Raw genomic sequence first — 48,663 nt, forward strand, 5'->3', positions numbered from 1 at the left:
CAGTAGGAAATGACGAAGTTTGTCCACCAGTAGGAAATGACGAAGTTTGTCCACCAGTAGGAAATGACGAAGTTTGTCCACCAGTAGGAAATGACGAAGTTTGTCCACCACCCACTTCCTTGTCAAGCTTTGAGTTAACTAGCTCGTCAATAGTAGCCCTCAAAGCGAACCCGTCCGGTATTTCAGTTGTGCTAATACCATAGGTCTGGCTGCTACCACCAGTCAAAGGGTCGTAGCCACTACCTTGGTTTCCGCCGCCTGTGGACGGGCTGCCACCACCTGTGGACGGGCTGCCACCACCTGTGGATGGGATACCACCACCTGTGGATGGGATACCGCCGCCTGTGGATGGGATACCGCCGCCTGTGGATGGGATACCGCCGCCTGTGGATGGGCTACCACCAACTTTGGATGGGTTTACACCGCCTGCAAAGATATTCCAGAAGTTGTCGCCAGCGAAAGGATTACCACCATAGGCTAAATCAGGCTGACTGCCACCGCTACCGGCACTACCACCAAATGGGCTACTGCCACTTTCTCCATTACCAACACCACTGAATAGATTTTTGACGCCTTCTTTACCGACAACTTCTTCCAAGCGACCAAAGGGTGATTGTCCAAGCGGATTGTTCCCACTAGTAGAGGAGTTACCGCTACTGCTATTACTCAAATCTTCTGCCATTAGGATTAATCCTTCTATTATTTTGATGAAAATTTTGCTAGCATCACAACATAAAATAGACAAAACCTAAGTCTATTTTGTCTATTTTATTGTTATCTTTTTGTTAGCAAAACTAGTTAGTAGCTATTAGATTATTTGGTTATCTTTGTTAAGTGGAGACAATCAAGTTTGAACCAATACTACTTACACTTTACAATGTATATGATTTGATTTTGAAGGACAATGAAAAATATTTTGATGTGTTTATCAAATTTGTAGATATTTTTAGACAATGATTAAAAAAATAACTAAACTTTTTGGATAATAAAATTTAATTTAGATTAATTATTAAATTTCAATGAATAATCTTTTGATAAATTTACCAAATTTTTAGATATTTAATTTATCTACATTTATCCGGGGCTATATCACTTTTATCCGATGTGATAGCGCGAGACCAATAACAATAAATAGCACGGTTGCTTATAGCTTACAATAAATAAGTCGGCACAATAAAAGCAAACTATGTGAATCAAAGCAAACAAGGTTGAAACGCTTTTTTTCCTTGCCCTCTGCCCCTACTCCCTGCCTTATCCCAACGATAATTATTTACGCCGACCTAGTTACCTTACATCATATTAGCACCACTACGAAGTGCAGCGAAAAGAGGTTCAGGTACAGGGATTACTTCAGATAAATCAGCAAATTCAATCCCGGAATTGTACGCGAAAGTGTCCACAAAACTAGGGTGATGTAAATTAAACCCAAACTCCATTGATACCAAGCAAGTGCAGAGATGATACCTGGTAAGTGTTCGTCTCGCAGGCGAATATCATTAAATCCTAATTTAACTAGGTTGTTGAGACTAAAATCATAGTAGTTGAGCCAGTTCCAACGGCGATCGCACAACAAGGGCATATATCGTTCCCGAAATGTCTCATTCCTTGGTATTACTGGCAAACGTCCAATCAATAATCGTAATTGGCGAAATGTGCCGTCTTCTGTGAAGTAAGAAATGTCCATTAAATCGTGATAACGCCCTTGTTGGTAAAGTCGGATTAATAAAGCCATTGGGACGGGGACAATAATTATTAACAAACACCCCAATGTCAGCCAAGGTTGTTCAGCATTGCGAAAGATCGCTAGTAAGCTGAAGAATTCTAAAACGCTAAAACTGACTAATATCGAAATGGTTTCGTAGGATGTGGGAATAATTGGTATGGGATGCAGGCGACGAAAGCGATCGACTAGCCAAAATAGTAAGCCAAAATAAGCGATCGCTAATCCTCCCACACCAAAGACTAACCAAAAATTTGTCCCATAGCCACTCAACAACAGCAATACACTCAACGCCAACCAACTCCAAGCTTGCAGTAACCACCCAACAATAGAAAGAGTTTCGCCAACAATTAGGCGATCGCTTAGTTGGGTATATTTTTCTAAATCGATGTCTGCTATGGTGAGTAACTCACTACTGTTGCGAAAGGATTTTACCAGACGACGCTGGGCGATCGCTTGGGCTTGAGTTGCAGAAAAACCCAGGTTAATCAAACTTACAACAGAAGCACTATTAATATTTGTAGCCGTCAAACGATGGCCAAACTCGATTAATCGCAGTCGTTGTTTTGTGTATTCCAGTTCATTAGCATCGGCAACTTGCTGTTGCTGACGGAAATTTTGCCCCAAGTTCCGCAAGATGTTTTGATTACCTTGCAATGTTTTGATGCAGAACATCTGACCAATCTGACCGGGATTACCTAAAATTTTCGCCTGGTTGGAGTTAAAAGTTAAACCAGATACGCTTAAACAAGCTTCTTTAGAAAACCTCGCATCACTAAAATCTGCTTGGTTAAGAATGTTCGCAGCTTGCAAATTTACTAACTGGTTAAACTCCGCTTCTCGGAAGCTTACAGCTTGTTCAAAAGTCGCTTCTGTTAAAAGGAGAAATTGATTAAAATTCCCTTTAGTAAACTGGGCTTGATTGGCAAAATACACTTCAGAGAAATCAGCATTCCCTTGCCATTGGACACTACTGAATTTAGCCAACTGTTTAAAAATTGCTTGGTTGAAGTTGGCAGTATTCTCAAAGAAACTGCCTTGAAAATCAGCGAGTTCCCGAAATTTGATTTTTTTGAAATTAGCTTTTTCAAAAAAAATACTGCCCTGAAAATTGCTTGGTTGCTGGAAGTTAGCACTGGTGAAACTAATGGGACGAGCAAATCTGGTTTCAGTCCAATTAGTGGGTTGGAGAAAAGTTGCACCTTGGGCATCCACAGACTGAAGAAAAAATGTATTGGAGAACTTCACTTCGCCGTTGAAGCGAGTTTGCACTAGTGTTAAGACACCACGAAAGACGGCGATTTCAGTGTATGGAGTTGATTCTGTTCCCAGAAGCGATCGACAATCTTTGGAGTTGGGTAAAGCGTAGGCGTAGCCCGTCGTAGACATCGCGAGTGACTCTAGACAAACGAAGCGCAAACGTTCTAGTTTTTCTTGTTCGGTAGCGGTGAAAATGGGTGCAATGGCTTTTGCATACAAGGGTGTCCTTAAACCCAAATCGCTGCCGACAAAATCCCCCAGAATCAAAGCATTGCTGAGGTCTAAACCTAGAGGTTTTGTACCGAGTTCTTTTCGCAGTAGTTGGTAAAAAGCATCACGAAAGCTGGCGTTTTCTGGGCGCAAATCAATCGCCATTTTCTGCAAATCGACAGTCAAATTTCCTTCGCGGAGTGTGGGTGTGCGTAGTCGTTCTTGCAATAATTCCAGAGTTAAGGGTGTGCGTTCTGGTTGTGTTTGTGCTGCCCAAGCAGGTAGGGGGAGGAAGAGGAGAAGTAAAACGCAAAGGCACGCAAAGGGAAGCGCGGAGGTACGCAGAAAAACTCCTTTGTGTACATTTGCGTTTAACCTCTGTCTAACTATGCGTTTAAAAAATAAATTATGCAAATTGTTGGATCATTCATCGCTAATCAGCAGAACAATTTTACCGGTCACAGTACCACTTTCAATCAGTTGGTGGGCTTTAGCTGCTTCTTTTAAAGGAAGTTTGTGACTCACATGGATTTTTAATTTGCCTTCATCGATCCAGGTGGCAGATTGTTCGAGAATTTCTGCATGATGCTGGAGACTCTCTTGTAATCCTAGCAAGGCTGGTGCCAACATGAATTCTAAACCAATGCGGAGGTTGCGAGTTCTAGCAGTTTTCCAAGCAGTATTGGCATCTGGTTCGAGAATGGTCACAATATCTCCATAGACTCGCACTGCGGGGAAGGTTTTGTGAAAGGTTTCGCCGCCTACGGTATCAAAAGCCAAGTCTACGCCTTCGCCGCCAGTCCAATCTAATACCGCTTGCACAAAGTCTGTTTGTTTGTAAAAAATTATATGGTCAGCACCAAGTTCTTTGACAAAATTAGCTTTTTCCTCAGAACTGACTGTGGTGGAAACAGTAGCACCTTTGAGTTTCGCTAATTGAATTGCTACATGGCCGACACCACCAGCACCCGCATGAATCAAAACCCGTTCTCCAGGTTCTAATCGCCCCCGTTCATATAAAGCTTCCCAGGCGGTGATTAATACTAAAGGGGCTGCTGCTGCTTCGGCAAAGGAAATAGAGGCGGGTTTACGTGCCACAAATCGCTCATCTACAACGGTATATTCAGCGTAATTTCCTTGGTGTGCACCCAAGCCACCATAGCAAAAATATACTTCATCACCTGCGTGAAAACGCTGCACGCCAGCACCCACTGCTTCAACAATACCTGCACCATCACATCCTAAAATTGTTGGCGTGCGATCGGGGTAGAAACTGCCTCGACTACGAAGTTTAGTGTCAATGGGGTTAATGCCAGCTGCCACCAAACGCACTAAAAGTTCAGTATTCCCTACAGGAACAGCAGGGTTTGGCACATCCTGTACTTGCAGAACTTCGGGACTGCCAGCTGCTGTCATCAAGACTGCTTTCACAACTCTTTCCTCTTGGCTTTAGATGCACGTTCTTATGCAACTTTAGCGTAAGAGGGTAGATCCAGAGCTATGTTTGAGGGAAAACTGCGATTTTTGACGACAAGGCGCGATCGCCCTACATCTAAGTAGGTGGGCGTAAATAATTATCGTTAGGATAAGGCAGGGAGCAGGGGGCAGGGGGCAGGGAGCAGGGGGAAAAAGGGTTTGAGCCTTATTTATCTTTCTTCACACAGTTCGGTTTTATTCTGCCCACTTACTTGTATTCAACAAAAAACTGGCTACTGAAGCTTTAAAGATTATCGATTATCCTTTAATTACTGCTAGATTCAATACATAATCTCACAATAAGTAATATTTGTTTATTTTTGACTCATAATCGAGCTATTTTGTAAAGTCGCTAAACTCCTACTTCAGTATGGCGACAGCGCGATCAACAGATCGGGTAAATTAAGATAAGTAAAGAAAACGCTTTGAACTAAATGGCAGCTCTAAGCTTACAAGAAATTTCTACTCAGCTAGAAAGTCCGAATTTACGCGATCGCATGGTAGCCCTTGCTAATCTGCGTCACGTTGCGGCTGAGGATGCAGTACCTTTGATTAAAAAGGTACTAGACGATGAATCTTTGCAACTGCGATCGATGGCAATATTTGCTCTGGGAATCAAGCCAACGCCAGAATGTTATTCTATTTTGGTAAAAATTCTCGAAAATGACCCCGATTATGGTATCCGCGCTGATGCCGCCGGTGCTTTAGGATATTTGGGTGATGCTAGAGCCTTTGAGGTGCTTTCACGGGCATTTTATGAAGATACTGATTGGCTAGTACGTTTTAGTGCAGCTGTTTCTCTAGGTAATATTAAAGACCCCCGTGCCCATCAAATTCTTATTCAGGCATTGGATAGCAAAGAAGTCGTGTTGCAACAAGCTGCAATCTCTGCACTGGGAGAAATTCAAGACATCGAGTCTGTAGATAAGATTCTGCGTTTCGCCCAATCAGATGATTGGTTAGTCAGGCAGCGTTTGGCAGAAGCGTTGGGAAATCTTCCCACTCCTAAGAGTGTCTCAGCTTTAAAATACTTGGAAAAAGACAATCATTTCAACGTTGCTGAGGCAGCCAGAATTGGCCTGAAGAAGCTTGAGGAAATAGGCAATCAAGCTTAATATTAAAGCTTCCTGCTACCTTTTAATAATAATTAAGTGGGAATTTTAGCATTTTGATGCAGGGTAATTTCATTCATGAATATTGAAGAGTTTTTTCAGTTAAGTGCTGGTAAATGGTTTTCTCATCGTACTAGTCAACATTTGGCTTTTAACCAATCGGAACATAGCAAGTCAGATATCATCATTGAGGCGCTGGCAGTAGATCATCCAGAAGCCGTCAAGCTGTGTCAAAGTTACAACATTAATCCTAGTTCTGCTTCCTGTGCTACCAAAATTACCTGGAACGGCACAATGGACAAAGATCGAGCAAAACACACTGGTTCAACTGTGTTAGTTTCGGTACCTGATGCGGATAATCCGGCCCAAGGCAGGTTACTGAGAGAAATAGTTGATACCAATAAAACTCCAGTTGCCGGACGCTATAAAATTGATAGTGATGGTGCTTTGATCCTAACTACAGAGGATGAAACCATCTTCTCAGAGGAACGCCTGTGGTTTGCTAGCCCCAATTTGCGAATGCGGGTAAATGTCCTCAAAAGTTTTGGTGGATTTAGCATCACTTCCTTCACTTCTGAGATTCGTATGGGTGGCTTTCCACCCCCTGAGAAGGTTTCCGAGGCGGCTAATTCAGTATCTAGTTAATTCGATCGCAAAATATTCCCCCCTTTCTGGCTACAGTGTACACACAAGTCAAATTACCCCCTTTAATCCCCCGATGCATTGGCTACGGTGTATCCAGAAGTCGAATTACCCCCCTTAATCCCCCCGATGCATTGGGGGGAAACCGGAAAATCTAGTTCCCTCCCCAATACATCGGGGAGGGTTAGGGTGGGGTAAAATTGACGCGAAAAACCAGATTCATAAACTACTTCAGACTTGTGTGTACACCGTAGCCGTTTCTGGGGGAATAAAGTAGAGATGGATTAGCGTTAGAGAAAGTTTTGATTAAGCCTGTAATACCTTAAACCATTTATTCAAAACTGTGCTAATGGTTTTCTTAATCTGATGATTGCGACTCCACTTTTGGAATGCCATTTCATACTCTTCACCTTTAATTTGAAAGGTATTCCAGACATCAAGCGCTACAGGCAATCCGCAGAATAGCAAAATGTACAGCGACCAAGAAATTCCACCACCAGTAATTAAATCAAGCAGTATAAAAAAGCCATTGAAAATTGCATATTTGCTTAAACGCTTCTGAAATCTTCTGATGCGGTAGGCGTCAAAAGCTTTTCGCTGTTGAACTTGGCCCTGTTGTAATACCCAATCGCGTTCTGCTAATTTTAAAGACTCAGGTGAAATTTCTAACTCAGCAGCAATTTCTAATATATGCTCATAAGAAAATTCTGTGTCTTTATCATCTGCTTGACGAGCGATCGCTAAGTGCAGAATTTGTTGGACATCTTCTTGGCTATACGAGCGGATGCTTTGAGGTTCAAACGCCGTCATAATTCTTTCTCTTATATTACTTTTAATAGAAATTTGCTGCTTGAGAGATTTTAAGCAGCTACACCAGTACTATCTCTATTATTCTTAGATTAACAAATCTAGATGCTGTCCGGCATCGAATGTATGGGATTTTTAACTTTGGGCATTGGTAAAGAGGCAGAGGTGCAGGGGGAAGGGTGCAGAGGAGAGAAATTTTCCTCCTGCTCCCCCACTCCCCACCAATATAAAGACTCTCCAAATATCCAGATATTATCAAATGCAGCAAAGCATAATAACGAAATAACAAGCATTAACAAGGATGTAACTCAATGGTTGAAGAAAATGGATCGATTCGCACCCTATCGGTTGATATTGGCGGTAGTGGCGTTAAGGCTATAGTTTTGGATATTATGGGGAATACTGTAACTGAAAGGGTTCGTTTAGATACACCCAAACCTGCTACACCGGAGGTTGTAATTAATGCAATTGTGGTGTTAGCAGCCGCTCAAGGTGAATTTCATCGCGTTTCGGTCGGTTTTCCTGGTGTGGTACGGTCTGGAGTCACGGAAACAGCGGTAAACTTACATCCAGATTGGATCGGATTCGATTTGGAAACAGCATTATTAAAACACTTAAACAAGCCTGTACGGGTGATTAATGATGCAGATATGCAGGGTTTTGGTGCGATCGCAGGTAAAGGTGTTGAATTGGTGATTACTCTAGGTACGGGGTTTGGTTCGGCTTTATTTGTAGATGGTAAGCTAGTACCAAATATGGAAATGGGGCATCATCCGTTTCGCAAAGGAGAAACTTTCGAGCAGCAGTTGGGGCGTGCAGAGTTAGAAAAAATTGGTGAGAAAAGATGGAATAAGCGTTTAGAAAAAGCGATCGCATCCTTGCAACATCTGTTTAATTATGACTACCTTTACATTGGCGGTGGGGAAGCTGTAAGAGTGAATTTACAGCTACCGTTAAATGTCAAACTCATCCCCAATATCACTGGTTTATTAGGCGGTATTGCTTTGTGGCGAGATGAAAAAAGGTAAAAAGTTTTTCAATATCCATCAGGACTTACGCACAGGTCACGGAAAATCAAACCACAGAGAACGCAGAGAACACAGAGGAATAAGAGTTAGAGAGGTTTTTTGCGTAAGTCCTAATCCATAACTGAGAGTACTAAGCGATATCTAAGGGCGGCCTACACCTACACGCTTGTTATTAAGGTACATCCTTTCTCAAAGTTTCAAAATGATATAAAAATTAACACAGACTAGACAAGAGAATTGCACAAACATTATGTTCAGTGCCCCTGTGTAATTTTGTCATGTAGTATCTAAACTTTAACTCAAATTTAATACCGTGCAACAAGGTTGTGCGGTTTCATTCTTTTGAGGTTACAGCAGTTTTCGTTTGGATGAAGTACAAAGTCACTAGTTTTGAGGCAGGAGGCAGGAGGCAGCTATGCTGGAGGGAGAAGAATAATTTAATTTTTGAGTCCTCGGTTTTGTACCTCACGCTTGTTGCAAACTGCTGTAAAGTGTGCGCTTTCGGAGAATAGGTTGAAAGAGTGACATTTGTGATTGATAAAAAGTTTATAACCCCCTGTAATATCGTGTTCGACTAAAGACTTATCATTTAGATCGCAGTTCTTGCTGGGAGCAGGGGGAAAGAGGCTTTTGGGATTTTTGCACCGATGCGGTAATCATAAGTATTTAACCGAACTTGATATAAAATAGGAAAAAGTGTTTGAAATTAATTAAGAGCTTTTAATCAATAGTTAAAAAACTGACTCGATGAATTGAGTAGTATTTTTACTGGCAGTAGAAACATAATAAAAGCAACATCAGCATACCAAGCACGATCCAAATATAACTAGGTAAATTTGTTTGATGGCATTCCCAGACGATCGTATAGTATGTTATTGTCTAAACCATTGATTTAAATAGTATGTCTGATAACTTGATGGCTTGATTAAGTATATTAATCTAATTAAATGGAATCGGAGGTGAGCAAATATGAACATGAAAATATTATCTGGAAAAATTAGTACATGACTTTTTTATTTGGTCAGTATGTACTATCCCGAACAGCAACAATGTTGTTGGTTAAAAGAAATATTGGTTAAAGTAAAATAAACTAAAATGACTGAAATTGGCCTGATGATGACGGGCGGGTTAACAATAAGACAAGCATCTGGGGCCAATTTGCCACAGCAGCAATTATTTCAGATGGAAAATGACGTAAACCAGTCAAAACAGAGTCAGTTAGAGATAGCTGCTAAAGTTACACCACCTGAATTCATGGAGACAGATGGGATTTCCCAGGCTTCTCCCTCAGCGTTGAAACTAGAAAAAGAACACATACTTCAAAAAATTAGCAAAAAGAATCTGGGACTAATTTCTTCTAACTTAGGTAAGCCTAAGAAGTCTTTTCAGTCTGGAGGTAAAGTCCGTACAAAGGCTACAGGACCGTTCCAGAAGTTTAGTAGCCAACCCCTACCGACTCTTTATTTTGGTAGTTCTGGTATTGCTGTCAGAGCCTTACAACAGTTATTAGTATCTAACGGTTATGCTGTGAGGGTGGATGGGATTTTTGGCGCACTAACAGAGACTGCTGTCAAAGCCTTTCAAAACCAGCAAAATTTAGGAGTAGATGGAGTAGTTGGTCAACGAACTTGGAATGCGTTGACCATTTAGTCATTTGTCCTTAGCTAATAACAAATGATAAGTGACGAGTGACCCACGCAAAAGAGAACTGCTATAACTTATGTCTTTAGCTAATAGCAAACGACAAATGACAAATGACAAATGACAAATGACAAATGACAAATGACAAATGACAAATGACAAATGACAAATGACAAATGACAAATGACAAACTAACGATACTTATGCTGCTCTAATAGCTGTTGCGCTCTTGGCTTGTAAATTAAATAGAACAAAGCCTCAAGATAGCGCAATAAATCTTCCCGATTTTCCTTTGAGGTAAAGTTCCAAAAGCCATAAATCCGTGCTAACGATAACAGCTTGGTAGTGTGAATTTTCCAAGTATAGGTGCTGTAAACTCGTTCAATTCCTCGCTGCGAAATTTCACTCCAATAGTTAGGATTTTGTTCGCATTTAGTGATAAATTCCACAAGTTTTGTGGCTGTTTCCTCTAAATTCGTTGGGTTAATCAAAAATCCATTAACCTTATCTTGAATAATCTCCAGTGGGCCGCCAAACTGTGTGGCAAAAGTTGGCAATCCTGAAACCATTGCTTCTAAAATTGTCAAACCAAAAGCTTCAAATAAAGCTGGTTGTACAAAAATTCCCTGACGATCGGCAATCACTCGGTAAATTTCACCGGAATCAGTTTTGGAGAGGCGTACACCCAACCAACGAATTTTACCGTGGAGATTGTACTGGTCAATTATTTGGTAGAGTTTGATAATTTCGTTGCGTTCTTCGTTGTCATCTGATTCTTCGATGCGTAACTTACCCGCTACCAAAATTAAGTTGTAATGCTTTTGTAATTCTTTACTTTGACCATAAAATTCAGCTAAACCTGTGAGGTTTTTGATGTGGTCAAGACGCGCCATTGAAAAGAGAGGGCGCTTGTTAGGATCGTCTAGTTTGCCAAAGATTTGCGTGGGATCTTCCAGAGTAAAGAGCATTTCTGCAAGGCGTTGGCGATCGCTCTCCACGCGGTCTTTATTTTGGGTGTAGGGGAAGTAATTATTTTCGTTTACTCCAGGCGGTACGACATTAAATTTAGGACTAAATAATTCAATGCCATTGGTCACATGATACAACTCCGGCATAGTGAAGCACTTATAAGACTCGTACTGTCCTACACTATCCGGTGTTCCGACAATTTCTTGGTAGGTGCTGCTAATTACAAAATTGGCAGCATTCATGGCAATCAAGTCAGCTGTGAATTGCAAAGAAAAATGATATTTATCTTCTAATTCTTGCCAGTAGAGGTTGCTGAACAAGTATTTAGATTTTTCTAAAGCATGGGCAACATTGCATTGAGTAACTTTCAGGCGTCGCGCCAGCAAGAATGCTACTAAATTCCCATCAGTATAGTTTCCAACTATTAAGTCAGGTGTGCCGTGAAATTCTGCCCTTAGTTCTCTTTCGGAATCAATGGCGTAGGTTTCTAGATAAGGCCAAAACTCAAACCGAGAAATCCAGTTTTGAGTCATGTTAGGATTAAATTCCCGTAAAGGCACTCGCAAAATCCAGGCATTTTCGGTACCAAGGACTTTTTCTAGCCGTTGATTACATAAAGTACCATCACTATTGGGAATCAAGCGGGTGAGAATAATTACCTTTGGCTCGACATTCAATTTCTCTAAACCTGCAAGCAGGACATCTTCTTGTAGCTGCTTCTCTAGGCTTTTTGCCTGGTCAAGGACGTAAACTACCTGACCGCCAGTATCGGGACGCCCCAACACTCCCTCTTGCCCAAACCAACCGTGAGCTGACACTAAGACGATTCTAAAAATCATCGGCACACGAGAAATCAATGCTTCTAGGGTCTGAGGATCGGCAGAATCAATCAATTCATCGAGAATATTTAAAGTTTCTCGCACTCGCGCTGCGGTGTTACCCCAACCTGGCTCAAAACCCATTGACTGCAATTGGAATCGGAATTGTTCGTAGGGTTCATCATCGGGGCGATTATTAACAAAGCTGATAGCTTTTTTAACTTGCTCGGAAAGTTGCTGCTGTGATTGAATGCGATCGTTGAGCAGCAGTTGAATACCGTTGTAGTGGTGCACCCGCAGGAAATTCAATAAGCTGTCCAGCAATTGTTTGGAGTCTTGAAATATTTTGCTGGATAGATAGCGGTTGAGAAATTGTACCCCTTTACCAATATTTTTAGGGTCGCGGATGACTGGGGTGTAGTCATAAAACGGGCCGAAGTCCAATTCTAGCAGGTCGCCCTCGTTAGGATGATATTTGTTCACCAAGCGATCGCGTAGATCCAATAAATCCTGCACCGTCATCGGCTCAATGCTCAAGTCTGATGTCAACCAATAAACTTCTTGGCTGGCAATCTTAGAACGGATGATGAAACAGAAGTTTGAGTCCTCCTGAATTATTTCCTGAGTATAGTAAATGAGTTTGTTTAACTCCGAGGAAGTGTAAAAAGATTCAGGTTTTTGGGACTTGGAGCAATACTCACTATATACATTGAGTATGTCGTTCCGCAGCAAGTACTTCTTTTCTTGTTGCCGTAATTCACTAATAAAGGAACGTAAATCACTTCTTTCTTCACTATCTAAGACTGCTTGAAGCAATTCAGACATAGCAACTCCACTAAATGACGATGTTTGCATTGCTAACTTTTTAGGCGAGACAAATAAGCTTCCACCTTTTGTTAGACACATATAAAGACGAAATAACACAGATAAATTATATTTATCTGTGTACCTACAAGTATCAACTTTTTAGGAGACACTTAAATCGTGTTCTTCTTTACCTAAAGTATCTATGACTCAATATTTTTGGATCTCACTAAAGGAATACAATTCTTATTTCTTTTGATAGATGTTAGTAAATAGCTGCATAATAATATTTATAAGACTTGAAAATCAATCATTTAGGATTGCTATAATTAGCATATTTATTTTATTCTTATATCAATTAAATTAATGATTGCAACACATCCTTCAATAAAGACGCGATGAATCGCCTCTCTACAAATGGTCTATTTGTCGCATTATTTTTTCAAATTGGTATTATTTATCAAATGTTATTCTGATTCTTTAACTATTCTGACTCCTGAATTATTACGAAGAATTTACAGCAGATTTCAAGGAAAGTGAGGTACACAACGATTCGTCTGTTACTCAGATAGAAAGCGTGTTTTATATCATGTCCGGTGAAAGACTTATCATTAAGACCGCAGGGGGCAGGGGGCAGGGGGCAGGGAGCAGGGGGAAAGAGGGTTTTCCGGTTTCTGCATAGATTACGGTAATTATAACTAATTAACCGGACATGATATTACTCCTGAATTATGCTGTAAGTCCGCATTTCGACAACGATCGCCACCAAAACTTCTGGATCGATAGGTTTGGGGACGTGACATTGAAATCCGGCGGCGATCGCTTGCTGCCGATCGAGTTCTCCAGCATAAGCTGTTAAGGCAATAGCGGGAATTTGTCCCCCTTGCTCAAGCCCAAGAGTACGAATTTGTCGCATCAGCATATAGCCATCCATCTCTGGCATCCCAATGTCACTGACGATCGTGTTGGGAATGGATTGAGCGATCGCTTGCAGCGCATCAGTCCCAGATCCAACAGCCGTAACGATCGCGCCACGTTCCTCTAAAACAAAAGCGATGAACTCCCGCGAGTCTGTTTCATCATCAACGACTAAAATGTGAATGCCGCTCAAATCACTCTCTTTAATGGGTGATTGATTTAAGATTGGTGCTTCAGTTAACTGAGGCGCAAGCGGAATTTTAACCGTAAATGTCGCTCCTAGCCCAACACCTGGACTGTCTACTGTTACGGTTCCACCGTGCATTTCCACAATTTGGCGCACGATTGCTAATCCCAAGCCTAGTCCGCCAAATTTGCGGGTGGTTGCGCCATCTTCTTGTCGGAAATGCTCAAACACGTAGGGCAAAAATTCGGTACGAATCCCTTTTCCGGTGTCGGTGATTTGAATTTGGGCGTGATTTTCAACTTGAGATAGGGCAACTGTAACTTGTTTTCCTTGAGATGCAAACTTAACAGCATTAGACAGAAGATTCCACACAACCTGCTGCAATCGCCCTGCATCCCCGATTACCACTCCCATAATCGGTGAAATGGTCGTGTGAATTTGGATTGATTTAGTTTCTGCGGCTAGCCGAACCGTTTCTAACGCGGCTGAAATCACTGCATTAAGGTCAATGGGTTCGGCTGATAAGCTCATTTTGCCTTGCAGAATCCGGGAAATGTCGAGCAAGTCATCAATTAACTGCACCTGGATCTGGGCGTTGCGCTCGATCGTGGCGATCGCAAGATTCGTTTTTTCAGGATTAAGCTTTCCCCTCTGTAATAGTTTTGACCATCCCAGAATTGGATTTAGGGGAGTACGTAACTCATGGGAGAGAACCGCTAAAAACTCATCTTTAATGCGATTACTTTGATCTAACGCTTCGGCGCGTGCCTGTAACTCTGCAACCAGGCGCGATCGTTCTAAGGCAGCAGCAACTTGATTGGCAAGGGTTTGCATGAGATCGAGTTCGTCGCGCGTAAAGCGATCGCGTTGACGAGTTCCCAGTCCCAGAGTACCCAAGACGCGCTCGCCTACCATCAGTGGATGACAGACATAAGCTCTAATACCTATTGACTGAACTCGAACAGCAAGTGGATCGGTCGTTGAGAGCGCATTTTCAACGACCGCTGGCTGGCGATGTTGCACCACATAACCACCCACCCCTTGCCCTAACTCCAAAAATTTCCCGGATAAAGCAACGTCTTCTGAGATGCCCCCAAAGGTGTGTAGCTGAAGGCGTTGCTGGTCTTCTTGAAACAAGTAATTGAAGTAAACTTCGAGTCCCAAATGAGTCGAAACTTTTTCAAACAAACTGGCTAAAAATACTTTGGGATCTTCGGTAAGTAACAAATCGTTTGCGGTTTCTGAAAGCAGCTGGAGCCGTTTGTTGCTGGCTTGCACAGTCGCTTCTGCCTGCTTGCGATTGGTGATGTCGTTAAACAATATCGCAACTTTTCGGCTCTTTGGCTGCCCAATGGGAAACGCATACACGTCGAACCAACGGTGTAGGGCTTCGGCGCGATTCTCAAAGCGATGGGGTTCCCCCGTTAGCGCAATTTTGCCGTAAATTTCAAACCAATATTCTTCATGATTTGGAGACAACTCGCGCATCCTTTTGCCTTGTGCGTCGCTCAATCCCGTTTGTTTCTCGAACGCCGGATTGATTTCCAAAAAGCGATAATCGATCGGCTTACTGTTTGCATCAAATAGCACTTCCAGGACACAAAAGCCTTCGTCAATGGACTCAAACAGGGTTCGATAACGTTCCTCAGATTGACGCCAAGCGGATTCGGCTTGTTTGCGTTCAGTGATGTCTGCCAGTGCCCCAGGAAAAGCAATCGGTCTGCCATCAGCAGTATATTCGACTCGACCGCGTGCGGCAACCCATCGCTCCTCACCCGCCGCTGTATAAACGCGGTACTCACTGACGTATTCTTCGCCAGTTTCAATCGCCTGATTAATGGCTGCGATCGCTCGTGGGCGATCTTCAAAGTGCATCGCCTGTATAAACAGTTCGATTGGTAAGCCGCTCACCGCCTCCACAGGGTCAACGCCAAACAAGTGAGCAAAGGCGGCATTCACACTCACCAGATTCTCAGGAATCTTCCACCGCCATGTGTAAATGGCCCCTGCCGCTAAAGCTGCCTCCCATTGCACATGGGCTTCCCGGAGGTCAGCTTCGGCTTGTTTGCGATTGGTAATATCGATTGATATCCCGACCATACGCTCAGGATTTCCCGCCTCGTCGTAGAGCGGATGTCCCCGAACGATTACCCAGTGCGTACTGCCATCGTCCCAAACGGTGCGGTACTCCACATCGTAATCGGTACGGTTGGTAATCGAGTCTTGAATTGCCGCCTGCACCCAAGTCCGATCCTCTGGATGAATCCGCTCGATCAGAACTTGGTGCGAGAAATCAGCGTCAATGGGTAGACCATAGTTGACTTTGCACTGGTCAGAAGTAGACAGAACGTTTGTTTTGAGATCGAATTGCCAGGAGCCGAGTTTGCTGGTCTTAAGGGCGAGTTGAAGCTGCTGTTCGCTGGCTTGCAGTGCTTGAGACGCTTGTTTGCGGATGTCTGCAAGTTTTAAGGTTGACTCAACACGAGCCAGTAGTTCACGAGCCGAAAACGGTTTGATTAAATAATCATCGGCTCCAGCTGCCAGCCCTTCTAGACAAGCCTCTTCGCCCGCCTGCGCTGACAGCAAGATCGCGGGCAATTCTCTAGTTTGGGGGTTAGCCCGCAATTGATGCAGCAACTCAAACCCATCCAGCCCTGGCATCATCACATCACTGAGAATCAAATCCGGTCGCTGTGCCTGGATCGCAGCCAGAGCTGCCATCCCATCGGCGACTGCCTCAACCTCATACCGTTGACTCAACAATCGCTGCACATAATCGCGCATATCGGCGTTGTCATCTACCAGCAAAATTCGGGCAGAGGAGCAAAGGAGCAAAGGGGCAGAAGGGGCAGAGGAAGAATCTATATATGTGTAGTCTTCTCGAACAATTTCTTCTCCCCCTGCTTCTCTTCTCCCCCTGCTTCCCCTGCTCTCTTCTGGTAGCCAGCGCGAGGCTTCTTCAAGGTATAGGGTGGCGCTGAGTGTGTTTGATGCCACAGTAACAAAGGCACTCAACTGTTCTTGGGGTAAATGCGCGCACCCGCTCGGAATGGAAACCGTAAATCTGCTGCCCTGTCCTAAGACGCTGGTAACGTTAATAGTACCGCCATGCAGCTTCACCAGTTCTTGCACGAGGGATAAGCCAATCCCAGAGCCTTCAAAACTTCGTCCCTGTGTCCCTTTGACTTGATGAAACCGTTCAAACAGGTGCGAAATTTCCGCTTCCTCAATGCCAATTCCAGTATCTTCAACAATTAAATTTACAGCATTGTGATTTTGCTGCAATCGAACGGTGATGGTTCCCGTTAAAGTAAACTTAAAGGCATTCGATAATAAATTAAATACAATTTTCTCCCACATTTGGCGATCGATATAGATCGCTTCGGGCAAAATGGGGCAGTCAATCACTAACTGTAGTTCAGCGCGTTCAATCAGCGATCGAAACACACTAGCAAGCTCTTTTGTCAATGCTGCTAAGTCGATTGGTTGATAGGATGCTTGCATTCGCCCTGCTTCCAGTCGCGAAAAATCAAGCAGTGCGTTGACTAATTTTAGCAACCGGAGTCCGTTTCGCTGCACGAGTTCAAGGCGATCGCGCTGTTGGGGCGCTAATGGAGCTTGAGTGTCGAGTAACAAGTCTTCAATCGGACTCAACATCAGCGTTAAAGGCGTGCGAAACTCATGCGATATATTGCTGAAAAAGACGGTCTTAGCGCGATCGAGTTCTGACAATGCCTCATTCGCCGCTTGCAGCTGTTCGTTGACCTGCTTTAACTCCTGCGCTCTAGCATAAATTTCCATCTCCATCTGCGCGGTGCGAGACTGGAGCGATTGATTGATCTGACGCTGTTCATTTCGCTGCTGCTGTACCCGCACAAACTCTGTGACATCTTCGGCTCGGTGAATAATATGAGTCATCTCACCCTTTTCATCAAAGACTGGCGAGTTGGTTGGTGTCCAGTACCGCTCCTCAAAACCACCGCCTTCTGATTCGGGGCGGCGAATGTCATACTTTTGCACTGCCATCGTGTCAGGTTTTTGATGCTTCAGTACGCTTTCTAAAGAGGCACGCAAATTCCGAACTCCAGTAGCATTTGGATCGTCAGGATTGTCTGGAAAAACCTCGAACAAATGGCGACCAACGACATCTTCTCGTTTTGTCTTTGTTGCCCGGAAGTAAGCATCACTTCCCCCAACAATCACTAAGTCGAGTGAGTAGACGATATACAATCCTGGTATTGATTCAAACAAGGTTTGAAAATTCAGCATCCCTTCCTCTGATCGGTATTAACTTTTTAGCTTAAAAAGCTATTAAAACAAACAGCAGTCCAATTAAAGGGTGCTGCAAAGCATAAATTTATAGCTTCAACAGTCCAGAGCTTGGGTCTGAGAGAACAGAGGCTTGCAGAAGCAGAATTACGATGGAATCGAGGCACTCTATATAATAAAGGAATAAGATAATTAAAAGTGGTATTACTTGCCTCGATCGCATCAGCCCAAAAGGATATAAGGCATTGCATACCTAATTTTAATTTAGCAAGTAAATTTGCTTATATACATACACTTATTTAATAAGATAACCTAATGAATTATCGTAGGCTTGCAATCCTTGCAAGTCTATAAAGCTATGAGATGACAGATTGTTGGTAAAGTGATGCTTATGATTGTTCACACCATACAACACACCTTCAATAGGAATATAGCTATGAATATGAAATTATCTAGGGCGAACGATGGGAATTGAACCCACGAATGGTGGTACCACAAACCACTGCCTTAACCACTTGGCTACGCTCGCCATTCAACAATTTGAATTATAGCAATAATTTGGTAAGCGATCAAGAGTTTTTGTTTAAGGAACGGACTTAGTTGATTTAGAGTCTCTGGAATCTGACGATTACAATGAATTTTACTTGGCAAATATGAAACCATTGACCATCATCGCGTATACTGGAGCAGCAGTAGGACTTGCCGCCTTGGGTGTGACAATGGCGAAAACCAATCCCAGTCAGGTTGAATATGAAGAATATGCAGTTCAACGGCTGACAAAATACTTAAAAACCGATGTATGTAAAAAAACTACGAATGTTATTGAAAATTTAATCCGTTTTAATTGTGATAAATTGGTTGACTCGGCTAGCCCACAAATTCAAGAAGTTATTGCCAGGACTACAGAAAGGCAAGATTACGTTATTTTTAGTGTTTACCGTACAGATTTAAAAATAAATTCTTGGATACCTTCGTACAAATTTGAAACGGTAGGGGCTTTCGATCAATTTTATACTTACACTGCCGAAAAACAATCAGGTAAAAAGTAGGGGGAGAAGATAAAAGTGATTAAGAATACTTCTATTTAGTAATTAATAATAGTTTTAATAATTACCAGAGTACTTATTATCTCCAGCTTAATCTTAAATAAGAATAGTAACTAAGAATTCAAGCTTTACCAATGTCATCTGCCTATCTGCTATTATCTCACGGAAGTCGCGACCCGCGCCCAGAAATTGCTATGCAGCAACTAGCTAGGCTGATATGTCACAAATTGCCAAAAAACCACAACTCAGTAAATAGCGAACATTTGGTTGGCATTGCTGCTTTGGAAATGAATCCTCAGCCTTTACACGAGCAGATTCAACAATTTGCTAAGAGCGCTTTTGGCGATTGCCCAGTGTCTCAAAATGAAAATAGCCTCAAAATTGTACCGCTATTTCTACTGCCGGGAGTCCATGTGATGACAGATATTCCCGCCGAAGTAGCACTAGCACAACAGGCTAGCGGTCAAGATGTGATAATTGAGTTGCAACCATATTTAGGCTCTCACCCCAATTTAGAGAAATTGCTGGCAAAGCAAATAGCTACTATAAAAGCAGAAGCATGGATTCTTTTAGCTCATGGTAGCCGTCGCCCAGGTTCTCAAGAAACTGTGGAAGCAATGGCGGCGAGTTTGGGAGCCGTGACTGCTTATTGGGCTGGGCCTCCTAGTTTAGAATCACGGATGAAAGAGTTGGTAGGTGCTGGTTATCGGGAAATTGCAATCTTGCCATATTTTTTATTCGCTGGTGGAATAACCGATGCGATCGCCACCTCAATAGAGGAGCTAAAATTACAATTTTCTGCGGTGAATTTCCAATTGGCAGAGCCATTGGGAGCAAGTGCAGAATTAGCCGAGCTAATTTGGGATTTAACACAGAGATGAACCGCACAATCACACAGAGGAACAAGTCTTTGGGAAAGGTTTATTTAGTCGGTGCAGGGCCAGGAGATCCAGGACTAATTACCCTGAAGGCGAAAGGTTTGTTGGAATGTGCAGATGTAGTCATCTATGATGCCTTGGTGAGTCCGGCAATTTTGGCAATGATTAATCCCCAAGCCGAGCAAATTAATGCTGGTAAGCGGAGGGGAAAACATTCGCTGTTCCAGTCAGAAACAACTCAATTGCTGATTGATAAAGCGCAGGATCGTGCAATTGTAGTGCGGCTAAAGGGTGGCGATCCGTTTATCTTTGGTCGCGGTGGCGAAGAGATGGAAGAATTAGTCAACGCTGGAATATCAACGGAAGTAGTGCCCGGTATCACATCGGGAATTGCAGCAGCAGCATACTCAGGTATTCCTTTGACGCATCGGCTCTATAGTTCGTCAGTTACATTTGTAACTGGTCATGAGGCGGCGGGTAAGTATAGACCGCAAGTGAATTGGAGTGCGATCGCTCACGGTTCCGAAACCATTGTAATTTATATGGGAATTCACAATCTGCCTTATATTGTCGAAGAATTAATTGCAGCTGGGTTGAATTTAGAAACGCCTATTGCTTTGGTGCGCTGGGGTACGCGCCCAGAACAAGAAGAATTGATTGGTACTCTAAAGACAATTGTCAAACAGGTAGAGGAAATTGGATTTGGTGCGCCTGCGATCGCAGTTATTGGACAAGTAGTAAATATGCACAGTATTTTATCTGGCTGTCGCCCAGTTTGATGGTTAGCGCAAAGCTTATTGTTTCGTATTCTCCGATAACCCTAGTGTATGATCGATAAGGTTATTCGGTTCTGGTGGGAGTCAGCTACCAGAGGTAACGGGGAAAGTTCGGTGCAAATCCGGCGCTGTCCCGCAACTGTGAACCAATTTGAGATTTAGTTCCTTAATCTCAAATCTCAAATTGAGTGAGTCAGGATGCCCGCCGAAATAGATTTATTAGTTTCACATATCTGCGAGGTACAGATGACTACTACTGTAAATATTTCCTCAACCAGTCCCTTGGAAGTTGCTGAACATACTTTATTTGTTTGCAAAACCTGTGCCAGTGTTTGGCAAAATGGAAAACGCTTAGGTGAAAGTGGTGGTGAAAAACTTCTACACGAACTTCAGCAGCTTGCACAAAATTGGGACTTACGAGATCGATTCCCGATTCAGGAAGTTGAATGTATGAGTGCTTGTAATCGTTCTTGTGTAGTCGCCTTTGCTGCCAAAGGTAAATTAACATATTTATTTGGTGATTTAGGCGTTGATGGTAGTGCCTCTGCGGTACTGCAATGTGCTAGTCAATATTATGCCAAAGCAGATGGTTTACTGCCTTGGTCAGAGCGTCCAGAAGCAATGAAGAAGGGCATTTTAGCAAAAATTCCACCTTTATCTAAATGATCCGCGTTTTGATTCTGGGTGGGACGGGTGATGCAGCAGAACTAGCTGCCAAAGTTGCGACTATCCAAGGGTTAGAAGTAATCACCTCTCTAGCTGGCCGCACCCGTGAACCATCAGTACCGCTGGGCGATTTACGGGTTGGAGGCTTCGGTGGCGTGGCTGGATTGGCTAGCTATCTGCGAGTCATGCAAATCGACTTATTAATTGATGCAACCCATCCTTTCGCTACTCAGATTTCCTTCAATGCGGCCGATGCGGCAATGGAAGTTAGAGTACCCCGTCTGATGTTAATTCGTCCGCCTTGGGAAAAAGTAAGTGGCGATCGCTGGATTGAAGTTGATAGTGTTGAAGCCGCAGCAATAGCCCTACAAAACCAGGCACAGCGAGTGTTTTTGACAGTTGGTAGACAAGAGCTGGCCGCTTTTGCTCACTTGGAGAAAATTTGGTTTTTGATGCGGATGATTGACCCTCCAAGCGATGATGCTTTAGTACCGCCGGGGATGGTATTGTGCGATCGCGGGCCATTTACCCTCAAGAATGAAAGACAAATTCTGATTGAGAATAACATTGATACCATCGTCAGCAAAAATAGCGGTGGCGATGCCACAAAACCCAAGATTATTGCAGCGCGAGAGCTGGGCGTAAAGGTTGTGATGGTCAATCGCCCAGCCATACCGCCAGGGGAGCAGGTTAGTAATGTTGATGCTGCTTTGGCGTGGTTATTAAATCGCTGCTAAGTAAATATAGCAGTCCTAAATCATTTGTGAAATATTTTTGGAGTTGGCTGTCATTAGTCATTAGTCATTAGTCATTAGTCATTAGTCATTTGTCCTTTGTAATCACAAATGACTCTTGACAAATGACCAAGGACGACTATCAAAAAATTTTTCACAATCTCATTTAGGATTGCTATAGGCAAGATTGATAATACTATCTTTCCTAATTTTCGTATAATACACGGGAGTCTTCTACAAGAGCCGCGATCGCAGTAACGACTTCCATGACAAATCTAGCTTTATCTGCCATAGCCCTCGTCACCATATCTGGATTAGTTTTTGGGACAATGCCAGCCACTTCTGCTTTAAGTTGGAGTTGGAATTATTCTGGTACTAGCGTAGCGGCAAACGGTACTTTTACGACGAATGACACCCCTAGCGATTTGGGTTTTTACTTGATTACTGGAATTACTGGTACACGAAATGGTGAAATAATTACTGGTCTGCAACCCGCCGGGACTCCAATGCCAGGAAACGAACCTTTTGATATTGATAATTTAATTAGCCTTAATACTCAGCAGTTAACGAGTAAGGGTTTTGCGTATTCCACTTCGGGAGGAAATTATTCTAGTCCATTTTTCGCTAGTTTTTTGCCGACACCAGGTTATTTAGAGGTTTTTTCTGCGCCAACTAGACCAGGTTTTGAAAAGTTAGGATTAGAAGATAGGGAATTACCCATTAATTTTTCTGCGACCCTAATTACCGTCCCTTAACTCACTTCTATTTTTAGCTTACTCATCATCGGCACTCTGGGCACACCGTACTCAAACGTCACAAGCTATCCAAATTCACTCACAAGAAGCTCGAAAAAGTTTCCTAAAACCATTTGTAGGGTAACTTTAACTAAATACAGTTTTGCGTAAAAGCGTAGCGTTTTTAATGCAGGGGAACGCATTAACAATGCAAGCCGAGACATTAACAATGCAAGCCGACGCATTCACAATGCAAGCCGCCGCATTCACAATGCAAGCCGACGCATTCACAATGCAAGCCGCCGCATTCACAATGCAAGCCGACGCATTGGCATTGTAGGATATTGCCTTTCTTTAATTCGTTATGAATTAATGAAATGCTGTACTAAGTGTTGACGTTCGGTCTTAAACCCTTAAATTTACGACAAAACTTGCGATTTCTCTATAGGCTCTTGGAGATATACAGATTAAAGTAATATAGCAACGGTGATATCATTGCATCCAAATGATACCGTAATTTTGTCTATATATAAAATTCTATCGCCCTGCCAACGGGAAATTATTTCTAAAAGGAGTTTGCTGTAATGTCCACAAAACCAACTACTCGATTAATTTTAGAGACTTTACTCCCCCATCTCAAAGTAGCAGCAGCCTATGCCCATTTTCTACAACCAAAAATTGCTGCACTTCCTGCCAAAGAACAAGCAAACAACTTTTTTAGTGCTGCACTTACTGATGCAGATTTGGCTATTCAAAATCTGGTAGAAGTAGTATTACTAGGAACTTTCCCAGATATTCGCTTTTATGGTGAAGAATATGAAAGTTCTAACAACACCAAATATTTTCGTGCTACCGACCTCGGTTCGCAAGGTGATTACTTAGTCACACTTGACCCGATTGATGGCACGAAGTTTTATATGGATGGACATTCTAATTACCAAATTATTCTCAGTATTCTAAATTCGGATGACTTTGAAGCAGTAATTGCCATTTCTCCTGCCCAAAACATTTATTTTTATGCCCTCCGAGGTGAAGGTGCTTTTAAAGGAACGCTGGAGATGAACTTAGCAGCCTGTGCTCCGTTACATATAACATCTCCTAAACCTGCTATTTTGTTGGGATGGGGTATGAATTCCATCGCACATTTACTAAAAGATCGATATAAAGTAATCGATATATCAAATGATTACTCTAGTGATATTCAAGTTCCCAATCTCAATGGTATTCTCAATGGCGACTTGAGTGGAGCAGTCATCAAATCGGGCAAATTTATTGATAGTGCTGCACTTGCTTTTATTGCAAAAGAGGCTGGCTGGATTGTAACTACTCTGGACGGTTCGACTTTACCGCCACTGCATACTTGTCAAAACTATAGTCTGCCTGGATTGCTTGTAGCTGCCTCAAAATCTGTTCATCAAGACCTATTGTCAGCGATGCAAAGCGTAGCTGTTTAAAGTAAAAGCAACTGGATACCGTCTTCTACGACTCATATTCTTTTGACAACATGAAAATCTGTATTGTTGGCGCGGGTGCGATTGGTGGATATTTAGGGGCAAAATTAGCACTAGCAGGTGAAGAGGTGACACTAATCGCGCGCGGTTCTCATTTGGAGGCAATTCAAAAAAATGGGCTGAAGTTACTTATGGCAGACGGTTCCAGCCAAATTGTTACTCCGATGGCAACTAGTGATATTCAGTCAGCAGGGACACAAGATGTAGTAATTTTAACTGTGAAGGCTCACAGTGTATCTGCGATCGCACCTTTTCTCCCAGCACTCTACGATGCTCACACAATGGTGGTGACAGCCCAAAATGGCGTTCCTTGGTGGTACTTTCGCAAATATGGCGGTGAGTATGAAGGTACGCGGATTCAATCTGTCGATCCAGATGGGATTATTGAAGCTAGTATCGGTGCTGAACGTGCTATCGGTTGTGTAGTTTACCCGGCAACTGAGATAATTGAACCAGGGGTAATTAAACATATTGAAGGCGATCGCTTTACTCTCGGTGAAATCGACGGCACTAAAACCGAACGCATTCAATTATTAGCACAGACTTTAAAACAGGCAGGATTCAAAGCACCAATCCGCAATCAAATTCGCACGGAAATTTGGATCAAGTTGTGGGGAAATGTGGCATTTAATCCCATCAGTGCTTTAACTGGTGCGACTCTAGAGGATATTTGCCGCTATCCCCTCACCCGCGAACTAGCGCGGCAAATGATGACAGAAACTCAAGCGATCGCGGAAAAGTTAGGTATAAAATTTGGCATCACTTTGGAACAGCGAATTAATGGGGCTGAAAATGTTGGCGCTCACAAAACCTCAATGCTACAAGATATTGAAGCCGGACGCACAACGGAAATAGATGCTATTGTTGGCGCGGTGGCAGAATTGGGAAAACTGACTCAAATTCCCACACCTTATATTGATGCGATTTATGCCAGCGTTAAGCTGCTGGAGGCGACTAAAGTAAGAATTTGACAGTCCCAAAGTTTTTATGGTGGATAAAAATTTTGATTAAAAAATTCCTCTTTAACCTCTTTCCTCTGTGTACTCTGCGTCTCTGTGGTTAAAAAAAGAATTTATTAACCGCAGAGACACAGAGAACGCAGAGAGAAAATATTAAGAGTCACCTTGAAGGTGCTAGTCCTATACTTATCAAGTTTATGAAGAAAAAGAAAGTATGGCTATTAACGATACTGGTTCTAACAGTAGTAGGAATCAGCATCATCACAGAATATAGTAATTCTCTAAAAGCTGCTTCACCTTTAGGGAAAGACACACTGACGATGATTACTTCCCCAGATTATCCTCCTTATGAGTTTTATGATACGAAAGGAGGCGATCGCCAAATCGTTGGCTTTGATATAGATATTGCCAAGACCCTTGCTGAAAAACTAGGGTTTAAACTTCAGATAATGGAATCCGATTTTAATGGATTAATCCCTGCACTCCAAGCAAATCGCGCTGATTTTGTCATGGCTGGGATGACTCCGACTCCAGAACGTCAAAAAAATATTGATTTTTCAATTATTTATTACGAAGCTAAAGATACGATTGTCGCTCCTAAAGGTAGCAACTTGAAGCAGCCCCAAAACTTATCAGGAAAAAAAGTTGGGGTACAACTAGGAACCATACAAGAACAAAATGCCCAGAAAATTGCTAAAAAAGTTGCGGGTATTCAGCTAAAGCAACTCAACAAAGTGCCGGAAGTAGTTCAAGAAATCAAATCTGGGCGAATTGATGCCGCAATTGTTGAGGATACTGTCGCTAAAGGATTTGCCCAAGCTAACCCAGATTTAGAATTTAATATTATTCCTTCAGAGGAAGCAAGTGGATCGGCGATCGCTTTTCCTAAAGGTTCTTCTTTTGTAGAACCGTTTAACAAAGTCCTTCAACAAATGAAGGACAATGGCACATTGAATAAACTTGTCGCCAAGTGGTTTTCACAGAATATTACCGCCAATTCTGCATCCTCAACTCCTGCCAAAGGCGGATTGAATCTTGACTTTACTAGAATTCTTCCCGACATTCCCTTTATTCTTCGGGGAATCCCTTTAACTTTGTTATTCACGCTATTATCTGTAACCTTGGGGTTAATCTGGGGAACAATCCTGTCTCTATTAAAAATTATCGGCATCAAGCCGCTTACCTGGGTTGCTAACGCCTACACTTCTGTTTTTCGAGGCACACCTTTGCTATTACAGTTGGCGTTGGTTTACTACGCAACACCCCAGCTTACAGGCTATGACATTTCCGCATTGGAGGCTGGGGTACTAACTTTTACTCTAAATTCTGGCGCTTATATGTCGGAAACCATCAGGGGTGGGATTCAGGCGGTGGATAAAGGGCAAAGTGAAGCGGCGATGTCTATGGGTGTTCCCTATTGGTTGATGATGTGGGATGTGATTTTACCCCAAGCATTGAAGAACATTCTCCCAGCATTGGTAAATGAAACTATTGGATTGCTCAAAGATTCCGCGCTGGTGTCAACCATTGGGGTGGTGGAAATATTACGCAGCGCCCAAATCGTTGGTGCAAATAAGTATATTTATTTTGAACCACTGCTATTTGCAGGGTTAATCTACTATGTTTTGGTAATGGGTATGACCTTGGGTGCATCCGCTTTAGAAAGGAGGTTACGGGAAAGTGAATAATGTAGTAATTCGCACAGAATTCTTATGTAAATCTTTTGGTAAACTCGACGTACTCAAAGATATTTCCACTGAGTTTTATCAAGGGGAAGTGGTTGCTATACTAGGCCCATCTGGTTCAGGTAAGTCTACTTTTTTACGATGCATAAACTTACTAGAACAATCCACCAGAGGAAGAATCTACTTTCACGAGCAAGAAATCACCAAGCCGAAAGCAAACATCGCTAAGGTGCGCCAGCATTTGGTGATGGTATTTCAACATTTTAATTTGTTTCCCCACATGAGTGTGCTCCAAAATGTCACCTATGCACCCATCAAGGTGAAAGGAATAAACAAGCAAAAAGCAGAAGAACATGGCTTAGAATTGCTGAAGAAGGTAGGTTTAGAGTCAAAAGTGTCTGTCTATCCATCCAAACTATCGGGGGGACAGAAACAGCGAGTAGCGATCGCCCGTGCATTAGCAATGGAACCAGAGATGATTTTGTTTGATGAACCCACCTCTGCCCTAGATCCAGAAATGGTTAAAGATGTGCTGGAAGTGATGAAAGCTTTAGCGCTATCTGGAATGACAATGGCGATCGTTACCCATGAAATGGGCTTTGCCAAAGAAGTTGCCAATCGGATTATGTTCCTCGACCAGGGAAGTTTAGCAGAAGATGCTACTCCTGGCGAGTTTTTCCAAAATCCTCAGTGCGATCGCGCCAAACAGTTCTTGGAAAAAATGCTTTAGAACAATTGAAATTCGCCGTTTTTCTTGTATTCTTGAAACTTTTCCAAAATAGGGCGATCGTTTGACGTTAACGTAGGTAAGTCCGCTAAATCAAAAAATTCCAGCGCCAGCGATTCTCCATCTAAGCAAGCGAGGCTGCCTGACCATTCAACGGCTCGCAAAATCAAATTGAAGGTTTGGACGCGATCGCCATTAGGATAAGTTACAGTTTCAAAGGCTGGGTTAGAAGAAAGCCCCACAGCTGCAAAACGCTTAACCGTTAAACCAGTTTCTTCAAAAACCTCTCGTGCTGAACATTCTTCGGCAGATTCACCTACTTCTGGATAGCCACCAGGTAGCCCCCAAAGTTTGAAATCACTTCGCTTTTGCAACAAAACACGCCCCAAATTATCCTCGATAATCACGTATACGCTAAATAATAGAAGTAGGCGATCGCCCACAACTTGTCGTAACTTGCCAAGATAAGAATCTGACCAATTTGCCATAATCTGAGAAAAAGTTTGTAAAGAAACTCTAAAGCTAACAAATAGCGATCGCCTGAAAACAGGATAATGCAGCTGAACAGGTTAATTCTTCTCATTCAACCTAGAATTATGGCATCTACACCCAAAATCCTCGCCTTTGCCGGCAGCACCCGGATTGATTCTTACAACAAAAAATTGGTAAAAATCGCGGCGGCTGGCGCTAAGGCAGCAGGCGCGGAAGTGACTTATCTAGACCTCCGCGATTTGCCTTTACCTCTGTATGATGAAGATTTGGAAGCTCAAGAAGGACTACCTGCCAACGCCCGCACGTTTAAGGACTTGATGATTTCTCATCAAGGATTGCTGATTGCTTCGCCGGAATATAACAGTTCACTCACAGCAGTTTTGAAGAACGCCATTGACTGGGCATCTCGTCCATCTCCAAATGAAGCACCTTTGGCTTTGGCTGCTTTTGCAGGGAAGGTTGCTAGTATTATGAGCGCTTCCCCAGGCGCTCTTGGTGGTTTACGGGGATTGGTTCACCTGCGATCTATCTTGGGAAACATCAAAGTTTTGGTACTTCCCGATCAAGTAGCAGTACCCAAAGCTTATGAAGCCTTTAATGCTGATGGCACGTTAAAAGATCCCAAACAGCAAAAATCTATTGAGCGGTTAGGCGATGGCTTAACAAAGATATTGCTCAAGCTTAACTAAATTAGACTTCTTACATGAATCAAAAGCCCTCATCCTAAATCCCTCTCCAAGCTTGGGAGAGGGATTTAGGGTGAGGACTCCCCTTCTCCCAAAATTGGGAGAAGCAGGGTGGTTTCATACGAAAAAAGAAAAATACATAAGTCTTGATTTCTCGTGAAAGTGGCATGGCTTTTTCCCTCACTTCCATTCCTCTCCCCCACGGGGGGAGAGGCTTTGAAACCCAGTTTTAATTTTTCTTTGCTTGTATGAAACCACCCTGCTCCCAAAATTGGGAGAAGGGGTTGGGGGATGAGGGCGAATTTTGCATTTGTGCAAGAGGTCTATTCTTCAGGTGTTCAGTAAACAACGAACACCTATAAGTAAACAAAGATGCCATAGAGCTTCGTCATGAACTTGCTGCTATAAACTTCTGAAGTTTTTGGACTTGTTTCAATCCCTAATAGGGATTTTGATGAATTGCAATGTGGAGAAACTTCAATCGGTTCGTAATTAACTCCAAGTTTCAATCCCTAATAGGGATTTTGATGAATTGCAATCTAACAAAATACAAAATATAGGACAAATAGGACAAATTTGTTTCAATCCCTAATAGGGATTTTGATGAATTGCAATCCTGTTGGTGGATTTGTTGCCGGCGCGGCTAGTTGGTTTCAATCCCTAATAGGGATTTTGATGAATTGCAATCTTAAAATGTTTACAGCATTCGGATGGATAAGTGGTTTCAATCCCTAATAGGGATTTTGATGAATTGCAATAACCGGAGAGAGAGGGGGAATTGGGGGGGTATAAGTTTCAATCCCTAATAGGGATTTTGATGAATTGCAATAATAACCAAGTTTCCAGATCATCCTCAGTATTCCAGTTTCAATCCCTAATAGGGATTTTGATGAATTGCAATATGAGATGGTTTCTCCACTGATAGATACAGTTTCGTTTCAATCCCTAATAGGGATTTTGATGAATTGCAATATTTAATTCTTGATTGAATTGCTTGAAACTCGTTTGTTTCAATCCCTAATAGGGATTTTGATGAATTGCAATGATGTCAATGACCAAGACCTTGAGGGCGCGATCGCGTTTCAATCCCTAATAGGGATTTTGATGAATTGCAATCGCTTTGTAGCAGTAAGTACCATCATCACACTGTGTTTCAATCCCTAATAGGGATTTTGATGAATTGCAATGCCTCCAATGGATTTACAATGGCAGATCGATCCGTTAGTTTCAATCCCTAATAGGGATTTTGATGAATTGCAATCTACTTGAATCAATCAGATATCAAGCAATTGATTAGTTTCAATCCCTAATAGGGATTTTGATGAATTGCAATTCCACGCTTGAGCGCTTGATGATTCGACTTTTGATAGTTTCAATCCCTAATAGGGATTTTGATGAATTGCAATTCTTTCAATGCTTTAGCGATCGTCAACTCGTTTTCGTTTCAATCCCTAATAGGGATTTTGATGAATTGCAATTTGATATCTGGGTTCTTCAAATTTGTGATGTAGTAAGTTTCAATCCCTAATAGGGATTTTGATGAATTGCAATCGCATAAATTTTGGCTGGAATATCCCCTACTGCGTTTCAATCCCTAATAGGGATTTTGATGAATTGCAATGATATGCTGATGCTCATGTAAAATATGAAAATAGTGTTTCAATCCCTAATAGGGATTTTGATGAATTGCAATGGATAGATTCATTCCACCTAGAGGTGAATTTACAAGTTTCAATCCCTAATAGGGATTTTGATGAATTGCAATGTTACTTTTTGGTGTTAGAGCCACCTTTAGTAAAGTTTCAATCCCTAATAGGGATTTTGATGAATTGCAATGATTGTAGTCGCTACTCTCAAACAGCATTTAGCGGTTTCAATCCCTAATAGGGATTTTGATGAATTGCAATGCAAGATGAAAAGTTTACTTTATCTACATTCATGCAACTTTTGTTTCAATCCCTAATAGGGATTTTGATGAATTGCAATGTGTATGGTCGCGCCAAGTATCATTACATTTAGCGTTTCAATCCCTAATAGGGATTTTGATGAATTGCAATAGCGGGAGCCTGAAAGCCAAGCTGTATTTAGTTTTCAAGGTGCGGTTGCGCGATTCTGGAGCAATCATAGCATTAGAGAATTCGTTTGGAAAGAGCGCCAGGAAAATTTAAAGGCTGAAATCGTATTTTGATAAGCATTTCAGAGATTGCGCGGATGAAGATTAGGCGACTAATGGCTTGAAAGCCTTACTGGAGTTGGGATAGAAGCGCTTTTTTATGGCTGTGAAATTTATACACCTACCTTTCCGCGCATTAGAGATGCAAAAACCTAGCTAGAAGGAGACTCAGCAAAGAAAATTGTTTCGTCTCGTGGCTGTTCTCCGCCAATGCGTTCGACTTTTCGCTGACAACAGCCACAGAGAAAATAAAAACGAACGCTGTCAGTGTCGGGTTTAATTAGTTTAGCCAAACGCGATCGCAGTTTAGCATACTGAGTGGGAGTGATATCGCACTCAAACACACTCAGTTGCATCCATTGTCCGTAGGATTTGAGAACTGAATGGATTTTAGTCCGACGTTTATCTTCTGGAATGTCGTAGCTGACAACAATATACATGGGAGTGGGGGAGTTATTTGAGAATTAAAGGAGGATATTTATCGATTTCGTTCATCAGGTATTTCGCCAGTAACCTGGCTTGAATTTCAAAGGATTCTTGGTAGGTGCATTTGTTTCCCATGACTGGATGCTTGAAACTCGATTGTTTCTTTTGTTCGTAGGCGCGAAGAAATGTATGCAGTCCTTCTTTGGTTAAAGACACAGCACCACTGAGCGGTTCGGTGGTAAAGTCAGTTAGGGTTAGCGATCGCTTGTTAATCAGCGACAATACTACAGCATCCACTATTAAAGGACGAAATTCTTCCATCAAGTCTAAGGCTAGGGAAGGTCTACCATAACGCTCGACGTGTAAGTATCCTAGATAGGGATCGAAGCCAACAATATTTAAAGCACTTTGGACATCATGACGTAGTAATGTATACCCAAAACTCAGTAGAGCATTAACTGGATCGGTTGGTGGGCGGCGGCGTCTGGCTTCAAATTGAAATTCTGAGGTTTTAATTAGCTGTTGAAAGCAACCGAAATAGGCTGCACTACCGGCACCTTCTAAGCCTCTGAGGGAATCAATATTGTTTGTATTTTCGATTGGTGCGATCGCGTTTTCCAATCGAGTGATGTTATTATTCAAATCAGTATTAGGATGTTCTCGCTGAGTGCGAAGTAAGCTATGGCGGTAATTTTTTAATTTACCCCGCACAAATCCTCTGACTAAATGTATCGCTGCTTGTGATTCTCCCACAGCTTGCCATTGGGCTTTACGAACAAAGATATTTTTGGTAACTTCTGGTTCTAAACGCCCTAAATATCGTCCGTTTTGTGTAAGAAATGTTAAGCAAATATGACGTTCTAAAAGTTCACTGACGACGGCGGGAGAAATAGTAGCCCGGCCTAGTACTACAATTCCTTCTAGTTTAATTAAAGGGATATCCAAGATTGTTTTTTGTTCAGCTTTGACGGTGAGACGTTCATCAACTTTGCCGATAAAAGCATCGGCTTGTGTTACGTAAAGTGTTCCCATTTTTGATTCTTCCTAGTAATAATTGGTGCTTGATTAGATAATTTGTCTTTGAAGACGCGATAAATCGCGTCTCTACATCATGTTTTTGGGCTTATCTAAACTGTATTGGGGTATAATTTAATTTACTTCTTGATAACTTTTGACTTTATCAGTTGCTTTGGGCAAACATTGCGAATAAAGACTGCATCCTTGGCAGCGTTTGCTGTAAACTGGTTTTGGCATTACTCCTGTTTCTAGGAGATTTGTGACAGATTGAATAGTAGCGATCGCACTTTGCCGTAACTCTGCATTAATCTCTACTAATTGCCGTTGATGGGAGTGGGCATAATAGATATATCCAGTACTAACAGGTTGTCCTGTTATCTCTTCCAAACATAAGGCTTGGGCGCAAACTTGCAACTCATCGTTATCCCATTCGCCTTTGCGTCCCCGTTTGTATTCCACTGGATAAACTTGACCTGATTCTGCTTCAATTAAATCAGATTTGCCGATGAGTTTGTATTGCTCAGACTTCAGCCAAATTGCCCGAATTTGCCAGGTTTCTCCTCGCTGTATATCGCTTGTTGTGTGGACGCGATCGTGTAAAGTTGTACCTTCAATTGTGTATTGATTATCGGTAAACTCGCCTGCACAAAACATCCGCCAACAGCGATGCGGACAATAGGCATATTGATTCAATGCCGCAATGGAAACATATTCGGTTTGGTTCATAACTTAGATGGTTTTTAAATGATTATTGAAATTAGGGAGAATACAGCCGCCGCGTCATTCCCATACCCATTGTTGTTTTTCTACCGACACCACTATATAAAGCAAAGTCAGCTAAAGCGTTAATTTGCTTAATTTGGATCGGTTCAATTTCTCCCAAAATCTTATAGTTAACTTCGCCAATAATGCCAATAAATTTACTGCGGGAGTCAGCTAATATTTCTGTATGAATGTTGACAAAAGAAGGGAAAATGGACTCGATCGCAATCTGAGTAAATTCTATACCACTGTATTTATTCCACCGCGAAAGTAGGGAATTAAACACAGATTCTCTTGTAGGAAGGGTAGTATCATACTGTCCTTGACGGAAGGCGGTAGGCGTGGAGAAGCTAAGGTTAATGGAAGAATTGCCATCGCTAGCTTCTTCGTATAATTGAGCATAAGTACTGGCATTTGCCCAAGGTTGAATAGATTGGGGTGTGCCTTGAATGCTGGTAATATACAAGTCAGCCGGGCCAAGATGCCAAGGGCGATTGGGATTAAGATTTAGCCAGAGTTGGGTAAGTTTGCCAAATAGAGTGTCATCTAATAAAGAGATGCGCCACCAACAAGGTGTTCCGGCGGGAATGGGTTGTTGATGTGAATATTGCAATTTAGATCCCCCCCTACCCCCCTTCAAAAGGGGGGAGTTAGTTTGGAGGGGAGAAAGAGTGAAGGCTTTATCTGCGGTGGAATCGTGCAAGCGATCGCCTAAAGTGGTATCTACAGAACTAACGAGGGTTAAAAATAGAGCGTGGAGATGTCTACCTGTGAGATACTGTGGTGGAATGGGGGATTGAGGTAGCAAATTCAACACTAAACTATGAGGCATACTTTCTCTTTTTGGTTGTAGACTGAGTGCTTCTTGACTCCACAGTAAACTCAGGGATTTCCTGGAGTTCAGCATCACTCAAACTATACTGTTCACAAACTAAACTTAAGCGATTTCCTGGGGTTTTGACAGCGTTAACCGAATGGGTTAGATCGCCTTGAAAATAAACTAAAGTATTGAATTGGGGCTTAATTTGCCCAAGTTGGCGTTTGTGCGATCGCAATACCAATTCTCCCCCTTCCATATCCGCAGGTACGCGCACATAAAGCACACTGACAACCGCAGGTGGTTCAATGGTTTTGGAGTAGGAACGCAAAGAGCGATCGATATGCGGATCGACGCGGGAGCCTTCTTTTAGCTGTAAAGGATTGAGGTAAAAAGCATTACAATTTGGCTGGAGAGCTAAATCTAGGTAAGGCTTGAAGTAGGGAAACTGCTGTTCTACTTTTGCTAATCCAGAACGCTGAAATACTACGGAAAATCCTTTAGTGGCGACAAAATCGCGGTTGAGGTTGTTGATAGCAAAGTAAGGACAAGCTTGGATTTCTCCCCACAAGTTGTTTAGGTAATCGCTGGGGAAAGCGTTGGTTTGTTGTTGGTAGTGTTTCACGGGTGGGGAGCGATCGCTGAATGTGGTATCTAAAATTTTAAAGGCTGTCGAGTGATGATAGTAGTATTCTTTTAGGTGAGGAAAACTGCATAGGGAGAAAAACCAATGAAAATTGATGATTACAATGCAGCAAAAGCACTAACTGAAAAACTTCAACAGAACTTACCCATTAAAGCACGAGCAGGGAAGGAGTTTTTGAAGACATTAAAGCAAAAAAGAGTAAACGCCGATCCAGACAGAGAGTTTGAAATTGATTTCGTTAGTTTTTCAGGAGATGAAGGCGGGATTATGTGCGGACTAAAGGAGCCAAATAATCCCGAAAGCAAAGAAAAATATGTTTCTTCTATTACTCACCTAAAAATTGACTCTAATCATCCTCTAGCTGCTGAAGTGCAGGCTTACCAAAGCCAGCGAATACGTAAGTTAATGTCGCAAAATTCCAGAGGTTTTAAAGCAGAGCTAATGACATTAGAGCCAGCAAAAAATAAAACCCGTGGTAAAGGTTTTGGGAAGTAATTAACTCCGAAAACGATATTCTATCCGCGCTGGAATTTTCAAGTTTTGAATGCCATCAAAATGATAGTATTGACCTCGCATTTGGACATTCTGAATTAAGCTAACTGGAGGCATATTCACAACATCATAGCTAATTACTTGATTAGTGAACATGACATCTAAAGGATTTAATGGATGTGTACAAGTGAATATAGCTTCAGCAATTTTAGGTTTCGGTAATTGTTCAACCGTCACCTCAGCCTTGCTCATCCATTTACCCAAGCGAATCCACTTTGATAGTTTAAGTTCTTTTTGAGATATGACAAAAAACTCAAATCTACTTTCTGCTGCTATTTCCTTCGCTCTCCCAAAACTAGGGATATTTTTCTGTGTTTTCTCCATTTCAACGTGGTAGTTGTTATTAGCATACTTCCAGGTGTTGAGGATAGAAGAATGATTAAGCGATCGCGCCGGAGTTACGTAAATATTTTGTTGATTGAGTGGCGTTAAATGCTCCTCATATTTTGGCACTTGTTCAGGGCAAAAATAGCGATAAGAATGTTCTTCACCAACGGTAGTAGAGTAGATTTGGCTATCAACTAAACCCAGTGCATAACAGAGAGCATAATTGTGAATTATTGGCTCTGTTTCATACAATCGCCCGATTTCACGAGTTGCAAAATATAAGCTGTCGTGCAACTCCAATTGACAGCGATAAATAAACACCATTACTCTTTCCCCGCTTTAGCAGCAGTTTTCTTCTTGCTGATATGCTTCTTGGCATAATCTTTAGCTTCTGCATCAGCCTTTTGCAAGATTGCCTGAATCCCTTTTTCACTCCCTGTTAAAGTCTTGACTTCATTAATTAGAGATACAAAAGCATCACCAATTAAATCTGTATGGACAATAAATTCATCAGCCATTAATGCCTCGATAGCATTTTTAGCAGCACTAATCACATCATCTTCATCTAGTGGGTCGGGAGGATTTAGGGTATTATTAGATTTCATTTGGTCATATATTGCCTGAGTCCAACGCAGGTTACTGGTGATTTCTCCGTCCGCAAATACAACACCAATTAATTCATTCCTGACACGACCTGTACGGGTGGTTTGTGCTCCATAATGACGAGTTCGCAGAATATTATTAATAACGTAAAGGAAGCTAGCCTCGGTGGGGTCTTTCAAGGTGACAATACTAGGGAAGAAAACTTGCGGTCTAATATGGTCTTGTTGATTAATTCTACTGGTAACTTCACCAGCTTTAGAACCATTTTCACCCTTGGAAGCCATCGTGCCATTTTCATAAGGAGCGTTGAGGGTGAATGTTTCGTGTGATTCATCAAAAGCTGTAATTGAAAATGCCGTGTCTACCACAACTTTCGATTTTTCTGAGCCAGAGTCACCAATAGCAAAACCGTAAATGATGCAATCAGGATTATCCATTGCAAAATTCACGTTATATTCGCATTCTTCAGGCGTCATTAATCCGTAGTTACGCAGTAATTCCCGACCAACTAAACGCTCTGGTGTAGACTGCTTACGCTTGAACATTGACAAACGGCTAATTGTAGTTTTGTCTTTAACTCCAGCTCTTACCCGTGCTTTATTCAATTCTGCATCTGTCTGGAATAGTGGATAAGATTCGGTAATACGGATGGTCAAAAAATGAGCATATTTCCCCATTGGTTTGTAAGGAATTTCAGCTTGAAAGAATTTAGGTTCAACAGTTTTTAAAAGTGCCATGATTAATCTCCCAAAAATTATTTACTACTTGTTTACGTCTAGAAGAAGAATTTATTCCGGTTCATTAACATCATCTATTACAAGAATATTTTCATTTCTTCCTGCATTTTCTTTGTCATCTTCAAGACGGTAAAGAAACTCACAGGTATCTCGAATTAAGTTGAGTTGACGACCAGCTAAACGAGCGCGATCGCCTGCAAATGATTTATCAAATACCTCCACTACAAAATACTTGGCAAAATCTAGAACCGCCTGCCGTTCTTGTTCTCGTTTGCTCATGATCCAGCGTCCTTCAGCAGTAGAAGAATGAACCCGATCCATGAGTTTAAAAACTTCTGCTGCAACAGCCGCAACTAATGTTTCTCCCTGAAACACACTTGACTCAGCTTTGAGTATAGTTTCAGCCGCAATATCAATCGGTTTTAACACAGCATTAGACTTAGGATTATAACGCTTATTCGCTCGGTAAAATATGCGGTATAAATCTGTTAATTTCTTAGGGTGATTCAAACTTGATGCTTCTCCCACAACTAATTGCTCCATATTATTGTCATATTTCACATAAGGGTCAAAACAAGGATAAAAATGATAGGCATAAAGCCGAATTTTTTCAATTCGTGCTGTTTCTACTCCCTGGTTCCGTACCCAGCGATTGAGATAAGAAAAGACGTACAGTGGACTGGTTTCAAAATCTTTAGCCAGTTCTGTGAATCTTCCCCAATTGGCATCGTAACCAGACTTACCTTGCCTAGCATTCACATCTAAATGAATGGCGTAAGCGGCGGTAAGTACATTTAAAGGTGCTGGGTATTGGATACCGTTTTCATTCCATCCTTCGAGGATGTAGTCAAGACGGAAGCGATCGCGCCTTACTAAAGCACGGAAAGCATGAGGCGCACTATCAAGGAAAACGCTTTCCTCAAATTCAGCCCCATCATTAAAAGGTGGAATTGGCGACTCAGAAACCACAGTTTTAACATCTAAAATCATCGGGAAAGCAAACGCTAACCAAGTTGGCATTACCCAAGATTCGGTATCGGTACTGTCTCTTCCTGGTGGGAGCGCCATGAAGTAAAATGTTAAAGGCTGGTCTTCAGGATAGGAAAGCTTAAAGGTGCGGTCTTTGTCACGCTGGAGGTTTTCATCAATTAAGAAACTATCTACACTTTGGTAGCGATCGCGTCCCAAGTTCGCCTGTAAATCTTTACTGATAAAATGATTACGAACGCCCGTATCAAAGCGAGTTTGAGCGATACCGTTGTATGCTTTTTGCAAAAACTTGTTAGTCTCTGGAGTAAAGTAATAAGTGGGATAAAAGTAGAGATAGCGATATTTACCATCTTCAAATCGTTTACCTACAGCTTGAGTTTGATTCATCAGTATTTGCCTCAGCATCATCTCCACACCTGCAATACTGGAGATATTGCGTTTAGCGTTAGAACCTCCTAACATTTGCTTGTTTGTATAAACTTGAGGCGTAAATAAAACTGCTGATTCCATTTGCTCAGTAACACTGTAAGCAGAATGAGAAATTGAGCAGATTAGTTGTTTCCCTCGCCCTGATTTTTTCGCAGCATTGTAATTACCTAACTCATCTAAAAATGTTTCAACTTGAGTTTTAACAGATGGCTCTTGATTAGTACCTGGCAACATCACAACTCGTTTTACCCAGAGCCTTAAATCATCCCAACCATCAGGTAATTCATATTGAGAAATTATCGGATAAATTAAGCTTGTCAAGTAGTCAATGACCTTCTGACAAGTTTCGCGTACATCTTCAATTCCTGGATGATGCTCTAAATATTTAGCCGCCAGATAATACCATTCATAAGGTACTCCTCCGGTATTCCCTTTTAACTTGTTTTCTTTGAGACTTTCGTTAATGCGTTGAATTTCTCTAATTTGGGGTAAACATTCTGCTAAATTCCAAAATTCTGCAACTTTGTGAGTTAAATCAAAATCAGGAACTGCTGGCAGCTTTTTATCTTTCTTACGAGCCGAATCAACGCGATTCACTGTCTCTTCCCAAATCTTCCGGCTAACTAAATCACCAAACTCTGCTATTTGGTCAATACGGATATCGTCTTCAAATTTGAAGTCATAATCAGCAGATAAAACATTTTGTTGCTGAAACTTATTCAGATTTTCGCTGCGACTTTTGGCAACAGAATCTTTGTTAGGATTTAAGATGCGTAATGTAGCATCTAAGGCTACTTTCATCAAGCCTATGTCATCAAAAAATAAGTTGTAATATTCGGCATATTTCATGCCTTTGCCATCTCTACCAAATCCTGTTTGTCTGAGACGTAATTGACCTGCACAAAGCGATTTAATACTGTTAACTACACGGTCTGGTAAATCTTCCGGCGAGATAGGTGGAGCATTGCGCGAAGCTAAGTAAATCACGCCTGTTGGCAGATATAACAAAGGTTCATAGTAAATATCTTCATCAGTATTCAGACTGATATGAGCCTGGATTAAAGCATTGTTCACCACATTAGTTAAAACACCACGGTTTTCAGCAATACTGTGATAGGTAAACTTTAATTGTCCATCACTGAGGCTGTGGATGATTTCTTTGAGTCTAGGATGTTCTGCATCCTGGGGATGTTTAACAATTGAGGCGAGAGAATCAGCCAAACAAGTTAAATCAGATAAACTGCGAAGGGTACGGTCTTTCAGAAGAGGATTCAACCCGAATTCAGAAAAATTCCAGTTAGTATCCCAACGGCGTTGAGCATTATAAGCCATGCACAACAAATCATCTAGATACTCTCGATAAGCTTCAGGATTTTCTGGATTTATAAAGTTATCCAGTCCTAACTGGCGAACTTTTTGATCAATAATTTCACGATGTTCTGTTAACGGTAGCTTGCGGCAGTTTTCAGGTACATCAGGAAACTTTTCAAAATCATGTAAAATAAATCCAGCAATTACTAATCTGCGCTCTCGTTCTTTTACCACTCGCTGCACTGTGGTATTAAGTTGTTCTAAACGTTTCTCAATTAAATTAGCTGGGAATAATCCATTAAGTAAGTGAGTATTCAGTGATTGGTCAGCAGCATTATCTCGTCTGACTTTAGTTTTTCCTTCAGCTTCTCGCTGTTGATCAATTTCATCAAAAAACTTACCACCTTTCGCCGTGACACCAATGGCTATCCTCAACAGATTTGGTAAAACATACTCGGCAAAGTCTGCCATTACCTTATCATCTGGATTTTGAGATTGAATAGCTTCACGCAATAGTTTAAGTGTTAATAATTCGCCTTCGGTTTCAATAGTGCGGTCTGAAGAATCGCCATCAAAACCAAAATTACCTGATAACCAATTATCATCTAATTCCTCCAACTGCTCATTGTTATTTTCAAACAAAGACAGTTGTTTATTTTCTTCTCTTTTGTCTGTTTTTTTAGTCATTATCTATATCCAATGAAATCAAATAGTTATTTATTTGTCGCACGTAAAGCGGATATTGTTGTAATGCAAAACTAATTGATTTAAAAACTTCCCTCGGATCTATTTCGTCATATTCATGAACAAGACGATTTCTTAATCCTGATGATGGTGCTATTTTTCTGGCTAATTCAGGAGTAATTACATCATATTTACCAAGGCTGATAAAAGACTCAAAGTTAGTTTCTGACTTTCCTGGATTTAGCTTTGATAATATGTGGTCGTTGATATCTATCGCTGCTTGAGTCATTAATTGCAGCAGTCTTTCGACAATAAGTTGTTGACGAAAATCATTTAAAAATTCATCAAGGCTAATAGAGCTAAACTCCTCTAAAGTGTTGTAGTATTTGGTAATTAACTTTAATCTAACCAAAACTATCTCAGGATCTATATTACTCATACTCCCCACTTATCTAGTGCTATTTCAATTTTTTTATGTTGTTCTTGCCGGAATTTCTTCAACTCTGATTCTGACTTTAATGAATTTAATCTAAATGTTTCAAATTCTCCAGGATATTTTTCAAACATCATAATCCCGTCACGAGCAACGAAATGAGCAATTAACCAAGAACAATGATTTAGTTCTAAAATGTCAATTTGATCAGAGTTTATATTGAATTGTTTGCCAAGAACCATAGGTAATTCAAACCAAAGGAAACCATTATCTTTTACATAAGCCTCACGCTTTTCTTGATCGCACAAGACAGCAAAATCCCAGTCACTCTTAGCGTTGATGTTACCAGTAGCTCTAGAACCAAACAGAATTAACATTTTGAGATAGGGAATTTTCTCAGGAAGTTGTTGAGCCAATTCTCTAAGTTCTGTAATTGTTGGTGTTTTCATGTCAGTATTCCTATTAACCGTTATCTAATTCGCAATTTTTATTCCACTCCTTCTAACAGTTTAGCAACTTGCTCTGGAGCCGGAAGTTGATTTTTTAATTCTTGAGGCAATGTAGAAAATAGTTTATAAGTTGCTATACCAATTGGTTTATTCGATTCTCTCAGTGCATACTCAACAATAGTTTTATCCTTAGATTTGCAAAGAATAATTCCGATTGAGAGATTTTCGTCTGGGAATCGAGATAAATCATCTAAAGCCGCCAGATAAAATTGCATTTTTCCCACATACTCAGGTAGGAACTCTCCAGTTTTTAACTCAATCGCAACTAGACATTTTAATTGGCGGTGATACAGTAACAGGTCAATAAAAAATTCTTTATCGCCAACTTCTAAGCGATACTGACTGCCAACAAAAGTAAACCGCCCACCCATTTCTTGCAAGAATGGTTCAACTCTTGCCAAAATTGCCTGTTCTAGCTGTCGTTCACTGTGTTCATCTGCTAATTCCAAGAAATCAAAAGTATATTCATCTTTGACAGCTAGTTTTAATTGGTTACGAATCTCTGCTGGAACAGTTTTATCAAAGTTAGTCTGATTCAACAGAGTCTTTTCATAGGTTTGATTTTCAATTTGGTGAATCAAAACATTCTTTGTCCAGCCAAATTTACGAGTCATTCTGATATAGAATTCCCGTTCTAGGTCATCTTTGCACTTCTCTACAATGACCAGATTGTGAGTCCATCCAATTTCTCGCACCATTGGTGCGAGTTTTTCATTGTTGACATAGGATTCATAAAAAAGCCTCATCCGCCAGAGGTTAGCAGCAGAAAATCCGCTAATTCCTGGAAACTCTGCTTGTAAGTCTTTTGCTAACTGTTCTACTACGGATTTTCCCCAACTAGCGCCCTGCTGTTGAGTAACAATTATCTGTCCAATGTCCCAGTAGAGGTTAATCATTTCTCGATTAACTGCTTTTAGTGCTTCGTACTGGGCTGAACGAATACGCTGTTTTAGTTCCATTAGCAAATTTCTGTAATCGTCTGAAATGGGATTACTCATAGCGAAAAAGGTTCAACTCGTTCATCACCAACTAGCCGACGCGCGTAGACTAAACAGGCTTGCACATCTTCCCGTTCTAACCAGGGTTCTAGCAAAGTTTCGATCGTGTCTCCCGCCGCCAGCATCTCTAAAATATGTTCAACAGCAAGACGACGGCCTCGAATAATTGGTTTACCACTAAAAATTTTGGGGTTGACTGTAATTCTTTCTAAAAGATGTTGCTCATTCATGGGTTATGTCAGGTAAGGAATTGTTTATCTTTGCCAATCATATTTTTACGTTCAGAAAAGAAGGAAGCCTTCATAAAACTAACTGCTTCAAGATTTTGATGTATACCAGACTTGTACCCAGCTATCTACCACAAGTTTTGCTTTGTAGTTTTAGGGGGTTGAGACTAATTACGCCTGAACTTAATGCCGTAACCTACTGATAAGCTTCCCTCTGTGGCAAAAAATTCTCTGTTTAACCACGAAATTCGCTAATAGCGCATTAATATCGGTTAAAATTTGGGCAATCGATACTTGTGTTTGAGTCCAACTCGCTCTCTGACTATTGGAAAGCCTTTTTTGTCACGAGCTTTATCTACAGCATCTCCAAAGCGCCAACCCACTTTATCGGGTTGAGCTAGTTCATCGCCCCAGTGCCATTCACCATCTGCTAAGACTTCAATTAATAGCTCAACCTTGGTCTTCTTACGTTTTTGCATCTTTCAATCTTTAAAGTAACTTTACATACAGCCCATTAGAACGGATAGTTCTTTTAACTACCAGCCTTAGTAATCGCATACCCAAAAACTAACTTAAGCGAAAGCCGATTGCAATATATTTAATCCAATAAGTTATCAGACATATTTAACGTGATAAATATCTAGTCAAATAAGTCAGCACTTGATGGCGGTTACTTTCCTTTACTATCTGCTACTCTCAGATCAGACGGAGACTCACCATAGAAATAAGGTGAGATTACTAATCCCTATCAGGGATTGAAATAAATACGTCTGAACTTACTGGCGTAAGCTTTTTCTCCGTTACACTAACCAAAATCCCTATTAGGGATGGAAACCTCAAGTAATCCATATCTCATCTCCTTTGCTTTTAAACGTGTATGCAAGCGTGTCCAGCAGCAGTGCAGAGTGACCAAAAGCGATCGCATACGGCGCAGTAGCATCATGAAAGCTATACTGATCGCTGATGCCATAAATCTGAAAATTCATTGGTAGCTTGAGCCGCATCCGCACTTCAGTCACCGGACGACGAATTATGTAACAAACCAAACCCTCTTTTTTCAAACGTTTGTTAATTCCCCCAGTCCATTGATTTTCAGGTTGCCAAATTTCTAGACCAGCCAAAACCTGGACTTTCCAAACATCAGCTATTGATTGTAAGTCGCCAGAATAGGTAAACTTCCAGTTCAGTCTTTCTTCGCGGTAAGAACGTAACTTCATAAATGCCAGACAATGAGCAAATCTACCTTTGGCGATGGGTTGTCCGGTGCGTTCTGCGGTTGCTTTGAGCGTCCGTATGAATGCCGCCTCCGTCCACATTTCAATCTCTAAATTGCCCAAAACCCCCGGTAAATCGTAGGTTTTGAACCTGTCTGCCTCGTTTTCTTCGGTTAAATCATACAAACCACATTGCAAAGGACTTGAACCTCGAAAACTAGCAGCATCCTCAGCAATAGGATTTCCTGATTTACTGGAAAGTTCTTGCCAGTCTCTCGCCCATCCTTTAATGCGCCCAGCTTGTGACTTCAAACTCGCTTCAAATACTTCCTCACAGGCTTCTTGAAACTTGTCTCGGCTTTGGGCATACTGTTGTTTAATTGTGCGATCGCTCAACTGATAACATAGCCAAAATGATTGCACAGCCCCCCATCGACGATAATAACCACGAAAATCGTTGATTTGTCGATAATTCTCGGTAATTGTATTGTGAAAAGAGGGGCGCTCGCAAATACTATTTACCTCTAAAGATGGAGTATCTACTTTAAATAAACGCTCCACTAAGAAGTTAGGAACTAGAGCAAAAGCTGTAAAATTATCAAATTTTATTTTCTGACCATGTTTCTCATATTCGTCATGCCTTCCTAAGCGTCCTAAACGTTGGATAAAGTTACCTGCATCGGATGATTCAAAAATTAGGAAATTGATTTTGAAATCAACCCCAACATCAATTGTGCTAGTACCAATCACCAAGTCAGCAGAAAGACTTCGCTCCTTTTCTCCTTTTCCCGATAGCCCTGTATTCTCTCCAACTTTCAATCCGTAAGGCTGTAAGATTTCCCGAAAAAATTGAGTTAGGCGTTTGACTGCTGCAATTGAGTTAAGGATGATTGCGCCTTTACTTCCTGGATACTGCTGAAACTGAGCCAAAATTAACTCACTATTTTCTTTTAGCCAGGTTTCCGAAGCTTTAAAGGATGGTTCCAAAGGAATAAAATTCAACGTAATTGTTCGTGCTACCTGCCGCCATCCCTGTGTTTGCAGTTGCTGTCCTTGTTCTGGTGTATCGGGAAATTGATATTTATTTTGTTTTAGAGGATCAATTTCTTGACAACGAAATCCTGCTTTTTCTAATCGCCCAATTAAGTTTGTATCTGGTGTGGCTGAGATAAACAGAAATTTTTTGCGGCGATTTGTACAGCGAATTAACAACATTGTATTAATCACACTGGCAATTTGGGGAGCAGCAAAAACGTGGAATTCATCAAAAATAAATAAGTCAAAATCTTTATCAATTCTGCCCCATAACTTATCTGGACTATCGCCACGAATTATGTAAGCACCTCTATGCAGGTAGTGAAAAATATCAGGGTTGGTTAATAATGCTTCTCTCTGGTTAGTGAGAGTTGCGATCGCAGCTCCTTTTTTCAATCCCTCATTTTCTCCATAAATCTCTAAATCAGCCCCACTTAGTCGCACTACACGCGGCTGATTTTCTGGCTGAAATTTCTCAATATATCCTCTAATCTGCGTTTCTTGATCGCGGGCGAGTTCATTGGTTGGGTAAAGTCCGATCGCAGAAAATTCGCCCTGAAGAACCTCTAAGTAAGCCGCGAGACTTTTACCATCGCCAGTCATCGCAGTGTTGAACACAACATCAATATTTGGATCGCGTAACGCTTCTAAAGTTGCGGCTTGATGCCAAGAAAGTAACCAATTTTTAGGTAATTTCACCCCGTCAGGTGTTGGGACGGTTTGCGAGTAAACAGGTTTGAGAGTAATTCTGTAATTTTCGGACATACACTTAAATAGTGTCCGTAACTGGTTGTTAAAAACTATATTGGCACGCAAAATAGAGATTGACAAGATTTATAAGTATAAAAGTGTCCGTATAAAATATGAGTCGAAAAGGTCAATCTATTACACTGTCGATATCAGAACGTGATAAAGCCGAGCTAGAAGCGATCGCCTTAGAATTCGGTATGATGTGGGGCGATCGCCCGAACATCTCTAAACTGATAGAAGCGATCGCTCAACGTCAGTTACTCATCGGTAACAATAACGATTGGAAAAAACCACGCATCAGGGCATTACATAGATGTATCAGTGCTTTGACAGATATCGGGCAAATTGAACAAGCCCAAATCATTGCAAACTTACTTCTCGAACGCAGCGAACTATCATTACCTCTGCGAGGCGAAATCGAACGTTTCTTAGAGAATTTGCCCCCAGCTTGGCGATTACAAATAGATAACTACATCCTGCGAAACCAACCATTTCAGCTTTCTTATCAAGATGCAGCCGGACGCTTATTAAACTTTACCGTTCGCTATGCCAAACCTACACCCCACGAAAAGCGGCAATATCTTGATTGCTGGTGCGAAGAAACAGAAGGAAACTTTGATGTATCAGAACTGGTTCACAACTGGAGTTTACGATTAGACAGGATTACTGAAGCTGCTGTCATGCCAATTTCTGGTGATTGGCGAAATTTGGCTGAGATAGAAGTGGAAATGCATCTATTTGCTGGCTTGGCTTTTGCCTATCAAGCAAAACCAGAAGACAATATTAATGAGTGGATACCAGATAAAGCGCGAGTCCGGCGAGTTGTTAGGCGAGTATCTAGTACATTTTGGTTTATGCGGGAAGTGATGCAGTATGCGCCAGATTGTGTAGTGATATTACCTGAAAATGTGCGCGATCGCCTCAAACAAAAACTCCTTACCTTATGCCAGTTATACGATATCGAAACCAGTAGTTAAGTCTTGTGGGTAGGACGAAAAGCCTGCCCTCTTAGATATCTGGCTCAATCGGTCGATATTCCTGAATGCTTCCCCTCTGAATAATCCATAACTTCCCAGTTACTTCTGCGGCATTTAGCCCCTGAATCAGTGTCTCTATTGCTTCTTGCCAAAATACAAAATTAGGATGAGAAGGTAAGCGAATAATCACAATTCCTGAATAGTCAGAGGGATTGTATTTTAGACGATTTCCAAATCCGCGATCGCAAGTAACTAAACATCTACCTTCATGGCGACAAACATCAATAATTTCTGGATCTGGTACAGAACTTAAACCTTGTCCTGGTACTGTTGCAACATCGTGTCCTGCTAATTGCAATAAAGTTACAACACGCAAGTCGATATTTTCATCTAGCTTTAATTTCACGCACTTGCTTCCTTTTTTTTTATCAAAGGAAGTTCCACAAAAACATCCCGCGCCATTTCTGCACCGTAAGCAATACAAGCCAGTACATCTTCTCTTTCTATACTTGGATAAGCCTCAAGAACTTCTTCAATTGTTGTACCACCAGCTAAATAGTCCAAAATTAGTGATACCCAAATACGGTGTCCGCGAATGCACGGTTTACCGAAACAAATGTTCGGATCGATGGAAATGCGAGAAAGCAAATCATTGTTATTCATACAGCTTTACTTCTACAATTTAATTCTTCCTGTGCTGTGCGTAATATGCCCATGCTGCCGTTAAATCATCTTTAGTGAGGGTGGGATAATTATGCAGCAATTCTGCATCATCTGCTCCTTGCTGGCGGAAAGCTACTAATGTCCACACAGGAATGCGGGTGTTGCGAATCCGTGGTTGTCCACCACAAACACCTGGAGTTAATTGAATTGCCAAACTGTTGAGGCGTTCTTGCAGTAAAAGACGTTCTTCCAGAGTGAGGGAGGTGATGATTTGCAGGAGTAAATCGACCAATCGTGTGTTCATTTGTTTCTGCAATCCTCTACTTAGTGCAAAATCTGGTCAATCATCCGGTTGGCTTGCGAACTATAACTACCGCCAAATAAATTGAAGTGATTCAAAATGTGATACAGGTTATAGAGCGTTTTTCTGTGTTCATAACCTGCATCTAACGGAAATACCTCGTTGTAACCTTTGTAAAACGCTGCTGGGAACCCACCAAACAATTCTGTCATGGCGATATCAACTTCTCTATCTGCAAAATAAGTTGCTGGATCGAATATCGCTGGTTCTCCCGACGCAGTACACCCAGCATTTCCGCCCCATAAATCGCCATGTACCAAGGAAGGTTGCACTTGACGATTTGCCAACAATTCAGGAATCGCCGCTAATAACTTATCTTCTTTAGGGAAATTACCTCCCCGCCGCCTTGCTAATTGAAATTGATAACCCAGGCGATATTTAACATAAAATTCCACCCAGTCTGCTGTCCAAGTATTGATTTGGGGTGTGGAACCAATGGTATTGTTAATTTTCCAACCAAAACCTTGACTGCTGCTAGCTTTATGCATCGCTGCCAATTTGCGCCCCATTTCTTCCCATCGCGGAGCGTCTCGTAGAGAGGATTTAGTATTACCGCTACCAAGTTCTAACCATTCCAGGACGATGTAGCTAGAATTATCAGCAGTACCCCAGCAAATTGGTTTGGGAACGCGAATACTAGCTGTTGCTAGCATTTGCTCTAAACCCAACGCCTCAGCTTCAAACATCGCAACTTGGAATGCTTGGTTTAGCTTGAGGAAGTAGGTTATCTCACCATTGGAAACAGCATAACCTTGGTTGATACACCCGCCACCAACCGATCGCCGTTGCTGACTTTGAAATTTTTCGCCAGTCACCTGGCTAATATGGGTGTCGATTTGAGTCCACATGATTAAATTGGGGAGTGGGGATGAGGGAACAGGGGACAAGGGGACAGGGGGAGATAAACTTTCAAGGGTAGGTGTTTAAGAAAGTCGCCAAATGAAGGTATGATAGCGAACTGAAGCTTGTGGGCAAAAACCACTCTCTTCAAGAGGAGCGATCGCAACAAGTATTATCGCAAAGTTTAGCGATCGCCAAGCTTGTAAATTCTACCGCAGATATTAGGGAAACCTTCTTAAGATTGGGGAATACCGCTAGAGTAGGGAAGATTTTAAAGCCGCCTTAGAATTTTATCAACAAGCAAGTGCAATTGGTGGCGAGCATACTGAATTAGAAGCACTCCTTAACCAACTCAGCCTTTTAATAAAAACTGAGCAAAATCCAGATGCACTAGTATTATTACCCCAAATTCAAGAACGTCTTGCTA

The 48,663-nt window shown here is 41.6% G+C and carries 43 protein-coding genes, 1 tRNA gene, 1 pseudogene, 1 CRISPR repeat array and 1 riboswitch; of the genes and pseudogenes, 18 read left to right on the plus strand and 27 right to left on the minus strand.

The features are described 5' to 3' along the window. The 3 genes and pseudogenes from V7K41_RS09730 to V7K41_RS09740 all read right to left on the minus strand — a co-directional run. A pseudogene (locus V7K41_RS09730) lies at window positions 1-682 on the minus strand (hypothetical protein); the annotation flags it as partial. Window positions 683-1,345: 663 nt separating this feature from the next. Continuing rightward, window positions 1,346-3,604: a pentapeptide repeat-containing protein gene (locus tag V7K41_RS09735; protein ID WP_334847584.1), complete on the minus strand. Its 2,259-nt coding sequence runs from the start codon at window positions 3,602-3,604 to the stop codon at window positions 1,346-1,348. A gap of 9 nt (window positions 3,605-3,613) precedes the next feature. Continuing rightward, window positions 3,614-4,621 carry a zinc-dependent alcohol dehydrogenase family protein gene (locus V7K41_RS09740; RefSeq protein ID WP_334847586.1) on the minus strand — a complete coding sequence of 336 codons (1,008 nt, stop codon included), beginning with the start codon at window positions 4,619-4,621 and terminating at the stop codon, window positions 3,614-3,616. 479 nt (window positions 4,622-5,100) lie between these two features. Between V7K41_RS09740 and V7K41_RS09745 the strand changes: the two genes are divergently transcribed. Further along, window positions 5,101-5,781 (plus strand): HEAT repeat domain-containing protein, encoded by a 681-nt coding sequence (locus tag V7K41_RS09745; RefSeq protein ID WP_104905234.1) that lies wholly within the window; start codon window positions 5,101-5,103, stop codon window positions 5,779-5,781. 75 nt (window positions 5,782-5,856) lie between these two features. Continuing rightward, window positions 5,857-6,423 carry a phycobiliprotein lyase gene (locus V7K41_RS09750; protein WP_334847588.1) on the plus strand — a complete coding sequence of 189 codons (567 nt, stop codon included), beginning with the start codon at window positions 5,857-5,859 and terminating at the stop codon, window positions 6,421-6,423. A gap of 303 nt (window positions 6,424-6,726) precedes the next feature. On the opposite strand, the gene V7K41_RS09755 is transcribed toward V7K41_RS09750, so the two are convergent. After that, complete coding sequence (locus V7K41_RS09755; RefSeq protein WP_104905232.1) at window positions 6,727-7,230, minus strand: 2TM domain-containing protein; 504 nt, start codon at window positions 7,228-7,230, stop codon at window positions 6,727-6,729. Window positions 7,231-7,538: 308 nt separating this feature from the next. On the opposite strand from V7K41_RS09755, the gene V7K41_RS09760 reads away from it, so the two are divergent. Together V7K41_RS09760 and V7K41_RS09765 are read left to right on the plus strand one after the other, a co-directional pair. Beyond that, complete coding sequence (locus V7K41_RS09760; protein ID WP_334847589.1) at window positions 7,539-8,255, plus strand: ROK family protein; 717 nt, start codon at window positions 7,539-7,541, stop codon at window positions 8,253-8,255. 1,095 nt (window positions 8,256-9,350) lie between these two features. After that, window positions 9,351-9,905 (plus strand): peptidoglycan-binding domain-containing protein, encoded by a 555-nt coding sequence (locus V7K41_RS09765; protein WP_334847591.1) that lies wholly within the window; start codon window positions 9,351-9,353, stop codon window positions 9,903-9,905. A 182-nt stretch (window positions 9,906-10,087) separates the two neighbouring features. On the opposite strand, the gene V7K41_RS09770 is transcribed toward V7K41_RS09765, so the two are convergent. The 3 genes from V7K41_RS09770 to V7K41_RS09780 form a co-directional block, all read right to left on the minus strand. Continuing rightward, the gene (locus V7K41_RS09770; protein WP_334847593.1) at window positions 10,088-12,508 is read right to left on the minus strand and encodes a sucrose synthase; all 2,421 of its coding nucleotides are present in this window, start codon (window positions 12,506-12,508) and stop codon (window positions 10,088-10,090) included. Window positions 12,509-13,205: 697 nt separating this feature from the next. Further along, a complete protein-coding gene (locus tag V7K41_RS09775) occupies window positions 13,206-17,861 on the minus strand; it encodes an ATP-binding protein (RefSeq protein ID WP_334847595.1) in 4,656 nt (1,551 codons plus the stop codon). A gap of 456 nt (window positions 17,862-18,317) precedes the next feature. Next, window positions 18,318-18,390 (minus strand) — tRNA-His (locus V7K41_RS09780). A gap of 124 nt (window positions 18,391-18,514) precedes the next feature. On the opposite strand from V7K41_RS09780, the gene V7K41_RS09785 reads away from it, so the two are divergent. The 5 genes from V7K41_RS09785 (at window position 18,515) to V7K41_RS09805 (ending at window position 21,964) form a co-directional block, all read left to right on the plus strand. After that, window positions 18,515-18,910, plus strand: coding sequence for a DUF4359 domain-containing protein (locus tag V7K41_RS09785; protein WP_334847597.1), 396 nt, complete (start codon window positions 18,515-18,517; stop codon window positions 18,908-18,910). A gap of 131 nt (window positions 18,911-19,041) precedes the next feature. Beyond that, window positions 19,042-19,788 (plus strand): sirohydrochlorin chelatase, encoded by a 747-nt coding sequence (locus V7K41_RS09790; RefSeq protein ID WP_334847599.1) that lies wholly within the window; start codon window positions 19,042-19,044, stop codon window positions 19,786-19,788. Next, the gene (gene cobA / locus V7K41_RS09795; protein ID WP_334847600.1) at window positions 19,785-20,564 is read left to right on the plus strand and encodes a uroporphyrinogen-III C-methyltransferase; all 780 of its coding nucleotides are present in this window, start codon (window positions 19,785-19,787) and stop codon (window positions 20,562-20,564) included. Before V7K41_RS09790 ends, cobA begins: the two co-directional genes overlap by 4 nt. Before the next feature lie 49 nt (window positions 20,565-20,613). Next, a riboswitch (cobalamin riboswitch) is annotated at window positions 20,614-20,785 on the plus strand. Window positions 20,786-20,807: 22 nt separating this feature from the next. Continuing rightward, window positions 20,808-21,227, plus strand: a complete 420-nt coding sequence (locus tag V7K41_RS09800; RefSeq protein ID WP_334847602.1) for a DUF1636 domain-containing protein — start codon at window positions 20,808-20,810, stop codon at window positions 21,225-21,227. Next, window positions 21,224-21,964, plus strand: coding sequence for a cobalt-precorrin-6A reductase (locus V7K41_RS09805; protein ID WP_334847604.1), 741 nt, complete (start codon window positions 21,224-21,226; stop codon window positions 21,962-21,964). Before V7K41_RS09800 ends, V7K41_RS09805 begins: the two co-directional genes overlap by 4 nt. Window positions 21,965-22,166: 202 nt before the next feature. Here V7K41_RS09805 and V7K41_RS09810 read toward each other — a convergent pair whose 3' ends face one another. Then, window positions 22,167-22,301, minus strand: a complete 135-nt coding sequence (locus V7K41_RS09810) for a hypothetical protein (RefSeq protein WP_334847606.1) — start codon at window positions 22,299-22,301, stop codon at window positions 22,167-22,169. Here V7K41_RS09810 and V7K41_RS09815 point away from each other — a divergent pair. The 5 genes from V7K41_RS09815 to V7K41_RS09835 all read left to right on the plus strand — a co-directional run bounded on the left by V7K41_RS09815 (window position 22,291) and on the right by V7K41_RS09835 (window position 27,580). Continuing rightward, window positions 22,291-22,716, plus strand: a complete 426-nt coding sequence (locus V7K41_RS09815; RefSeq protein WP_334847608.1) for a PEP-CTERM sorting domain-containing protein — start codon at window positions 22,291-22,293, stop codon at window positions 22,714-22,716. The genes V7K41_RS09810 and V7K41_RS09815 overlap by 11 nt on opposite strands. Window positions 22,717-23,279: 563 nt before the next feature. Next, window positions 23,280-24,149, plus strand: a complete 870-nt coding sequence (locus tag V7K41_RS09820; RefSeq protein ID WP_334847609.1) for an inositol monophosphatase family protein — start codon at window positions 23,280-23,282, stop codon at window positions 24,147-24,149. Window positions 24,150-24,199: 50 nt separating this feature from the next. Then, window positions 24,200-25,177: a 2-dehydropantoate 2-reductase gene (locus tag V7K41_RS09825; RefSeq protein WP_334847611.1), complete on the plus strand. Its 978-nt coding sequence runs from the start codon at window positions 24,200-24,202 to the stop codon at window positions 25,175-25,177. A gap of 185 nt (window positions 25,178-25,362) precedes the next feature. Beyond that, window positions 25,363-26,853, plus strand: a complete 1,491-nt coding sequence (locus V7K41_RS09830) for an ABC transporter permease subunit (RefSeq protein ID WP_334847613.1) — start codon at window positions 25,363-25,365, stop codon at window positions 26,851-26,853. Next, window positions 26,846-27,580: an amino acid ABC transporter ATP-binding protein gene (locus V7K41_RS09835; protein ID WP_334847615.1), complete on the plus strand. Its 735-nt coding sequence runs from the start codon at window positions 26,846-26,848 to the stop codon at window positions 27,578-27,580. Before V7K41_RS09830 ends, V7K41_RS09835 begins: the two co-directional genes overlap by 8 nt. On the opposite strand, the gene V7K41_RS09840 is transcribed toward V7K41_RS09835, so the two are convergent. After that, entirely contained in the window at window positions 27,577-28,065 is a 489-nt protein-coding gene (locus V7K41_RS09840; protein WP_334847617.1) for an NUDIX domain-containing protein, read from the minus strand. The genes V7K41_RS09835 and V7K41_RS09840 overlap by 4 nt on opposite strands. A gap of 108 nt (window positions 28,066-28,173) precedes the next feature. On the opposite strand from V7K41_RS09840, the gene V7K41_RS09845 reads away from it, so the two are divergent. After that, window positions 28,174-28,758 (plus strand): NADPH-dependent FMN reductase, encoded by a 585-nt coding sequence (locus V7K41_RS09845; protein WP_334847619.1) that lies wholly within the window; start codon window positions 28,174-28,176, stop codon window positions 28,756-28,758. 426 nt (window positions 28,759-29,184) lie between these two features. Further along, window positions 29,185-30,812: direct repeats of the CRISPR family, unit length 37 nt; unit sequence GTTTCAATCCCTAATAGGGATTTTGATGAATTGCAAT. Window positions 30,813-31,080: 268 nt separating this feature from the next. Here V7K41_RS09845 and cas2 read toward each other — a convergent pair. From cas2 to V7K41_RS09870, 5 genes are all read right to left on the minus strand, one after another. After that, the gene (gene cas2, locus V7K41_RS09850; protein WP_334847621.1) at window positions 31,081-31,368 is read right to left on the minus strand and encodes a CRISPR-associated endonuclease Cas2; all 288 of its coding nucleotides are present in this window, start codon (window positions 31,366-31,368) and stop codon (window positions 31,081-31,083) included. Window positions 31,369-31,381: 13 nt separating this feature from the next. Further along, on the minus strand, window positions 31,382-32,386 hold the full coding sequence (gene cas1d, locus V7K41_RS09855) for a type I-D CRISPR-associated endonuclease Cas1d (protein WP_334847623.1): 1,005 nt from the start codon (window positions 32,384-32,386) through the stop codon (window positions 31,382-31,384). Window positions 32,387-32,503: 117 nt separating this feature from the next. Further along, window positions 32,504-33,097, minus strand: coding sequence for a CRISPR-associated protein Cas4 (gene cas4 / locus V7K41_RS09860; protein ID WP_334847625.1), 594 nt, complete (start codon window positions 33,095-33,097; stop codon window positions 32,504-32,506). Between the two features lie 31 nt (window positions 33,098-33,128). After that, the gene (cas6, locus tag V7K41_RS09865) at window positions 33,129-33,965 is read right to left on the minus strand and encodes a CRISPR-associated endoribonuclease Cas6 (protein ID WP_334847627.1); all 837 of its coding nucleotides are present in this window, start codon (window positions 33,963-33,965) and stop codon (window positions 33,129-33,131) included. Beyond that, complete coding sequence (locus V7K41_RS09870; RefSeq protein WP_190894279.1) at window positions 33,955-34,575, minus strand: 2OG-Fe(II) oxygenase; 621 nt, start codon at window positions 34,573-34,575, stop codon at window positions 33,955-33,957. Before V7K41_RS09870 ends, cas6 begins: the two co-directional genes overlap by 11 nt. 105 nt (window positions 34,576-34,680) lie before the next feature. Here V7K41_RS09870 and V7K41_RS09875 point away from each other — a divergent pair, with 105 nt between their 5' ends. Continuing rightward, window positions 34,681-35,091 (plus strand): hypothetical protein, encoded by a 411-nt coding sequence (locus V7K41_RS09875; RefSeq protein ID WP_334847630.1) that lies wholly within the window; start codon window positions 34,681-34,683, stop codon window positions 35,089-35,091. On the opposite strand, the gene cas5d is transcribed toward V7K41_RS09875, so the two are convergent. The 9 genes from cas5d to cas3 form a co-directional block, all read right to left on the minus strand. Further along, window positions 35,092-35,799, minus strand: coding sequence for a type I-D CRISPR-associated protein Cas5/Csc1 (gene cas5d / locus V7K41_RS09880; RefSeq protein ID WP_334847632.1), 708 nt, complete (start codon window positions 35,797-35,799; stop codon window positions 35,092-35,094). Next, complete coding sequence (gene cas7d / locus V7K41_RS09885) at window positions 35,799-36,815, minus strand: type I-D CRISPR-associated protein Cas7/Csc2 (RefSeq protein WP_334847634.1); 1,017 nt, start codon at window positions 36,813-36,815, stop codon at window positions 35,799-35,801. The genes cas5d and cas7d overlap by 1 nt, the downstream gene beginning before the upstream one ends. 51 nt (window positions 36,816-36,866) lie before the next feature. Next, window positions 36,867-40,232, minus strand: coding sequence for a type I-D CRISPR-associated protein Cas10d/Csc3 (gene cas10d, locus V7K41_RS09890; protein WP_334847636.1), 3,366 nt, complete (start codon window positions 40,230-40,232; stop codon window positions 36,867-36,869). Beyond that, window positions 40,225-40,668 (minus strand): type VII toxin-antitoxin system HepT family RNase toxin, encoded by a 444-nt coding sequence (gene hepT, locus V7K41_RS09895; RefSeq protein ID WP_334847637.1) that lies wholly within the window; start codon window positions 40,666-40,668, stop codon window positions 40,225-40,227. Before hepT ends, cas10d begins: the two co-directional genes overlap by 8 nt. Beyond that, window positions 40,665-41,111 carry a type VII toxin-antitoxin system MntA family adenylyltransferase antitoxin gene (gene mntA / locus V7K41_RS09900; protein WP_334847639.1) on the minus strand — a complete coding sequence of 149 codons (447 nt, stop codon included), beginning with the start codon at window positions 41,109-41,111 and terminating at the stop codon, window positions 40,665-40,667. The genes hepT and mntA overlap by 4 nt, the downstream gene beginning before the upstream one ends. A 38-nt stretch (window positions 41,112-41,149) precedes the next feature. Next, window positions 41,150-42,169: a PDDEXK nuclease domain-containing protein gene (locus tag V7K41_RS09905; protein WP_334847641.1), complete on the minus strand. Its 1,020-nt coding sequence runs from the start codon at window positions 42,167-42,169 to the stop codon at window positions 41,150-41,152. Then, window positions 42,166-42,399 carry a DUF433 domain-containing protein gene (locus V7K41_RS09910; RefSeq protein ID WP_334847643.1) on the minus strand — a complete coding sequence of 78 codons (234 nt, stop codon included), beginning with the start codon at window positions 42,397-42,399 and terminating at the stop codon, window positions 42,166-42,168. Before V7K41_RS09910 ends, V7K41_RS09905 begins: the two co-directional genes overlap by 4 nt. 269 nt (window positions 42,400-42,668) lie before the next feature. Further along, complete coding sequence (locus V7K41_RS09915) at window positions 42,669-42,875, minus strand: hypothetical protein (RefSeq protein ID WP_334847644.1); 207 nt, start codon at window positions 42,873-42,875, stop codon at window positions 42,669-42,671. Window positions 42,876-43,232: 357 nt separating this feature from the next. After that, window positions 43,233-45,410 carry a type I-D CRISPR-associated helicase Cas3' gene (cas3, locus tag V7K41_RS09920; protein WP_334847646.1) on the minus strand — a complete coding sequence of 726 codons (2,178 nt, stop codon included), beginning with the start codon at window positions 45,408-45,410 and terminating at the stop codon, window positions 43,233-43,235. A gap of 98 nt (window positions 45,411-45,508) precedes the next feature. On the opposite strand from cas3, the gene V7K41_RS09925 reads away from it, so the two are divergent. Continuing rightward, window positions 45,509-46,372 carry a WYL domain-containing protein gene (locus tag V7K41_RS09925; protein WP_334847648.1) on the plus strand — a complete coding sequence of 288 codons (864 nt, stop codon included), beginning with the start codon at window positions 45,509-45,511 and terminating at the stop codon, window positions 46,370-46,372. 31 nt (window positions 46,373-46,403) lie between these two features. Here V7K41_RS09925 and V7K41_RS09930 read toward each other — a convergent pair whose 3' ends face one another. The 4 genes from V7K41_RS09930 to V7K41_RS09945 are packed head-to-tail and all read right to left on the minus strand — an operon-like array spanning window position 46,404 to window position 48,244. Continuing rightward, complete coding sequence (locus tag V7K41_RS09930) at window positions 46,404-46,778, minus strand: DUF5615 family PIN-like protein (protein ID WP_334847650.1); 375 nt, start codon at window positions 46,776-46,778, stop codon at window positions 46,404-46,406. Beyond that, window positions 46,775-47,035: a DUF433 domain-containing protein gene (locus tag V7K41_RS09935; protein ID WP_334847652.1), complete on the minus strand. Its 261-nt coding sequence runs from the start codon at window positions 47,033-47,035 to the stop codon at window positions 46,775-46,777. The genes V7K41_RS09930 and V7K41_RS09935 overlap by 4 nt, the downstream gene beginning before the upstream one ends. Window positions 47,036-47,054: 19 nt before the next feature. Then, entirely contained in the window at window positions 47,055-47,339 is a 285-nt protein-coding gene (locus tag V7K41_RS09940; RefSeq protein ID WP_334847653.1) for a DUF433 domain-containing protein, read from the minus strand. A gap of 20 nt (window positions 47,340-47,359) precedes the next feature. Next, entirely contained in the window at window positions 47,360-48,244 is an 885-nt protein-coding gene (locus tag V7K41_RS09945; RefSeq protein ID WP_334847655.1) for a fructosamine kinase family protein, read from the minus strand. Window positions 48,245-48,363: 119 nt separating this feature from the next. On the opposite strand from V7K41_RS09945, the gene V7K41_RS09950 reads away from it, so the two are divergent. Further along, window positions 48,364-48,522 (plus strand): hypothetical protein, encoded by a 159-nt coding sequence (locus V7K41_RS09950; protein ID WP_334847656.1) that lies wholly within the window; start codon window positions 48,364-48,366, stop codon window positions 48,520-48,522. The last annotated feature ends 141 nt before the right edge of the window (window positions 48,523-48,663 follow it).

Source organism: Nostoc sp., assembly GCF_036917415.1.
In the GTDB taxonomy this organism is placed as follows: Bacteria; Cyanobacteriota; Cyanobacteriia; order Cyanobacteriales; family Nostocaceae; genus Nostoc.

Bases quoted from the DNA above. Each gene is read 5' to 3' on its own strand.
- V7K41_RS09745 (WP_104905234.1), top strand. From the start codon at position 5,101: ATGGCAGCTCTAAGCTTACAAGAAATTTCTACTCAGCTAGAAAGTCCG.
- V7K41_RS09750 (WP_334847588.1), top strand. From the start codon at position 5,857: ATGAATATTGAAGAGTTTTTTCAGTTAAGTGCTGGTAAATGGTTTTCT.
- V7K41_RS09755 (WP_104905232.1), bottom strand. From the start codon at position 7,230: ATGACGGCGTTTGAACCTCAAAGCATCCGCTCGTATAGCCAAGAAGAT.
- V7K41_RS09760 (WP_334847589.1), top strand. From the start codon at position 7,539: ATGGTTGAAGAAAATGGATCGATTCGCACCCTATCGGTTGATATTGGC.
- V7K41_RS09765 (WP_334847591.1), top strand. From the start codon at position 9,351: ATGACTGAAATTGGCCTGATGATGACGGGCGGGTTAACAATAAGACAA.
- V7K41_RS09770 (WP_334847593.1), bottom strand. From the start codon at position 12,508: ATGTCTGAATTGCTTCAAGCAGTCTTAGATAGTGAAGAAAGAAGTGAT.
- V7K41_RS09775 (WP_334847595.1), bottom strand. From the start codon at position 17,861: ATGCTGAATTTTCAAACCTTGTTTGAATCAATACCAGGATTGTATATC.
- V7K41_RS09785 (WP_334847597.1), top strand. From the start codon at position 18,515: ATGAAACCATTGACCATCATCGCGTATACTGGAGCAGCAGTAGGACTT.
- V7K41_RS09790 (WP_334847599.1), top strand. From the start codon at position 19,042: ATGTCATCTGCCTATCTGCTATTATCTCACGGAAGTCGCGACCCGCGC.
- cobA (WP_334847600.1), top strand. From the start codon at position 19,785: ATGAACCGCACAATCACACAGAGGAACAAGTCTTTGGGAAAGGTTTAT.
- V7K41_RS09800 (WP_334847602.1), top strand. From the start codon at position 20,808: ATGACTACTACTGTAAATATTTCCTCAACCAGTCCCTTGGAAGTTGCT.
- V7K41_RS09805 (WP_334847604.1), top strand. From the start codon at position 21,224: ATGATCCGCGTTTTGATTCTGGGTGGGACGGGTGATGCAGCAGAACTA.
- V7K41_RS09815 (WP_334847608.1), top strand. From the start codon at position 22,291: ATGCCAGCCACTTCTGCTTTAAGTTGGAGTTGGAATTATTCTGGTACT.
- V7K41_RS09820 (WP_334847609.1), top strand. From the start codon at position 23,280: ATGTCCACAAAACCAACTACTCGATTAATTTTAGAGACTTTACTCCCC.
- V7K41_RS09825 (WP_334847611.1), top strand. From the start codon at position 24,200: ATGAAAATCTGTATTGTTGGCGCGGGTGCGATTGGTGGATATTTAGGG.
- V7K41_RS09830 (WP_334847613.1), top strand. From the start codon at position 25,363: ATGAAGAAAAAGAAAGTATGGCTATTAACGATACTGGTTCTAACAGTA.
- V7K41_RS09840 (WP_334847617.1), bottom strand. From the start codon at position 28,065: ATGGCAAATTGGTCAGATTCTTATCTTGGCAAGTTACGACAAGTTGTG.
- V7K41_RS09845 (WP_334847619.1), top strand. From the start codon at position 28,174: ATGGCATCTACACCCAAAATCCTCGCCTTTGCCGGCAGCACCCGGATT.
- cas2 (WP_334847621.1), bottom strand. From the start codon at position 31,368: ATGTATATTGTTGTCAGCTACGACATTCCAGAAGATAAACGTCGGACT.
- cas1d (WP_334847623.1), bottom strand. From the start codon at position 32,386: ATGGGAACACTTTACGTAACACAAGCCGATGCTTTTATCGGCAAAGTT.
- cas4 (WP_334847625.1), bottom strand. From the start codon at position 33,097: ATGAACCAAACCGAATATGTTTCCATTGCGGCATTGAATCAATATGCC.
- cas6 (WP_334847627.1), bottom strand. From the start codon at position 33,965: ATGCCTCATAGTTTAGTGTTGAATTTGCTACCTCAATCCCCCATTCCA.
- V7K41_RS09875 (WP_334847630.1), top strand. From the start codon at position 34,681: ATGAAAATTGATGATTACAATGCAGCAAAAGCACTAACTGAAAAACTT.
- cas5d (WP_334847632.1), bottom strand. From the start codon at position 35,799: ATGGTGTTTATTTATCGCTGTCAATTGGAGTTGCACGACAGCTTATAT.
- cas7d (WP_334847634.1), bottom strand. From the start codon at position 36,815: ATGGCACTTTTAAAAACTGTTGAACCTAAATTCTTTCAAGCTGAAATT.
- cas10d (WP_334847636.1), bottom strand. From the start codon at position 40,232: ATGACTAAAAAAACAGACAAAAGAGAAGAAAATAAACAACTGTCTTTG.
- hepT (WP_334847637.1), bottom strand. From the start codon at position 40,668: ATGAGTAATATAGATCCTGAGATAGTTTTGGTTAGATTAAAGTTAATT.
- mntA (WP_334847639.1), bottom strand. From the start codon at position 41,111: ATGAAAACACCAACAATTACAGAACTTAGAGAATTGGCTCAACAACTT.
- V7K41_RS09905 (WP_334847641.1), bottom strand. From the start codon at position 42,169: ATGAGTAATCCCATTTCAGACGATTACAGAAATTTGCTAATGGAACTA.
- V7K41_RS09910 (WP_334847643.1), bottom strand. From the start codon at position 42,399: ATGAATGAGCAACATCTTTTAGAAAGAATTACAGTCAACCCCAAAATT.
- V7K41_RS09915 (WP_334847644.1), bottom strand. From the start codon at position 42,875: ATGCAAAAACGTAAGAAGACCAAGGTTGAGCTATTAATTGAAGTCTTA.
- cas3 (WP_334847646.1), bottom strand. From the start codon at position 45,410: ATGTCCGAAAATTACAGAATTACTCTCAAACCTGTTTACTCGCAAACC.
- V7K41_RS09925 (WP_334847648.1), top strand. From the start codon at position 45,509: ATGAGTCGAAAAGGTCAATCTATTACACTGTCGATATCAGAACGTGAT.
- V7K41_RS09935 (WP_334847652.1), bottom strand. From the start codon at position 47,035: ATGAATAACAATGATTTGCTTTCTCGCATTTCCATCGATCCGAACATT.
- V7K41_RS09940 (WP_334847653.1), bottom strand. From the start codon at position 47,339: ATGAACACACGATTGGTCGATTTACTCCTGCAAATCATCACCTCCCTC.
- V7K41_RS09945 (WP_334847655.1), bottom strand. From the start codon at position 48,244: ATGTGGACTCAAATCGACACCCATATTAGCCAGGTGACTGGCGAAAAA.